This is a genomic window from Streptomyces sp. NPDC029292 (assembly GCF_055569295.1).
The window spans coordinates 37238-91050 of sequence record NZ_JBVHXR010000021.1 but is presented as its reverse complement, the minus strand read 5'-3'; the positions used below and the strand labels follow the sequence as shown (position 1 = coordinate 91050).

Annotated in this window: 55 protein-coding genes and 3 pseudogenes (1 of these 58 cut by a window edge); 27 read left to right on the top strand and 31 right to left on the bottom strand. The window is 69.9% G+C overall.

Annotation, left to right across the window (positions count from 1 at the left end; all coding sequences use genetic code 11):
* On the top strand, positions 1-465 hold the 3' portion of the coding sequence (locus tag ACZ4WS_RS36710) for a mycothiol transferase (RefSeq protein ID WP_467987226.1). Its footprint begins 51 nt before the window's first position; the window shows 465 of its 516 coding nt (coding positions 52-516); its start codon lies beyond the left edge, outside the window; its stop codon occupies positions 463-465.
* Here ACZ4WS_RS36710 and ACZ4WS_RS36705 read toward each other — a convergent pair.
* A complete protein-coding gene (locus ACZ4WS_RS36705; protein WP_467987224.1) occupies positions 447-1511 on the bottom strand; it encodes an adenosine deaminase in 1065 nt (354 codons plus the stop codon). The genes ACZ4WS_RS36710 and ACZ4WS_RS36705 overlap by 19 nt on opposite strands.
* A 43-nt stretch (positions 1512-1554) precedes the next feature.
* The gene (locus ACZ4WS_RS36700) at positions 1555-1953 is read right to left on the bottom strand and encodes a VOC family protein (RefSeq protein ID WP_467987223.1); all 399 of its coding nucleotides are present in this window, start codon (positions 1951-1953) and stop codon (positions 1555-1557) included.
* Positions 1954-2131: 178 nt separating this feature from the next.
* On the opposite strand from ACZ4WS_RS36700, the gene ACZ4WS_RS36695 reads away from it, so the two are divergent.
* The 3 genes from ACZ4WS_RS36695 to ACZ4WS_RS36685 are packed head-to-tail and all read left to right on the top strand — an operon-like array spanning position 2132 to position 4579.
* Positions 2132-2899 carry a phosphatase PAP2 family protein gene (locus ACZ4WS_RS36695; RefSeq protein ID WP_467987222.1) on the top strand — a complete coding sequence of 256 codons (768 nt, stop codon included), beginning with the start codon at positions 2132-2134 and terminating at the stop codon, positions 2897-2899.
* Entirely contained in the window at positions 2853-3866 is a 1014-nt protein-coding gene (locus ACZ4WS_RS36690; RefSeq protein WP_467987221.1) for a bile acid:sodium symporter family protein, read from the top strand. Before ACZ4WS_RS36695 ends, ACZ4WS_RS36690 begins: the two co-directional genes overlap by 47 nt.
* 5 nt (positions 3867-3871) lie before the next feature.
* Positions 3872-4579: a dienelactone hydrolase family protein gene (locus ACZ4WS_RS36685; protein WP_467987219.1), complete on the top strand. Its 708-nt coding sequence runs from the start codon at positions 3872-3874 to the stop codon at positions 4577-4579.
* A gap of 232 nt (positions 4580-4811) precedes the next feature.
* On the opposite strand, the gene ACZ4WS_RS36680 is transcribed toward ACZ4WS_RS36685, so the two are convergent.
* The 4 genes from ACZ4WS_RS36680 to ACZ4WS_RS36665 all read right to left on the bottom strand — a co-directional run bounded on the left by ACZ4WS_RS36680 (position 4812) and on the right by ACZ4WS_RS36665 (position 8173).
* Entirely contained in the window at positions 4812-5075 is a 264-nt protein-coding gene (locus tag ACZ4WS_RS36680) for a transposase (protein ID WP_467987218.1), read from the bottom strand.
* A 134-nt stretch (positions 5076-5209) separates the two neighbouring features.
* Positions 5210-5707: a peptidylprolyl isomerase gene (locus tag ACZ4WS_RS36675; RefSeq protein ID WP_467987217.1), complete on the bottom strand. Its 498-nt coding sequence runs from the start codon at positions 5705-5707 to the stop codon at positions 5210-5212.
* A gap of 606 nt (positions 5708-6313) precedes the next feature.
* Positions 6314-7222: an oxidoreductase gene (locus tag ACZ4WS_RS36670; RefSeq protein WP_467987215.1), complete on the bottom strand. Its 909-nt coding sequence runs from the start codon at positions 7220-7222 to the stop codon at positions 6314-6316.
* Between the two features lie 60 nt (positions 7223-7282).
* Complete coding sequence (locus tag ACZ4WS_RS36665; RefSeq protein ID WP_467987214.1) at positions 7283-8173, bottom strand: glycoside hydrolase family 19 protein; 891 nt, start codon at positions 8171-8173, stop codon at positions 7283-7285.
* A 315-nt stretch (positions 8174-8488) separates the two neighbouring features.
* Here ACZ4WS_RS36665 and ACZ4WS_RS36660 point away from each other — a divergent pair.
* Positions 8489-8715: pseudogene (locus ACZ4WS_RS36660) on the top strand (transposase); the annotation flags it as partial.
* Between the two features lie 78 nt (positions 8716-8793).
* Here ACZ4WS_RS36660 and ACZ4WS_RS36655 read toward each other — a convergent pair.
* Together ACZ4WS_RS36655 and ACZ4WS_RS36650 are read right to left on the bottom strand one after the other, a co-directional pair.
* Positions 8794-10167, bottom strand: a complete 1374-nt coding sequence (locus tag ACZ4WS_RS36655) for an aldehyde dehydrogenase family protein (protein ID WP_467987368.1) — start codon at positions 10165-10167, stop codon at positions 8794-8796.
* An 80-nt stretch (positions 10168-10247) separates the two neighbouring features.
* A complete protein-coding gene (locus ACZ4WS_RS36650) occupies positions 10248-10694 on the bottom strand; it encodes a MarR family winged helix-turn-helix transcriptional regulator (protein ID WP_467987213.1) in 447 nt (148 codons plus the stop codon).
* A 78-nt stretch (positions 10695-10772) separates the two neighbouring features.
* On the opposite strand from ACZ4WS_RS36650, the gene ACZ4WS_RS36645 reads away from it, so the two are divergent.
* The 6 genes from ACZ4WS_RS36645 to urtE all read left to right on the top strand — a co-directional run bounded on the left by ACZ4WS_RS36645 (position 10773) and on the right by urtE (position 17013).
* Positions 10773-11885, top strand: a complete 1113-nt coding sequence (locus tag ACZ4WS_RS36645; protein WP_467987211.1) for a substrate-binding domain-containing protein — start codon at positions 10773-10775, stop codon at positions 11883-11885.
* Positions 11886-12182: 297 nt separating this feature from the next.
* A complete protein-coding gene (gene urtA / locus ACZ4WS_RS36640; protein WP_467987210.1) occupies positions 12183-13403 on the top strand; it encodes an urea ABC transporter substrate-binding protein in 1221 nt (406 codons plus the stop codon).
* A 63-nt stretch (positions 13404-13466) separates the two neighbouring features.
* On the top strand, positions 13467-14363 hold the full coding sequence (urtB, locus tag ACZ4WS_RS36635) for an urea ABC transporter permease subunit UrtB (RefSeq protein WP_467987208.1): 897 nt from the start codon (positions 13467-13469) through the stop codon (positions 14361-14363).
* Positions 14360-15469: an urea ABC transporter permease subunit UrtC gene (gene urtC / locus ACZ4WS_RS36630; RefSeq protein WP_467987207.1), complete on the top strand. Its 1110-nt coding sequence runs from the start codon at positions 14360-14362 to the stop codon at positions 15467-15469. Before urtB ends, urtC begins: the two co-directional genes overlap by 4 nt.
* Positions 15466-16311, top strand: coding sequence for an urea ABC transporter ATP-binding protein UrtD (gene urtD, locus ACZ4WS_RS36625; protein WP_467987206.1), 846 nt, complete (start codon positions 15466-15468; stop codon positions 16309-16311). The genes urtC and urtD overlap by 4 nt, the downstream gene beginning before the upstream one ends.
* Before the next feature lie 9 nt (positions 16312-16320).
* The gene (urtE, locus tag ACZ4WS_RS36620; RefSeq protein ID WP_467987367.1) at positions 16321-17013 is read left to right on the top strand and encodes an urea ABC transporter ATP-binding subunit UrtE; all 693 of its coding nucleotides are present in this window, start codon (positions 16321-16323) and stop codon (positions 17011-17013) included.
* A gap of 10 nt (positions 17014-17023) precedes the next feature.
* On the opposite strand, the gene ACZ4WS_RS36615 is transcribed toward urtE, so the two are convergent.
* Positions 17024-18220 (bottom strand): RNA polymerase sigma factor, encoded by a 1197-nt coding sequence (locus ACZ4WS_RS36615; protein WP_467987205.1) that lies wholly within the window; start codon positions 18218-18220, stop codon positions 17024-17026.
* Positions 18220-18573 (bottom strand): YciI family protein, encoded by a 354-nt coding sequence (locus ACZ4WS_RS36610; protein WP_467987203.1) that lies wholly within the window; start codon positions 18571-18573, stop codon positions 18220-18222. The genes ACZ4WS_RS36615 and ACZ4WS_RS36610 overlap by 1 nt, the downstream gene beginning before the upstream one ends.
* A gap of 97 nt (positions 18574-18670) precedes the next feature.
* Here ACZ4WS_RS36610 and ACZ4WS_RS36605 point away from each other — a divergent pair, with 97 nt between their 5' ends.
* Positions 18671-19726 (top strand): acyl-CoA dehydrogenase family protein, encoded by a 1056-nt coding sequence (locus ACZ4WS_RS36605; protein ID WP_467987202.1) that lies wholly within the window; start codon positions 18671-18673, stop codon positions 19724-19726.
* An 8-nt stretch (positions 19727-19734) separates the two neighbouring features.
* On the opposite strand, the gene ACZ4WS_RS36600 is transcribed toward ACZ4WS_RS36605, so the two are convergent.
* From ACZ4WS_RS36600 to ACZ4WS_RS36575, 6 genes are all read right to left on the bottom strand, one after another.
* Positions 19735-20994, bottom strand: coding sequence for an acyltransferase family protein (locus tag ACZ4WS_RS36600; protein WP_467987201.1), 1260 nt, complete (start codon positions 20992-20994; stop codon positions 19735-19737).
* A gap of 99 nt (positions 20995-21093) precedes the next feature.
* Positions 21094-22236 carry an LLM class flavin-dependent oxidoreductase gene (locus tag ACZ4WS_RS36595; protein WP_467987199.1) on the bottom strand — a complete coding sequence of 381 codons (1143 nt, stop codon included), beginning with the start codon at positions 22234-22236 and terminating at the stop codon, positions 21094-21096.
* A 13-nt stretch (positions 22237-22249) separates the two neighbouring features.
* Complete coding sequence (locus tag ACZ4WS_RS36590) at positions 22250-23434, bottom strand: SfnB family sulfur acquisition oxidoreductase (protein WP_467987198.1); 1185 nt, start codon at positions 23432-23434, stop codon at positions 22250-22252.
* 4 nt (positions 23435-23438) lie between these two features.
* Positions 23439-23993, bottom strand: a complete 555-nt coding sequence (gene ssuE / locus ACZ4WS_RS36585) for an NADPH-dependent FMN reductase (RefSeq protein WP_467987197.1) — start codon at positions 23991-23993, stop codon at positions 23439-23441.
* A gap of 52 nt (positions 23994-24045) precedes the next feature.
* Positions 24046-25170 (bottom strand): dimethylsulfone monooxygenase SfnG, encoded by a 1125-nt coding sequence (gene sfnG, locus ACZ4WS_RS36580; protein ID WP_467987195.1) that lies wholly within the window; start codon positions 25168-25170, stop codon positions 24046-24048.
* A gap of 176 nt (positions 25171-25346) precedes the next feature.
* Positions 25347-25424 (bottom strand): putative leader peptide, encoded by a 78-nt coding sequence (locus ACZ4WS_RS36575; RefSeq protein WP_356242872.1) that lies wholly within the window; start codon positions 25422-25424, stop codon positions 25347-25349.
* A gap of 143 nt (positions 25425-25567) precedes the next feature.
* Here ACZ4WS_RS36575 and ACZ4WS_RS36570 point away from each other — a divergent pair, with 143 nt between their 5' ends.
* Both ACZ4WS_RS36570 and ACZ4WS_RS36565 read left to right on the top strand, forming a co-directional pair.
* Positions 25568-26494 carry a LysR family transcriptional regulator gene (locus tag ACZ4WS_RS36570; RefSeq protein WP_467987194.1) on the top strand — a complete coding sequence of 309 codons (927 nt, stop codon included), beginning with the start codon at positions 25568-25570 and terminating at the stop codon, positions 26492-26494.
* A gap of 187 nt (positions 26495-26681) precedes the next feature.
* Positions 26682-27437: a DUF4142 domain-containing protein gene (locus ACZ4WS_RS36565; protein ID WP_467987193.1), complete on the top strand. Its 756-nt coding sequence runs from the start codon at positions 26682-26684 to the stop codon at positions 27435-27437.
* Between the two features lie 60 nt (positions 27438-27497).
* Here ACZ4WS_RS36565 and ACZ4WS_RS36560 read toward each other — a convergent pair whose 3' ends face one another.
* Positions 27498-27941 (bottom strand): hydrolase, encoded by a 444-nt coding sequence (locus ACZ4WS_RS36560; RefSeq protein ID WP_467987191.1) that lies wholly within the window; start codon positions 27939-27941, stop codon positions 27498-27500.
* On the bottom strand, positions 27925-28731 hold the full coding sequence (locus tag ACZ4WS_RS36555) for an MBL fold metallo-hydrolase (RefSeq protein WP_467987190.1): 807 nt from the start codon (positions 28729-28731) through the stop codon (positions 27925-27927). The genes ACZ4WS_RS36560 and ACZ4WS_RS36555 overlap by 17 nt, the downstream gene beginning before the upstream one ends.
* A 171-nt stretch (positions 28732-28902) precedes the next feature.
* Here ACZ4WS_RS36555 and ACZ4WS_RS36550 point away from each other — a divergent pair, with 171 nt between their 5' ends.
* Positions 28903-29505 (top strand): TetR/AcrR family transcriptional regulator, encoded by a 603-nt coding sequence (locus ACZ4WS_RS36550; RefSeq protein ID WP_467987189.1) that lies wholly within the window; start codon positions 28903-28905, stop codon positions 29503-29505.
* A gap of 132 nt (positions 29506-29637) precedes the next feature.
* Entirely contained in the window at positions 29638-30078 is a 441-nt protein-coding gene (locus ACZ4WS_RS36545; RefSeq protein WP_467987188.1) for an SPW repeat protein, read from the top strand.
* Between the two features lie 61 nt (positions 30079-30139).
* Here ACZ4WS_RS36545 and ACZ4WS_RS36540 read toward each other — a convergent pair whose 3' ends face one another.
* A complete protein-coding gene (locus ACZ4WS_RS36540; protein ID WP_467987187.1) occupies positions 30140-30907 on the bottom strand; it encodes an ArsR/SmtB family transcription factor in 768 nt (255 codons plus the stop codon).
* Positions 30908-31173: 266 nt separating this feature from the next.
* On the opposite strand from ACZ4WS_RS36540, the gene ACZ4WS_RS36535 reads away from it, so the two are divergent.
* Genes ACZ4WS_RS36535 through ACZ4WS_RS36525 form a run of 3 tightly spaced genes read left to right on the top strand, consistent with a single transcriptional unit; the run spans position 31174 to position 33671 of the window.
* The gene (locus tag ACZ4WS_RS36535) at positions 31174-32481 is read left to right on the top strand and encodes a phosphotransferase (RefSeq protein ID WP_467987185.1); all 1308 of its coding nucleotides are present in this window, start codon (positions 31174-31176) and stop codon (positions 32479-32481) included.
* A gap of 43 nt (positions 32482-32524) precedes the next feature.
* The gene (locus ACZ4WS_RS36530) at positions 32525-33127 is read left to right on the top strand and encodes a GNAT family N-acetyltransferase (protein ID WP_467987184.1); all 603 of its coding nucleotides are present in this window, start codon (positions 32525-32527) and stop codon (positions 33125-33127) included.
* 4 nt (positions 33128-33131) lie between these two features.
* Entirely contained in the window at positions 33132-33671 is a 540-nt protein-coding gene (locus ACZ4WS_RS36525; protein ID WP_467987182.1) for an AAA family ATPase, read from the top strand.
* A 37-nt stretch (positions 33672-33708) separates the two neighbouring features.
* Here ACZ4WS_RS36525 and ACZ4WS_RS36520 read toward each other — a convergent pair whose 3' ends face one another.
* Positions 33709-35163, bottom strand: coding sequence for an APC family permease (locus ACZ4WS_RS36520; protein WP_467987181.1), 1455 nt, complete (start codon positions 35161-35163; stop codon positions 33709-33711).
* A 198-nt stretch (positions 35164-35361) separates the two neighbouring features.
* Here ACZ4WS_RS36520 and ACZ4WS_RS36515 point away from each other — a divergent pair, with 198 nt between their 5' ends.
* Together ACZ4WS_RS36515 and ACZ4WS_RS36510 are read left to right on the top strand one after the other, a co-directional pair.
* A complete protein-coding gene (locus ACZ4WS_RS36515; protein WP_467987179.1) occupies positions 35362-36546 on the top strand; it encodes an ROK family transcriptional regulator in 1185 nt (394 codons plus the stop codon).
* A 206-nt stretch (positions 36547-36752) separates the two neighbouring features.
* A complete protein-coding gene (locus ACZ4WS_RS36510; protein WP_467987178.1) occupies positions 36753-39479 on the top strand; it encodes a glycoside hydrolase family 2 protein in 2727 nt (908 codons plus the stop codon).
* Between the two features lie 40 nt (positions 39480-39519).
* Here ACZ4WS_RS36510 and ACZ4WS_RS36505 read toward each other — a convergent pair whose 3' ends face one another.
* Entirely contained in the window at positions 39520-40962 is a 1443-nt protein-coding gene (locus tag ACZ4WS_RS36505; RefSeq protein ID WP_467987176.1) for a hydrolase, read from the bottom strand.
* A gap of 232 nt (positions 40963-41194) precedes the next feature.
* Between ACZ4WS_RS36505 and ACZ4WS_RS36500 the strand changes: the two genes are divergently transcribed.
* Together ACZ4WS_RS36500 and ACZ4WS_RS36495 are read left to right on the top strand one after the other, a co-directional pair.
* Complete coding sequence (locus tag ACZ4WS_RS36500) at positions 41195-41458, top strand: GlsB/YeaQ/YmgE family stress response membrane protein (protein ID WP_467987175.1); 264 nt, start codon at positions 41195-41197, stop codon at positions 41456-41458.
* 91 nt (positions 41459-41549) lie between these two features.
* Positions 41550-42431 (top strand): GNAT family N-acetyltransferase, encoded by an 882-nt coding sequence (locus ACZ4WS_RS36495; protein WP_467987174.1) that lies wholly within the window; start codon positions 41550-41552, stop codon positions 42429-42431.
* A 223-nt stretch (positions 42432-42654) separates the two neighbouring features.
* Here the strand turns inward: ACZ4WS_RS36495 and ACZ4WS_RS36490 are convergent, their stop codons facing one another.
* The 9 genes and pseudogenes from ACZ4WS_RS36490 to ACZ4WS_RS36450 all read right to left on the bottom strand — a co-directional run bounded on the left by ACZ4WS_RS36490 (position 42655) and on the right by ACZ4WS_RS36450 (position 50681).
* Complete coding sequence (locus tag ACZ4WS_RS36490; RefSeq protein WP_467987173.1) at positions 42655-43566, bottom strand: NAD-dependent epimerase/dehydratase family protein; 912 nt, start codon at positions 43564-43566, stop codon at positions 42655-42657.
* A gap of 124 nt (positions 43567-43690) precedes the next feature.
* Positions 43691-44467, bottom strand: a complete 777-nt coding sequence (locus ACZ4WS_RS36485; protein WP_467987366.1) for a GNAT family N-acetyltransferase — start codon at positions 44465-44467, stop codon at positions 43691-43693.
* A gap of 96 nt (positions 44468-44563) precedes the next feature.
* Positions 44564-44836 (bottom strand): annotated as a pseudogene (locus ACZ4WS_RS36480) (fumarylacetoacetate hydrolase family protein); the annotation flags it as partial.
* Between the two features lie 23 nt (positions 44837-44859).
* The gene (locus ACZ4WS_RS36475; RefSeq protein ID WP_467987172.1) at positions 44860-46185 is read right to left on the bottom strand and encodes an MFS transporter; all 1326 of its coding nucleotides are present in this window, start codon (positions 46183-46185) and stop codon (positions 44860-44862) included.
* A 299-nt stretch (positions 46186-46484) separates the two neighbouring features.
* On the bottom strand, positions 46485-47435 hold the full coding sequence (locus ACZ4WS_RS36470) for a catechol 2,3-dioxygenase (protein WP_467987171.1): 951 nt from the start codon (positions 47433-47435) through the stop codon (positions 46485-46487).
* A gap of 10 nt (positions 47436-47445) precedes the next feature.
* On the bottom strand, positions 47446-48534 hold the full coding sequence (locus ACZ4WS_RS36465) for a 4-oxalomesaconate tautomerase (protein WP_467987169.1): 1089 nt from the start codon (positions 48532-48534) through the stop codon (positions 47446-47448).
* The gene (locus ACZ4WS_RS36460; RefSeq protein WP_467987168.1) at positions 48531-49241 is read right to left on the bottom strand and encodes a 4-carboxy-4-hydroxy-2-oxoadipate aldolase/oxaloacetate decarboxylase; all 711 of its coding nucleotides are present in this window, start codon (positions 49239-49241) and stop codon (positions 48531-48533) included. The genes ACZ4WS_RS36465 and ACZ4WS_RS36460 overlap by 4 nt, the downstream gene beginning before the upstream one ends.
* Positions 49238-49987: a PIG-L deacetylase family protein gene (locus tag ACZ4WS_RS36455; protein ID WP_467987167.1), complete on the bottom strand. Its 750-nt coding sequence runs from the start codon at positions 49985-49987 to the stop codon at positions 49238-49240. Before ACZ4WS_RS36455 ends, ACZ4WS_RS36460 begins: the two co-directional genes overlap by 4 nt.
* A gap of 43 nt (positions 49988-50030) precedes the next feature.
* Positions 50031-50681: a GntR family transcriptional regulator gene (locus ACZ4WS_RS36450; RefSeq protein ID WP_467987166.1), complete on the bottom strand. Its 651-nt coding sequence runs from the start codon at positions 50679-50681 to the stop codon at positions 50031-50033.
* 578 nt (positions 50682-51259) lie between these two features.
* Between ACZ4WS_RS36450 and ACZ4WS_RS36445 the strand changes: the two are divergent.
* The 4 genes and pseudogenes from ACZ4WS_RS36445 to ACZ4WS_RS36430 form a co-directional block, all read left to right on the top strand.
* Positions 51260-51487, top strand: a pseudogene (locus tag ACZ4WS_RS36445) (DUF998 domain-containing protein); the annotation flags it as partial.
* Between the two features lie 64 nt (positions 51488-51551).
* Positions 51552-51755: an ATP-binding protein gene (locus ACZ4WS_RS36440; RefSeq protein WP_467987365.1), complete on the top strand. Its 204-nt coding sequence runs from the start codon at positions 51552-51554 to the stop codon at positions 51753-51755.
* Between the two features lie 103 nt (positions 51756-51858).
* Positions 51859-52293, top strand: a complete 435-nt coding sequence (locus tag ACZ4WS_RS36435) for a cupin domain-containing protein (RefSeq protein ID WP_467987165.1) — start codon at positions 51859-51861, stop codon at positions 52291-52293.
* A 61-nt stretch (positions 52294-52354) separates the two neighbouring features.
* Positions 52355-53230: a Stf0 family sulfotransferase gene (locus ACZ4WS_RS36430; protein ID WP_467987164.1), complete on the top strand. Its 876-nt coding sequence runs from the start codon at positions 52355-52357 to the stop codon at positions 53228-53230.
* Here the strand turns inward: ACZ4WS_RS36430 and ACZ4WS_RS36425 are convergent.
* Positions 53197-53589, bottom strand: coding sequence for a hypothetical protein (locus tag ACZ4WS_RS36425; protein ID WP_467987163.1), 393 nt, complete (start codon positions 53587-53589; stop codon positions 53197-53199). The two genes, ACZ4WS_RS36430 and ACZ4WS_RS36425, sit on opposite strands and share 34 nt — an antisense overlap.
* Between the last annotated feature and the right edge of the window lie 224 nt (positions 53590-53813).

Here is a 53813-nt window from a genome sequence, read left to right as displayed (position 1 = left end):
GTCCACGCCGCCGTCGACGGTCTGCCCCCGGACGACCTCAACACGAGTCCCGCCGAAGGCACCAACTCCGTCTCATGGCTGATCTGGCATCTCACCCGCGTCCAGGACGACCATGTCGCCGACGCCGCCGGACTCGACCAGGTCTGGCTGGCTCAGGGCTGGGAGAAGCGCTTCGGGCTCGACCTGCCCCGCCGGGACACGGGGTACGGTCACAGCCCCCAGAAGGTGGCCAAGGTCCAGGTGGAGTCGGGTGACCTGCTGGTCGGGTACTACGACGCCGTGCACGAGCAGACCCTGGAGTTCGTCCGCGGGCTGACCGCCAAGGACTTCGAGCGCGTCGTGGACGAGCGCTGGGACCCGCCGGTCAGCCTGGGCGTACGTCTGGTCAGCGTCCTGTCCGACGATCTTCAGCACGTCGGACAGGCCGCCTACGTACGCGGGCTCCTTCAGAGCGCGGCTTCGTAGCCGGGCAGCACGACGTCCCGGATGAGGGCGTTGCGCTCGTCGAACGGGATGAACGCGCTCTTGATCGCGTTCACCGTGACCGTGCGCAGGTCCTCGACCGTCCAGCCCGCCTCCTCGACCAGCAGCGACATCTCGCGGGTCATCGTCGTGCCCGACACCAGACGGTTGTCGGTGTTGAGGGTGACTCGGAAGCCGAGGTCGCGCAGGGTGGTGATGGGGTGCTCGGCGATGGAAGTGGCGGCACCCGTCTGCAGGTTGGAGGTGGGGCACATCTCCAGGGCGATACGGCGGTCGCGCACCCAGCCCGCGAGGCGGCCGAGCTTGCCGTCCACGATGTCGTCCGTGATGCGGACGCCATGGCCGATGCGCTCGGCGCCGCAGACCTGGAGGGCCTGGTGGATGCTGGGCAGGCCGTGGGCCTCACCGGCGTGGATGGTGAAGGGGACGCTCTCGAGGCGCAGGTGCTCGAAGGCGGCCAGGTGGTCGGCGGGCGGGAAGCCGTCCTCGGCCCCGGCGATGTCGAAGCCGACGACGCCGCCGTCCCGGAACGCCACCGCGAGGTCCGCGATCTCGCGGGTGCGGTCGAACATCCGCATCCCGCACAGCAGCGTGCCGACGCGCACCGGGGTGCCCGCGGCCGCCGCCTTGGCCATGCCCGCCGCCAGGCCCTCCTGCACGGTCTCGACGACCTCCGGCAGCGTCAGCCCGCCGTTGACCATCAGCTCGGGCGCGTACCGGACCTCGCCGTAGACGACGCCGTCCTCGGCCAGGTCGAGGACGTACTCCTCGGCGGTGCGCAGCAGGCCCTCGCGGGTCTGCATCACGGCGAGGGTGTGCTCGAAGGTGGCTATGTAGCGGACCAGATCACCGGAGTTGGCGGCCTCGTAGTACCAGTCGGCCAGCGCCTGCGGGTCGGTGGTGGGCAGGGTGTGGCCGACCGTCTCCGCGAGCTCCACGAGGGTGGCCGGGCGCAGGCCCCCGTCGAGGTGGTCGTGCAGGACGGCCTTGGGGAGGCGGCGGATGGTGTCGATGCGGGGCGTGGTCATGCGTGTCTTTCCTCGGGAGCTTCTTGGCAGGTTCTTGGGTGACTCAGGCGGTGGTGGCGGGCTGGAGCAGGTCCCAGCGGTTTCCGTACAGGTCCTGGAAGACGACGACCGAGCCGTACGGCTCGTGGCGCGGCTCCTCCAGGAAGGTCACGCCCGCGGCGCGCATCCGCGCGTGGTCGCGGGCGAAGTCGTCGGTGTGCAGGAAGAAGCCCACGCGTCCGCCGGTCTGGTCGCCGACCCTGCCGCGCTGCGCCTCGTCCTTGGCCCGGGCCAGCAGCAGTCCGCTGCCGTGGCCCTCCGTGCCCGGCTCGACGACGACCCAGCGGGAGCCGTCGGGGCGCGGGGTGTCCTCGGCGAGCCGGAATCCGAGGGCTTCGGTGTAGAAGCGGATCGCCTCGTCGTAGTCGTCGACGACGAGGGTGACCAGGGCGATGCGTCTCATCAGGGCCTCTCCGGGAGTTATACGTAACACGTAGGGTACGGCATTTCTTCGGGTGGTACGGGAACGATCCCTGCTCTTTAATCGTCTACAGTTCTGTAGACCATCTGCAAGATCGTCATCATGGCGGGCGCGGTCTCCTGTCGCGTCCGCACGCCTGCCTGGAAGGGGTCCCACGCCGATGCCCGCAGCCCCGCGCACAGCGCTGTCGCGCGAGGACACCACGGACCTCGCCGGTTCGACGGCGGTGGGGAGCATGGTCGCGTTCGTGCTGCTGACGCTGATCGTCACCGGCCGCGACGGCGCACCGCTGTTCGGCGACGAGGACCTCTCCTCCTGGTCGGCGGGACACCGCCCGGATGTGGCGCTCGCCGCTGCACGGGGAGTGACCTACACCGGCACAGGCATCGTTCCGTACGTCCTGGTCATCGTGGCAGGCCTCGTCCTCGGTCGTACGACTCGGCAGCGGATCCTCTCCGTCGCCGGCTGTCTCGGCTGTCTGGCCGCCGCGCAGACCGTGCGGTACGGGGTGATGTCCCTGGTCGCCCGACCCCGCCCCGCGACGGCGGGCTGGGCCACGCACGCCTCCGGCTGGTCCTTCCCCTCGGGCCACGCCACCACGTCCGCCGTCGCCGGCGGACTGCTCGTCCTCGTGGTGCTCGCGCGGGCCCCGCACGGCAGAAAGTCGCTCGTCCTGGTCATCGGCTGCTGGGCCGTGCTGGTCGGACTGTCCCGTGTCTACTTGGGAGTTCACTGGTTCTCCGACGTCCTGGGCGGCTGGCTGTTCAGCCTCTGCTGGCTGAGTCTCAGCACATACGTCGTCGCACGGCTCGCTCCCGGTGCCTACTCCGCGATATCGGCGCCCCGTCTCCGCCCAGGTCCCACGACGGAAGAGCGCCGCCATGAATCCCGCAGTCGCCGCGAAATCCCCCCTCACTCTGCTCCGTAGCCATCTCGGATGGGCCGTCGGCGCGTCCTATCTGGCGGCCGCGACCATGCCCGCGCTGGGCCTGTGGCTGCGCCATCCGCACACCATCGGCGCGGCCGGAGTCTTCGAAGTCCCCCTCAAGACCCCCTCGTTCCTGCTGTCCCTCGTCCTGTTCACCGCCGGCCTCCAGGTGCCGATCCACGAACTGCGGACGTTACTCAGCCGCCCCACCGCGCTGCTGACCGGACTCGTCCTCCATCTGGTCGCCCCGCTCCTGATCATCCCGGCGGTCGCGTCCGCCCTGCACCGGTCCCCCGACAGCGACGGGGGCAGCGGACTGATCGCGGCGATGATCCTGATCGTCGCGATGCCCGTGGCGGCCGGGGCCACCGTGTGGACCAGCAAGGGGGACGGCGACCAGTCCACGACCGTGGGCCTCGTGCTGGCCTCCACGCTCGTCAGTCCCCTCACGATTCCGGTCACCATGTCCGCGCTGTGCCCCCTGCTGAGCGGCGGATACGCGGGCACGCTGACGGACGCGGCCCGGACCGCGGGCCACAGCTTCGCGCTCACGGGGGTGCTGCTCCCCTGCGGCGCCGGAATCCTGTGCCGTCTCGTCCTGCCGCGCCGTCTGCCGGCCCGCCTCCTCGACGCGGCGGTCCCCACGGCGATGCTCGGCTCACTGCTCCTGACGTACGTCAACGCCAGCGGAGTCCTCGGCCCCTCTGGACGCGCCCGCCGGCGCCTCCGTCACGCTGGCCTGCGGGATGAACAACAGCAGCGCCAGCGCGGTCCTCATCACGACGACACTGCCCGACCGGCCGCATGTCCTGCTGCCGGTCCTCGCGTACAGCCTGCTGCAGAAGGTGGCGGCCAGCCGTGTCGTGCGGGCCGGGAGGGAGCACCGCACCCCCGCATGACATCGTGGAGATCGACTCGGGTCCGGCCCCGCCGTGCCCCACCTGACGCTGCCCCCCACAGGAGTTGAGTGCCATGTCCGAGCTGCCCAAGTCGACCGGAGCCCCGGCCCATCAGAACGTGACCTTTCCCAGCGCCGGAGGCACCGCGCACGGCTATCTGGCCCTGCCGCCGTCCGGACAGGGACCCGGCGTCATCGTCATCCAGGAGTGGTGGGGCCTGACCGACCACATCGCCAATGTCGCGGACCGGCTGGCGGCGGAGGGCTTCGTGGCCCTCGCGCCCGACCTGTACGGCGGCAATGTCGCCCATGACAGCGGCGAGGCCCTGCGGATGATGAAGGACCTGCCGGTGTCGCGCGGCGTCGAGCTGCTCTCCGGCGCGGTCGACCACCTGCTCGGCCTGCCCGAGGTCACCTCCGACACGGTGGGCGCGGTTGGCTTCTGCATGGGCGGCGGTTTCGTCCTCTACCTGGCCGCGGCCGACCCGCGCGTCAGTGCGGCGGTGCCGTTCTACGGCGTGATCCAGGGCGAGCTGCCCGACTTCTCCGGCCTCAAGGCGCAGATCCTGGGCCACTACGGCGAGCTCGACAAGAGCATCCCGAAGGAGAGCCTGGACCAGCTGAGCGAGGCGATCCAGCGGCAGTCCGGCATCACCCCGGACCTCCGCCTCTACCCCGCCCAGCACGCCTTCTTCAACGACGGACGCCCGGTGTACGACCCCGAGTCGGCCGCGCAGGCCTGGCAGAGCACGGTGCCCTTCCTGCACGAGCAGTTGGGCTGAGCCCGTCGGACCGCCCGCCCTACGGCAGCCGCGCGCCGGTCCTCTTCGCGCTGAGCTCCGTCGTGATCCATGCAGTGAGAGCAGAGCCGCCGCAGGTCATCAGGGCCGTCAGGAGACGCACGGGGACGCGCTTTAGCCGTGCAGGCCGCCACGCTCGGTGGCCCGCACGCTCTGGCTGTCGACCACACCCGCGCTGGGGGTGGCATCTCGGCCCAGCCGGAGGCGTTCGTGTTCACGCAGCACGGCCAGCACCCCTTCCCACAGACCTTCGCGCCGCCCACCAGTAGTGGTAGGTCGTCTGCCAGGGCGGCAGGTCGTGTGGCAGCAGTCTCCAGGCGCAACCGGCCCACAGCCAGTAGGCGAGTGCGTTGACGATCTCCCGGCGCGTGTGTTTGGCCGGCCGTCCACCGGACTTGACCGCCGGAACCAGCGGTCGCAGGATCTCCCACTCGCGATCGGACAGATCCGTCGAGTAACGGGTGCGCAGCTCGCCCACCCCAGCCCCCGAAAGTGCGTCACGACCCCGCTACCAGCCAACTTGCCCCGCTGACGGCCTTTTCAGACACCCTCTGGCCAGAAACGGAAACCGGCCGCAGGCACACGGCGGGGGTCAGCACGGCGGTAGGGACGTTACTCGCCCACGACTCCCGAGGACGCGATTTCAACCTTCGCGCGGAGGGCACCACTTTGGGAGCCCAGGCTCTCGATCTTCTGGACTAGGTCCTCGTTCTCGACGACCTCGCCGAAGACGACGTGCTTGCCATCCAGCCACGGTGTCAGCACCGTGGTGATGAAGAACTGTGAGCCATTGGTGTTCCTGCCGGAGTTCGCCATGGACAGCAGGAACGGCCGGTCGTGCTTGAGCTTGAAGTTCTCGTCCGCAAACTTCTCGCCGTAGATGCTCTTACCGCCGGTGCCGTCACCACGGGTGAAGTCGCCACCTTGGAGCATGAATTGCGGAATGACCCGGTGGAAGCCCGAACCGGCGTATCCGAAGCCGTGCTGGCCGGTGGCCAGCTCACGGAAGTTCTGTGCTGTCTTGGGGACGACGTCGTCGTACAGCTTGAAGACGATGCGGCCCGCGGCATCGCCGTTGATGGTGATGTCAAAGAAAACGTTGGTGGACATAAGGCCATCCTGTCACGCCCCCGGCGCCCCGCCGTGCATGACATCGCCACTGCCAACTGAGCCGCCCATCAACAAGGCCGGCACAGCGAACCACTCCGGCCAGCCCAGCCTTTGGCTAACCAAGATCAAGTCACCCGACGCCAAGGCTGTGCGAGCCTTCGGCTCGCCGCCCCGTCTGAGTCACTCAGACCGGTGCGCCCCGCCCACCTCGACGTCCTCGAGCGCGACCCGAACGATGAAGGATGCGAGGGACAGGTGGCGGAGGAACTCGTTCGCCGTCGCGTCGGCCACGGGCCCCGAGATGATCGCACGCCCCGGCCGCACGGTGCACGCGCTGTCCCGCAGCGGGCGGCTTCCCCAGGCGCACGCCGGCCGCTGCGATGCGGCCCGGGCGCGCCTGCAGGAACGCCTGGACCGCCGTTCCTCCCCGTCCGACCGCCGCCGGCCGGCGGCGCTCCCGTCCTGACGGCCACGGTCCGGCATGGTCGTTGATCCAGCCGTGCCGGTCCCGCGTGTCCCGCGTCTGGAGGGACGAGGTCGTCAAGGAGCAGTGCGCGCCCTGGACGGCCACCAGTTGGGGCACCGACCACACGTACACGAACGTCCTCACTCTCCCGGCGTGTGGAGCGCGTCGAGGCGGGCCATCTCGTCGTCCGTGAGCCGGAGGGCGCCCGCGGCCACGTTCTCGGCGAGGTGGTCCGGGTTGCCGGTGCCAGGGATGGCGAGCACGTGCGGGCCCTGCTGGAGGGTCCACGCGAGCCGGACCTGGGCGGGCGTGACGCCGTGCGCACGGGCGATGGGGAGCACCACCTCGTCGCTGTCGCTGTCGCTCGGGCCCTGCGCGCCGCCCTTGCCCGCGATGGCGAAGAACGGCACGAACGCGATGCCCTGTTCGCCGCAGGCCCGCAGGACCGCGTCGGCCTCGGGGTCCGGGGAGTCCAGGCCGTACTGGTTCTGCACGCACACCACCGGTGCGATGGCCTGCGCCTCGGCGAGGTGCCCGGTCTCGACGTCGGAGATGCCGAGGTGGCGGATCAGCCCCGCGTCGCGCAGCTCGGCGAGCGCGCCGAAGTGTTCGGCGATGGAGTCCTGTCGCATGCGGCGCAGGTTCACCACGTCGAGGTGGTCGCGGCCGAGCTGGCGCAGGTTCTCCTCGACGTGACCGCGCAGCTGGTCGGGCCGGGCCGAGGTGCCCCACTCCCCCGAGTAGTCGCGGTACGGCCCGACCTTGGTGACGATGACCAGGTCGCCCGGGTACGGGGCGAGCGCGCTGTTGATCAGTTCGTTCGCGGAGCGCAGCGACGAGAAGTAGAAGGCGGCGGTGTCGATGTGGTTCACGCCCAGCTCAACAGCGCGCCGCAGCACGGCGATCGAGCGTTCGCGGTTGCTCGGCGTGCCCAGGTGGAAGGCCGCGCTGCCCGTCAACCGCATCGCGCCGAATCCGATGCGGTTGACGGGGAGATCTCCGAGTTTCCAGGTGCCCGCGGCTGCCGCGGTGATCTTCTCTGAGGTCATCGCGGCAGTTTCGCACATGGTTCGAGTTGGGCTTTTCGCGGGCCGCCGGCCTCCCATTCGTCAGCAGTACAGGTTGCCGCCCGCCGTCGTGCCGAGGATCTGCACGAACCTCTGGTAGGCGTCCACACGACTCTGCACCTGCGCCGGGTTCTTGCCGTCGCACTCCAGGGAGCCGTTGATGCTGCGGATCGTCTGGCCGAATCCGGCGCTGTTGACCATGGCGTTGTGGCCGGTCATCGTGCCGGGGCCGGTCTGCGTGTTCCAGTACCACAGGCCGGTCTTCCAGGCCACGGAGGCGTCGTTCTGCACCAGGTAGGGGTTGTTGAGGAGGTCGATGCCGAGCGCGTCGCCCGCGGCCTTGTAGTTGAAGTTCCAGCTGAGCTGGATCGGGCCACGCCCGTAGTACGCGGACTGCCCGGCCGGGCAGCCGTAGGGCTGGCTCCAGTCGCAGTACGTCGGGTAGTTGGCGGTGTTCTGCTCCACCACGTACACCAGGCCGCCGGTCTCATGGCTGACGTTGGCGAGGAAGGCCGCGGCCTCCTGCTTCTTGATCGTGTCGCTGCCCGTATTGGCGAAGGCCGGATAGGCGCTCATCGCCGCCCGCAGCCCGCTGTAGGTGTAGAACGAATTCCGGTTCGGGAACATCTGGTTGAACTGCGCCTCGCTCACGACGAAGCCGTCGGAGGGCGTCGTGGAGCCGCCGTCGCAGGCGTACGGCTCCCAGTACCAGGTGCTGATGGTGGGGTCGTAGCCCGGGTTGTCGTGCTCGGCGATGTAGGCCTGGCCGTCGGTGTAGCGGACGACGTCCCCGGTGACGTAGGACCTGCCGGCCACCCAGCTCGGGTAGCTCGAACAGGCCGCGGCGGAAGCGCCCGTGGGCGGTAGGAGTACTGGTGCGGCGGTTCCGACGACGAGTGCGGCCAGGACGGCGGAGATGCGGCGCCTCGACACAGGGTCAACTCCTTCTCGGAGCACGGCCGCACCCGGTACAAGGCAGAGCGAGGCTGAGCCTTGTGCGCACGCGCCGGGAGGGCCGGTCACGGCGTCGGGGGCGGCCGCGGTGGGGGGTGTGGAGGCACACTCAACCGCTTTGGTATGTACCAGTCAAGGGTGTAGACCAGTCAGATCTGACAACGTTGGCAAAGAAGTGCCGGGCGCCCGGCGGTGACCTCGTAGCTGGACTCGGAGATCGTTCGGATGTCGGCAGCGGGACCATCGCGCTGGGAGATCGCGTCAACTGGGCTGGTCACTGGGCTGGTTGCTGCGATGGCCTTTGTGGAGCAGCTGGTGCCGGATGGGTTGTGGGAGTTTCTTCAGCGGGTGGTTCCCGCTGCCCCAGTGCGTGCGCAGGGCAGGGCCGGCGGCGGTATGACGACCGGCAGGCGCTCGCCGCGATCGTGTTCGTGGCCACTACAGGCTGGACGTGGCGGCACCTGCCGCCGGTCTTCGGCCCGTCCGGGCCGACCGCGCACCGACGGTTCACCGAGCACAGTCATTTGCAGGCAAGGCGCCGTGAAGTCGGAGGTGCCCGGAACGGACGTGAACCGGTCCGGGCCACCCCGCGTGCGGACTCAGCCGAGCGGCTTCTCCAGCACCGCCTTACGGTGGCTGAACGTCTCGATGGAGTAGCGGCCGTGGTAGCTGCCCATGCCGCTCTCGCCGACCCCGCCGAACGGCAGGTCGGAGACGGTCAGATGGGCCAGCGGGAGCCCGAAGCCCAGGCCCCCGGACGAGGTCTCGGCGGCGATCCGCTCCCGGGTGATGTCCGACTCGGTGAAGACGTACAGGGCCAGCGGCTTGTCGCGGTCGTTGATGAAGTCGATGGCCTCGTCGAGGTCGGAGACCGTGACGATCGGGAGGATCGGACCGAAGATCTCCTCGCGCATGACGGGCGACTTGGGGTCGACGTCGCCGAGGACGGTCGGCGCGATGTACTTGGTCGCGCGCTCGCTGTCGCCGCCGGTGACGGTACGGCCGGAGTCGAGCAGGGAGCTGAGCCGGTCGAAGTGCCGCTCGTTGACGATCCGCCCGTACTCGGTGGACGTCCGCGGCTCGGCGCCGAAGAGCGCCTCGACGGCCCGGGCCAGCTCGGGCTCCAGGGCGCGGGCGGTCTCGGGGTCGGTGAGGACATAGTCGGGTGCGACACAGGTCTGCCCGGCGTTGAGGAACTTGCCGCGGGCGAGCCGGTCGGCGACGACGGCCAGATCGGCGTCGCGGTCGACGAACGCCGGGGACTTGCCGCCCAGTTCGAGGGCGACGGGGGTGAGGTGCTCGGCGGCGGCCCGCATGACGATGCGGCCGACCGCGCCGTTGCCGGTGTAGAAGATGTGGTCGAAGCGCTCGGCCAGCAGGGCCGTGGTCTCCGGGATACCGCCCTCGACGACGGCGACCGCGTCGGTGTCGAGGTACTCCGGCAGCAGCCGGGCCAGCACGGCGGAGGTGGCGGGGGCCAGCTCGCTGGGCTTGGCGACCACCGCATTGCCCGCGGCGAGCGCGCCGAGCATCGGGGTGAGCAGGAGCTGAAGGGGATAGTTCCAGGGGGCGATGACCAGGACGACGCCCAGCGGGTCGTACTGCGTCCAGGCCGTCGCGTCGTCGCCGAGGTGTGCCGGAACCCGGGCGGACTCGGGGCGCAGCCAGGTGTCGAGATGGTCCAGGGTGTGGTCGATCTCGCGCACGGCGAAATTGATCTCGGTGCGGAAGGCTTCGGTGGAGCTCTTGCCGAGGTCCGCGTGGAGGGCGGCGGCGAGGTCCTCGCCGTGTGAGGTGAGCATCTCGCGCAGTCGGCGCAGCTGGTTCGTACGCCATGCGACGGGCTTGGTGCGGCCGGAGCGGAAGGTGGCGCGCAGCCGAGAGACGACGTCGGCGGGCTGCTCGGGGGTGGGGTGGTTCACGGTGCCTCGCTGGTCCGGCGCGGACGGGTGGGCCCGCGCGAAATGATCAATCGCTCGATGTATATACCAACCTTTCAGTCGCCCGCATGCATTCCGTTTCACGTAAAACTACTCTCCGTAAGGGTGATGCTTCACAGAGTGGACGGCGCGTCCGCTCCGTCGAGCGTGTCCACGAGGCGTTCCAGCAGGGCCCGCAGCAGCTCGTCGTCGCCGTCGCTCAGCACCGGCCACTGCGCGCGCACCTCACGGTCGAGGCGCCGCCAGTACGCCTGACCACGCGGGGTGAGATACGCCAGGATGCGGCGCCGGTCGAGCGGATCGACACGGCGATGGACGAGGTTCTGGTCGACGAGGTGGTCGACCAGTTTCGTCAGGGTCGCGGGCGGCAGAAAGGCCGCTTCGGCGACCGCCGTCATGTGATGCCCCTGACCGTCGGAGAGCAGGGCGAGCACCCGCCAGGCGTCGGGCGAGCAGCCGTCCTCGTCGAGGACGCTCTGCAGCCGGCGCGCGGCCAGCCGCTCGGCCCGCGTCAACAGGTGCATCAGATCCTGGGGCTGACGCGGAGATGGGGTGGGCATCCTGCTCCTCGATCCAGGGGGACGTACATGGTATGAGACGGATTGGAGTTCACCGGGCGGACCCGAAATCATGACGCCATGTTCCGGCACGATCCGCCTCCGCCCGACTGGTTCACGGCAGACGACTCCGTGCTCGGTGTGGCGCTCGTCTTCCCCATGCAGGGGTCGGCGGGGATCTTCGGGCCCACCTGTGAACTGTGCGCGCAACTGGCCGCGGAGGAGGTCAACCGCGCCGGCGGCGTGCTCGGCAAGGAGCTGCGGCTGCTGCCCGTCGACGGCGGCACCGGGCCGCGCCAAGTGGCCGACCACGTCGAGGCGTTGGTGGACCTGGGAGTCGTGCAGGGCGTCACGGGCTGGCACATCTCCTCGGTGCGGCAGGCGCTGGCGCCGAGGATCGCGCATCGGGTGCCGTACGTCTACACCGCGCTGTACGAGGGCGGGGAGCACACCGCGGGCGTGTTCCTCACCAGCGAGACACCACGTGATCAACTGCGGCCCGCTATGGGCCTGTTGGCCCACGAACGCGGGGTGCGCCGCTGGTTCGTCGTGGGCAACGACTATGTGTGGCCCCGCCGCACGGCCCGTGCCGCGCACGCCTACGCCCGCGAGTCCGGCGGGAGCGTCCAAGGGGAGGTCTATCTGCCCCTGGGCACACACGACTTCGACGCGGTGCTGCGCCGGATCGAGCGGTCGGACGCCGATGCCGTACTCATGCTGCTCGTCGGCAGCGACGCGGTCCGCTTCAACCGGGCGTTCGCGGCCGCCGGTCTCGACGCGCGCTGTCTGCGGCTGAGCACGCTGATGGACGAGAACATGCTGATGGCCAGCGGTCCGACGGCCACCGTGGACCTCTACAGCACGGCCGGGTTCTTCGCCTCGCTCGCGAACCAGGACACCCTCGACTTCCACGGCCAGTACGCCGGACGGTTCGGCGTCGAGGCACCGGCTCTGGGCAGCCTCGGCGAATCCTGTTACGAGGGCGTGCTGTTGCTGGCCGCCCTCATCGGCCGGGCCAGGACCCTCGATGTGTCGGCGATCGGGGCGGCGGCCGAGACGGTGTCGTACGAGGGCCCGCGCGGGCTGCTCCATCTGCGCGGCAGCCATGTCCGCCAACGCATCTACCTGGCCCGGGCGGACGGCGTCGACTTCGACGTGGTCGCCGAGCTCGATCTTCACGGATCCCACCCTTGACATGGCCGCGCCTGCGCCAAGATACTTCCCACAGGAAGTAACTAGAATGCCTCGGGCGAATTGTGAATTGAGATGCCAAATTCCGCCCCGGGCATTTTTTGTTGCCCCGTGAATCCCCCTCGAATGCCCCATGAAGGCTTCATGAGAGCGGGAAGATACCGCCGGGAAAGTTTTGCGAAACACCCTGGAAACAGGGTGACTTGAGGCTGTGGACCGCACTTCAGGAGGTTGTCTCCTCCACAGCCCGAGGGGGTAGTTCTTTTGTCCAGCGGTTCCAGTATTCTCCGACGCCGTGTGGTGGCCGGTGCCGCCGTGCTCGCGGCCTTTGTCGCGCTCTCCGCGTGCGGCGCCAAGACCGACGCGGGCGGTACGTCCGACAAGGCCGTGAAGGCGGACGTGAGCGGCGACACCGTCAAGGTCGGACTGCTCAACTCGCTGTCCGGCACGATGGCGATCAGCGAGGTGACCGTACGCGACTCGCTGAAGCTGGCGATCGACGAGATCAACGCTTCGGGCGGAGTGCTCGGCAAGCAGATCAAGCCGATCAGCGAGGACGGTGCCTCCGACTGGCCGACGTTCGCCGAGAAGGCGAGCAAGCTCATCAAGGAGGACCGGGTCGCGGCCACCTTCGGCTGCTGGACCTCCGCGAGCCGCAAGGCCGTCAAGCCGGTCTTCGAGAAGAACAAGTCGCTGCTCTTCTACCCCGTGCAGTACGAGGGACTTGAGGAGTCGCCGTACATCTTCTACACGGGCGCGACCACCAATCAGCAGATCGTCCCGGCGCTCGACTACCTCAAGAGCCAGGGCAAGAAGACGATCTACCTGGTCGGCAGCGACTACGTCTTCCCGCGCACCGCCAACAAGGAGATCAAGGCGTACGCGAAGGCCAACGGCATGAAGGTGCTCGGCGAGGACTACGCGCCGCTGGGCTCCACGGAGTTCAGCACGATCGCCAACAAGGTGAAGGCCTCGAAGGCGGACGCGGTCTTCAACACCCTCAACGGCGACTCGAACGTGGCCTTCTTCAAGGAGTACAAGTCCGCGGGCCTGACCGCCAAGAGCATGCCGGTGGTCTCGGTGTCGATCGCCGAGGAAGAGGTCAAGTCGATCGGAGCGCAGTACCTGGCGGGCCAGTTGACGGCCTGGAACTACTACCAGACCACCCCGGGCGCCGCGAACACCAAGTTCGTGAAGGCGTACAAGGCCAAGTACGGCCAGGACAAGCCGACCAGTGACCCGATGGAGGCCGCGTACACCTCGGTCTACCTGTGGAAGGCGATGGTCGAGAAGGCGAAGTCCTTCGACCCCGAGAAGGTCAAGGCGGCCTCGGACGGCATCACCTTCGACGCCCCCGAAGGCAAGGTCACCGTCGACGGCGCGAGCCAGCACATCTACAAGACCGCCCGCATCGGCAAGATCGGCACCGACGGTCTGATCAAGCAGGTCTGGGACTCCGGCAAGCCGATCAAGCCGGACCCGTACCTGAAGGGTTACGACTGGGCCTCCGGCCTCTCCTGATCACCCGTCACGCGGGGGGCTTCGCGCGAAGGCCCCCGCGTCCCGCCTCCCCGGAGCCGCCGTATGACCGTGATCCTCGGGCAGATGTTCACCGGTGTCAGCATCGGTGCCGTCCTGCTGCTCATCGCGCTCGGCCTCTCGCTCACCTTCGGCCAGATGAATGTCATCAACATGGCCCACGGCGAGTTCATCATGGCCGGCGCCTACACCACGTATGTCCTTCAGAAATCCATTTCCAGCGCAGGGATTTCGCTCCTCGTCGCGCTGCCCGTCGCATTTCTTGTGTCGGGGGCACTGGGCGCACTGCTGGAACGGCTGCTCATTCGCCGCCTTTACCTCCGTCCCCTCGACACACTTCTTGTCACATGGGGCGTTTCGCTGATGCTTCAGCAACTCGCCCGTGACATCTTCGGCGCGCCGAATGTGCAGACCCGCGCGCCTGACGTACTCACCGGGAACATCACGGTCATCGGCGGCGACGACCCGCTCACCTTCGCCAACAGCCGCCTGTTCATCCTGGGGCTGGCGATCGCGGCGGTCCTCGCGCTGTCGCTCACGCTGCGGCTGACGCCGCTCGGGCGACGTATCCGCGCCGTCGTGCAGAACCGGGACCTGGCCGAGGTGTCCGGCATCTCCACCAGCCGCGTCGACCGCACCGCGTTCTTCATCGGGTCCGGTCTGGCCGGAGTCGCCGGGGTCGCGCTGACGCTGGTCGGTCCGATCGGGCCCACGATGGGCACCAACGTCATCATCGACGCCTTCCTGGTGATCGTGGTCGGCGGCATCGGGCAGCTCAAGGGCAGCGTGATCGTCGCCTTCGTGCTGGGCGTGCTGCAGTCCGTCCTGGAGTACTCCACCACCGTCAGCGTCGCGAAGGTGCTGGTCCTCGTGGCCATCGTCGCGTTCCTCCAGTGGCGGCCCCAGGGGCTGTACACGCTGCGTACGAGGAGTCTCGTATGACCACCACCACTCCTGTCGCGGCGAAGCAACTCACCGCCCTGAAGGGTCGGTTCAGCTCGGCGCGCCCGGTAGCCGGTTTCGCGGCGGGCGCGCTCGTGCTGTTCGCCGTGGCCCCACTCGCGCTGTCCGACTTCCGGCTCGGGCTGCTCGCCAAATACCTGTGCACCGCCATCGTCGCGGTCGGCATCTGTCTGGCCTGGGGGCGGGGCGGGCTGCTGACCCTCGGGCAGGGGGTGTTCTTCGGGCTCGGCGGCTATGCCATGGCCATGCATCTGAAGATCGCGGACGCCGGGCCCGGCAACCTCCCGGACTTCATGCAGCTGTACGGCACCGCCACCGAACTCCCCTGGTGGTGGCGGCCCTTCGCGAACCCGGTCTTCGCGCTCGCGGCGACCGTGCTGCTGCCGATGGCCGTCGCGGCGATCCTCGGGTCGTTCATCTTCCGGCGCCGGGTCAAGGGCGCGTACTTCGCGATCCTCAGCCAGGCGCTCGCCGCGGCCTTCGCGATCTGGCTGGTCGGGCAGCAGGCCACGACCGGCGGCACCAACGGGCTCACCGACATCCAGGGCTTCTTCGGATACGACCTCAACGACCCCGTCAACCAGCGGATGGTGTACTTCATCATCGCCGCGGTCCTGCTGCTCCTGATCGCCCTCGCCCGCCAGCTCATCCACAGCCGGTACGGCGAACTCCTCGTCGCCGTGCGGGACTCGGAGGAGCGCGTGCGCTTCCTCGGATACAACCCGGCGAACGTCAAACTCGTCGCGTACGTCGTCGCGGCGGGCATGGCCGGGCTCGCGGGCGCCCTGTTCGTGCCCGCGGTCGGCATCATCTCCCCCGCGTTGATCGGCATCGTGCCGTCCATCGAACTCGTCATCGGCGCCGCGGTCGGCGGCCGCGCGAGCCTGGTGGGCGCGGTGCTCGGCGCGATCGGCGTCGCCTGGGCCAAGACGGCGCTGTCGGAGGAGTTCCCCGCGGCCTGGACGTACTTCCAGGGGCTGCTGTTCATCGTGGCCCTGGCGTTCCTGCCCGGCGGCCTCGCTTCCCTGGTGGGGATCGTGCGACGGCGCAGGTCGAACCAAGCGCTCGCTGGAGAGACGGCATGACGGAGCTTTCGGGTAGTGACCTCTCGGGTCTCGAGATACGGCGACTGCGGGTGTCCTTCGACGGTTTCACGGCCGTCGACGGAGTGGACCTCGACGTACGGCCGGGCGATCTGCGCTTTCTCATCGGGCCGAACGGGGCGGGCAAGACGACGCTCGTCGACGCGGTCACCGGCCTGGTCAAGGCGGAGGGATCGGTGCGCTTCGGGGGCACGGACATCCTCGGCCGCAGCGTGCACAGGATCGCCCGCTCGGGGATCGGCCGGACCTTCCAAACATCCACCGTCTTCGAGGAGTTGACGGTCCTTCAGAACCTGGACATCGCGGCGGGCGCGGGCCGGGGCGCGCTCACGATGCTGCGCCGCCGCAAGGGCGTGCCCGAGTCCGTCGCGCGCGCTCTGGACACGGTGGGTCTGACGGACCTCGCCGACAGCCCGGCCGGGACGCTCGCGCACGGCCAGAAGCAGTGGCTGGAGATCGGCATGCTGCTCGTGCAGGACGTACGGCTGCTGCTGCTCGACGAGCCGGTCGCGGGCATGAGCCACGACGAACGGCAGGCCACCGGCGAGCTGTTGGAGCTCATCAGCCAGGAGCGGACCGTGGTCGTCATCGAGCACGACATGGACTTCATGCGCTCCTTCGCGCGCAGCGTGAGCGTGCTGCACGCGGGCAAGGTGCTGAGCGAGGGGACGGTGGCCGAGGTGCAGGCGGATCCGAAAGTGCAGGAGGTGTATCTCGGGCACGCGGCCGAGACGTCGGTGGCCGAACCCTCCGCCCACGAACCATCCGCCAACAAACCCGCTGCCGACGAGGCCGCCGCGGGCGTGGCCGTACAGGAGGCGTGAGCGGACATGATGCTCGAAATCGACAACGTCCACGTCGGCTACCACCGCAGCTCCGTCCTGCACGGAGTCTCCGTCGAGGTCCCGCGCGACGGCGTCGCCGCCGTGCTCGGACACAACGGCGCGGGCAAGAGCACCCTGCTGCGCGCGGCCGTCGGACTGCTCACACCGCAGAGCGGCAGCGTCCGCCTGGACGGCGAGGACATCACCCGCCGCAAGCCGCACGAGCGGGTGGCACGCGGCATGGCGTACGTCCCGCAGGGCCAGCAGGCCTTCCCGCACCTCACGACCGCGGAGAACCTCCAGCTGGTCGCGGACGGGCGGCGGCGCGGCAAGGAGGCGATCGCCGAGGCGCTGGACCTGTTCCCGGCGCTGCGGGCCCTGTCGGGCCGACGCGCGGGCCTGCTCTCCGGCGGCCAGCGACAGCAACTCGCCATCGCCCGAGCCCTGGTGACGGATCCTCGGATCCTGCTCCTCGACGAGCCCACCGAGGGCATCCAGCCCTCGGTGGTGGCCGAGATCGAGGAGACGATCCTCGCGCTCGCCGCCCGCGGCGGGCTCTGTGTGCTCCTGGTCGAGCAGCACGTCGGCTTCGCGATGCGGGCGGCGCAGCGCTACTACGTCCTGGAGGCCGGGCGGGTCACGTCCTCCGGGGAGGGCGGACAGGAGGCGGAGCGGTCGGTGCGGGAGGCGCTCAGCGTGTGAGCGCGCCGGCTCAGCTTCGTACGAGCGCCGCCCGGCCGCGTTCGAGGTACGCGCGCTCCGCCGCGTTCTCGGTGAGCGCGATGGCCGCTTCGTACGCCCGCACGGCCTCGGTGTGACGGCCGAGTCGGCGCAGCAGGTCCGCTCGTACGGCGTGGAAGGCGTGGTAGCCGTCCAGGTCGAGCGCGTCGACGAGGGCCAGCGCCGGCTCAGGCCCCTCGACCTCGGCCACGGCGACGGCCCGGTTGAGGGCGACCACCGGACTCGGGGTGAGCGCGGCCAGCTGGTCGTACAGCTGGAGGATCTGGCTCCAGTCGGTGGCGGCCGCGGTCGGGGCGTCGCTGTGCACGGCGTTGATCGCGGCCTGGATCTGGTACGGGCCCGGCCGGTTACGGCGCAGGCAGGCGCGTACGAGGGACTGGCCCTCGGCGATCAGGACGCGGTCCCACAGGGAGCGGTCCTGGTCGGAGAGGAGGACCAGCTCGCCGTCGGGCGTCGTACGGGCGGGCCGCCGGGCCTCGATGAGGAGCATCAGCGCGAGCAGGCCGACGGCCTCGGGCTCGTCCGGCATGAGCTCGGACAGGAGACGGCCGAGGCGGAGGGCCTCGGCGCAGAGGTCCGCCCGGCCGCCGTACCCCTCGTTGAAGATGAGATAGACGACCGCCAGCACTCCTCTCACCCGGTCCGGGAGGTCGGCGTCGCGCGGGATGCGGTACGGGATGCGGGCGTCGCGGATCTTGGCCTTGGCCCTGACCAGGCGCTGGGCCATGGTGGGTTCGGGGACGAGGAATGCGCGCGCGATCTGTCGGGTCGTCAGACCGCCGAGGAGTCTCAGGGTGAGGGCCACCTGCGCCTGGGTGGCAAGCGCCGGGTGGCAGCAGGTGAAGATCAGGCGGAGCCGGTCATCGCGCACGGGGCCCTCCTCGGCCGGTTCGTCCTGCGCGTACAGCTGGGCCGCCTCGGCGTGCCGGGCCTCGCGCGAGGACTCGCGGCGCAGCCGGTCGATGGCCCGGTTGCGGGCGGTGGTGATGATCCACCCGGCCGGGCTCGGCGGTACGCCCGCCTCCGGCCATGTCCGTACGGCCGTGGCGAATGCGTCCTGAACCGCTTCCTCGGTGAGGTCGATGTCACCGAGGAAGCGGACGAGGACGGCCACCGCGCGGCCGTACTCCGCGCGGAAGACCGCCTCGATGTCGGCGTTCGGGGTCATCAGTCCTCGGCTTCGCCCATGAAGGGCCGCACCTCGATGGGGAGCGTGGTCGCCAGCGTCGCCTTGCGGCCCCATGCGAGCGCCGCGTCGAGGTCGGGCGCCTTGATCAGGCAGATCCCGCCCAGGTACTCCTTGCTCTCGGTGTACGGACCGTCGGTGATCAGTACGTCGCCGTCCTCGGCTCGCAGCACGGTGGCCGTCTCCGGCCCGTGCAGTCCCCCGGCGAACACCCAGGCACCGGCCTCGCGCAGCTCCGCGTTGAAGACGTCGAGGTTGTGCATGATCTCCTTCAGGACCTCGGGCGCGGGCGGCTCGCCCACCGGCTGCATCACGCTCAACAGGTAGTGCTTCATGACGTGTCCTCCTCGGTCTCGTACCGCTTCTCACTCCCTACACGAACGGGAGACGGCCGGATCGACACCGGACACCACAACACCGGGAGATTTTTCGATGATCACCGCACCGCACCCCCTCGTCACCCGGGCGCGCCGTCTCGCGGCCGAGGTGCTGGCGCCCCGGGCAGAGCGCGTGGACCAGGAGGGCGTGCCCGCGAGCAGCATCGAGGCGATCAAGGGGTCGGGGCTGCTCGGGATGAGCGCGCCGGAGGAGTACGGCGGGTGGGCGGCGCCCGTCGCGGTGGCCCGGGAGATCGCGGAGATCCTGGCCGGGGCATGCTGCTCGACATGGTTCGTGCAGACCCAGCACCACACACCGGTGCAGACCTTGGCCAAGAGTGAACTCCCGGTGCGAGACAGATTGTTGGGGCCACTGGCGAGCGGGGAGCTGCTGTCCGGGGTGGCGTACGCACAGCTGCGTGCCTATCCGCGCATCCCGGTCCGGGTCACCCGTGAGCGCGGGGGCTGGCGCTTCGACGGGACGGTGCCCTGGTACACGGGCTGGGGGCTCAACGACGTGATGCTGCTGGCGGGGGTGACGGACGCGGACGAGGCACTGTTCGCGTTCACCGAGGCGCGCGAACAGCCCGGCCTGCGCCCCTCCCCTCCGATGCGGCTCGCCGCGCTCACCGCCTCCCGGACGGTTTCCCTGGAGCTGGACGGTCTGTGGCTGCCCGACGAGGCGGTGGCCCTGCGCACCCCGTACGAGGCCTGGGCCGCCACCGACCGCCCCAAGAACACCAATGCCTCACCGGCCGTCTTCGGGGTCACGGCGGCGGCGCTCGATCTGCTGGACGGCGATCCCGCGGCCAAGGAGACCGCGCGCGCCCTGCGCGCCCACCTCGACGACGTCAGGCGGCAGGCGTACGAGCTGGCCGATCACCCGGTGGCGCACGAGCGGATCGAGGAGCGGCTGGCGGCCAAGGTGCGGGCGTACGACCTGATGCGCGCGGCGACGACCGCGGCTGTGGTGGCCGGTGGCGGGCGGTCCATCGACCTGGGCAGCCCGGCGCAGCGGCTGGCGCGCGAGGGGATGTTCCTGCTGGTGCAGGGGCAGACGGCCGAGGTGCGTGCGGCGCACCTCGGTTCCCTCGCGGACATGGACCGGTGACTCGTCGCTCATGCGCGCAGCCCGAAGAGGAAGCGGGTCACGCGCGTGCGCCGGATCAGGAGGTCGTAGGCGGCCACGGTCAGCGCGAGTGAAGCCGCCACGATCACGGCGTACTTGATCCCCATCGGCGCGTTCCAGCCGACCACGCCGTACGCCACGGCGACGACGATCGGCTGGTGGAGGACGTACAGGGGCAGTGCGGCGGCGGCCAGATATGCGTAGAGGCGCCTGCCTCGACCGGGTGCCGGGCTTCCGGCAGCCATCGCGGGTGTCGTGACCGTGGCGGGCGTTGCGGGTGTCGCAAGCGTTGTGGGCAGGTGGGCTCGGCGGCGGTCCAGGAGGCCGAGGATCGCCACCAGCCAGCACCAGCCCGCCGCGCCGTACAGGGTGCGCGCGCCGATCGCGAGGGGGGTCATGTCCGTGGAGGGGTCGTCCGCCGCCATGAAGCCGGGCAGGCCGACGGAGAAGAACGCCAGGCCCAGCACGGCGGCCGCCGTCGCATCACGGCGCATCGCCGCGCGGAACCGCGCGTCGGTGGCGAGGACGAAGCCGTACAGGAAGAACAGCAGATACGCCCAGCGGCTCCACGCGGCGAATCCCTCCTCCAGGCCGAGCAGCGCGCTGACCACCGCGACCGGGACGGCCGGCAGGAGTACGGCACCCCGGCGCCGTTCCACCGCGGCGGCGGCCCGGTCGCGGATCCGGCGGACGCGGCCTGGGGGCAACAGGGCGACCAGCGGGGCCAGCAGGAGCGAGAAGAGGAGCAGCAGCACCACGAACCACAGGTGCCCGGTCTCGAAGTACCGGCCCTGGAGCACGAACGGAAAGTCGGCCAAGTCCGGGCGCACGTCGAAGAAGCGCGGCCAGAAGCGCAGGTACGACTCGTGGTATCCGGGGTCGGCGGCCCGCAGCCGGAGCCACTGCGGGACGGGGATGATCGTGAGCGTGGCGAACACCAGCGGCACGCCGAGCCTGCGCAGCCGTTCCGCGGCGAAGGCGGCGGGGGTACGGCGGCGCAGGGAGTGCCAGGAGCCGAGGCCGGCGACGAGGAAGAGCATCGGCATGGCCCAGACGACGCCGAGACCGGCGATGACCGTGGTGGCGTCGGTGGTCTCGGCGTTCTTGACGTAGTAGTCGTCGCGGGTGTCGAAGACCAGGGCCGCGTGGAAGAAGACCAGGCCGATGACGACCAGGGTGCGGATCGCGTCCAGTTCCGGCCGTCGCTCCGGCCGCGCGGCCTCGGATCGTTCGATGCGTGTCGTCGCCATCCCGCCCGCCCCCCGTCGCCTCCGGGCACGACGTCATCAGTGTGGGCCCGGCCTGCGCCGGGCGCCAGGGCGGTGCGAGCGGTCGAGGGGTGGCGAGGTCTAGCTCGCGAAGGGCACCTGTGCCGAGGGAGCGGCCGGCTGGGCGAACGGGTGCTGCCACAGGCCCTGCGCGGCCAGCCGGGGCAGGACGCCCTCGCCGAACCAGTACGCCTCTTCCAGGTGCGGATAGCCGGAGAGCACGAACTCGTCGATGCCGAGGGCGTGGTACTCCTTGATCCGCTCGGCGACCTCGTCGTGGCTGCCGACCAGGGCGGTGCCCGCGCCGCCGCGGACCAGGCCGATACCGGCCCACAGATTGGGGTGGATCTCCAGTCCGTCGCGGCTGCCGCCGTGCAGGGCGAGCATGCGCTGCTGGCCCTCGGACTCGCTGCGGGCGAGCCCTGTCTGGACAGACTTCACCGTCTGCGGGTCGAAGCCGTCGAGGAGCTTGTGCGCCTCGGCCCAGGCCTGCTCGGAGGTGTCACGGGTGATGACATGCAGCCGGATCCCGAACCGGACGGTGCGGCCCTCCCTTTCGGCGAGACCGCGCACCCACGCGATCTTCGCGGCGACCTGGGCGGGCGGTTCGCCCCAGGTGAGGTAGACGTCGACGTGGCGGGCGGCGACCTCGCCGGCCAGGGGCGAGGAGCCGCCGAAGTAGATCTCGGGGACCGGGTCGGGCACGCGGGCGAGTTTGGCGTCCTCGACCTGGAGGTGTTCGCCGGACAGGTCCACGGTCTTGCCGTCCCACAAGTCCCGGACGATCTGAAGGAATTCGCCGGTACGGCGGTATCGGGCGTCCTTGTCGAGGAAGTCGCCGTAGGCACGCTGCTCGTGGCTCTCGCCACCGGTGACCACGTTGAGCAGCAGCCGTCCGCCGGTCTGCCGCTGGAAGGTGGAGGCCATCTGCGCGGCGAGCGTGGGTGAGACGAAGCCGGGCCGGAAGGCGACCAGGAACTTGAGCCGTTCGGTGTTCTGGCTGACCATCGCGGTGGTCAGCCAGGCGTCCTCGCACCAGGCGCCCGTGGGGGTGAGCGCGCCGACGAAGCCCAGGTCCTCCGCGGCGCGGGCGATCTGACTCAGATAGGCGACCGTCGGCGGCCGGTCCCGTCCGGAGGCGGTGGCCGGGGTGCCGTGGCCGCCGCCGACGACATGGCGGCTGTCGCCGTTGGTGGGCAGGAACCAGTGGAAGGTGAGGGACACGTGGGGTCTCCGATCAGAGCAGGCCGTGCCGAGGGGGCTTGGTGCCGTTGAGTACGTAACGGCCGATGTGCTGGACCTTCCAGCGGGCCGGGTCGTGCAGGGTGTGGGTGCGGGCGTCGCGCCAATGCCGGTGCAGATTGAGGGAGTTGAGGGCGGAGCGGGTGCCGGACACCTCGAAGAGGGCGCCCGCCACCTCCACGGCGGTGGCGGCGGTGTGCACCTTGGCCGCGGCCACGGCGATGGACGCCTCGGCCGCCGAGTCGTCGGTCAGGTCGTCGCGGGCCGCGTCGACCGCGCGGGCCGCGACACCGAGCAGTGCCTCGGACGCCCGCACCTGGATGGCGAGTTCACCGAAGCGCTGGATGAGCAGCGGATCCTCGGCGGCGGTGTCGACGCCGCTCTCGAACCAGGGGCGGCTCTTAGTACGGACGAACTCGACGGCCTCGGCGAGCGCGCCCGCCGCGATCCCGGCGTCGATGGCGGCGTGCAACAACTGCGCGACCGCACCGTGGAGTTGCGGTCCCCGGAAGGTGAGGTGGTGCGGGACGACACGCTCCGCCGGGACGCGGACGGCGTCGAGACGGACGGTGCCGCTGGCCGTCGTACGCTGCCCCATGCCGTCCCAGTCGTCGACGACCGTCACTCCGTCGGCGTCCCGTGGGACATACGCGACGTGCGGGTTGTCGTCCTCTGCGCGGGAAAGGACGGGGATCCAGTCGGCGAAGAGCGCGCCCGTGGAGTAGTGCTTGACGCCGGTGAGCACGTACGAGCCGTCCGGCTGCGGTTCGAGGCGGGTGCGGATGTCCTGGACGTGCTGGGTGCCCGCCTCCGACTGGGCGTTGCCGAAGCGGCGCCCGGCCAGGACTTCGCCGAAGAAAAACTCCCGCTGTTCCGGGGTTCCCTGACGGCGGATCACATTCACGTACACGAAGTGGTTCTGCGGAATCTGGGCGAGGCTGGCGTCGGCCGAGGCCAGCAGCCGGAAGATCTCCGCGAGGGTCTCCTGGCGTACGTCCGCCCCGCCGTGCTCGGCGGGCACGGTGACGGCGAGCAGTCCGGAGACGGACAGCCGCTCCAACTCCTCGCGTGGGAGTCTCCGTTCGGTGTCCCGGGCGGAGGCCCCGGCGCGGAACTCGTCGGCGAGCGCGGCCGCGGCGGCCAGGGCCTCGACGTCGTCGGCGATCACTTTGGCGGTCATGGTGTCAGCCCGCCGCCGCCAGCAGCGGGGTACGGCCCAGGGCCGCCGAGAACTGGTCGACCACCTGGGTCAGCGCCTTGGCCGTGCCCGGTTCCACGGTGATGCTGCCGTCCTCCCCCGTGGTGATGTCCTTGTCGAGGGTGAACCAGCCCTGGACGATGTGCGCGGCGCCCATGGAGTTGAGCACCGGGCGCAGTGCGTAGTCGAGGGCGAGGACATGGGCGGTGCTGCCTCCGGTGACCAGCGGCAGCACGGTCTTTCCGGTGAGGGCGTACTGCGGGAGCAGGTCGAGCAGGGCCTTGAGGACGCCGGAGTAGGCGGCCTTGTAGACGGGGGTGCCGATGACGACGCCGTCGGCGCGGGCGAAGAGTTCGGTCGCCTCGACGATGGCGGGGTGCTGGAAGTCGGCGCCGAGCAGGGCTTCCGCGGGGATGGTGCGGACGTCGAGCGGGATCACCTCGTGCCCCTGCGCGGCCAGCCGGGTGTCCAGGTGGCGCAGGAGTTTGGCGGTGCGGGAGGAGACGGAGGGGCTGCCTGAGACGGACAGAACGGTGGCCATGGGCCCTCTTTCGTGAGCGGAGTTCCGGGTGAGCGGGATGCCGGGGTGGGAGTCAGGCGTGCGCGGGGACGGACTCGGGCTCCGCGTGGGGCAGTTGGGCCTCCAGTTCGCGTACGAGGGGCAGCACCCGCCGGCCGAAGTACTCGACCTCCTCGTGGTAGTGCAGGAAGCCGAGGAGGAAGAGGTCGACGCCGAGCCGCTTGTAGGCGACGATCCGTTCGGCGATCTGCTCCGGAGTGCCGATCAGCCCCGTACGGAAGCCGTCGTTGTACTGGACGAGGTCCTCGAAGCTGGAGTCCTGCCACATGCCCTTGCCGTCGGCGGTGGACTGCCCGGCCTGCTTCACGGCGGCGCCGAAGCCCTCGACGGCCTCGTTGTCGGCCTGGGCGACGATCTCGCGGAGGGTCTCGCGGGCCTCGGCCTCGGTGTCGCGGGCGATCAGGAAGCCGTTGAGCCCGAACTTCGGCGCCTTGCGCCCTGCTTCGGTCGCGGCTTTGTGAACATCCGCGATCTGCTCGACGACCCCGCCGAAGTCCTTGCCGTTGGAGAAGTACCAGTCGGAGACACGGCCCGCCATGGCGCGCGCGGCGGTGGAGTTGCCGCCCTGGAAGATCTCCGGATGCGGGCGCTCGGGGGTGTTGAGGGGCTTGGGCTTGAGGGAGAAGTCACGCAACCGGTAGAAGTCTCCGGCGAGTTCGGTGTGGTCCTCGGTCCAGATCTGGCGCAGGGCGCGGATGAACTCCTCGGAGCGGCGGTAGCGTTCGTCGTGCTCCAGCCAGGGCTCGCCGAGGGCGGTGAACTCGCCCTTGAACCAGCCGCTGACGACGTTGACCGCGAAGCGGCCGCCCGACAAGTGGTCGGCGGTGGCGCCGAGTTTGGCGAGGACGCCCGGGTGCCACAGACCGGGGTGGACGGCGGCGATGACCTTCAGACGCTGGGTGGCGAGGAGCAGGGCGAGGCTGAAGCTGGTCGACTCGTGCTGGAACTCGGCGCCGTAGCTGGCCATGTAGCGGACCTGGCTGAGCGCGTAGTCGAAGCCGTTGTTCTCGGCGAGAACGGCGAGTTCGCGGTTGTAGTCGTAACCCCAGTCGGTGCGCTGCTCGATCTTGCTGGTGACCAGGCCGCCGCTGACGTTGGGGACCCAGTAGGCGAAGCGGACGGGTTCGGTTACGGACACGGAGAACTCCTGGTGTGCGGAATGAGGGCATGACGAATTGAGGCCCGGGAATTCTCAGGGAATGCGGGCGGCGAAATGGGTGCGGCAGGTAGGGGAATGCATCGAGGCGCGCCGTGCGGGAAGAATTCACCGCGGGCGGACCGGCTCGTGCGAAGGGGACCCTACCGGCGGGATCGTCAGGCTTCGCGACAACAGAAGGAGCTGGAGACACGCGCGAGGTCGACGTGGCGTCGCCGCGTGAGGTCCAGTCGCATCTTCATGTCGTCGATCGTGGCAGCCCCCGGACCGGGCAGTCAAGGAATAGCCGACCGGTCTCGCATCCCGGACCGGCGAATTTCACGAAGGCGTGACAGGGAAACCCTTGAACCGGCTGCGGCGACGGCCGCATTCTGCTGCGGTGCGAATAGAGCAGCTGGAATACATCGCGGCGGTCACCCGGCTCGGCTCGTTGCGCCGGGCCGCCGAGGAACTCCACCTCTCCCAGCCCGCGCTCAGCGAGACCGTGCGGAACCTGGAGCGGGAGCTCGGCGTCGATCTGCTGGAGCGCAAGCGGTCCGGGGCGAAGATGAGCGCCGAGGGGCGGGAGCTGCTGCCACACATCATCAACGTGCTGGACGCGGTGGACCGGCTGCGCGGCGCGGCGGGCGAGCAGCACCGCATCAGCCGTATGGTCCGCGTCGGCACGGTGAACGCGGCGACCGTGCCGTTGCTCATCCCAACGGTCCGGGACTTCCGTGCGAGGCATCCGCCGACGCAGGTGGAGGTGGTCGGCGCCCAGCAGTCGGAGATCCACCGGGCGCTGTCGGAGGGCGGTTTCGATCTGGGCCTGGTGAACCATCTGGACGGCGACGATCTGCCCGCCGACTTCGAGACCACCGAACTGCTGCGCGGGCGCCCGGTGTTGTGCGTACGACCGGACAGCCCCCTGGCCGCACTGGACACGGTGTCGGCGTCCGACCTCCTGGACGAGCACGAGCCGCTGATCGCGATGCGCTCCGGCTATGTCATGCACCGCTACCTCCACCGGCTCCTGGAGGGCCACGGACCGTCCTTCTCGTACTCCACCGACGGCGCCGAAATGGGCAAGCTCATGGTCGCCGAGGGCCTGGGCGCCACGGTCCTCCCCGACTTCAGCGTCATCGGCGACCCCCTGGAGCGGCGCGGCGCGATCACCTACCGGCCGCTCGCCGACGACACGACACAGGTCCTGCTGATGCTGCAGCGCCGTAGGGCGGACTCCGTACCCCGCGCGGCCCACGACCTGCACGAGGCGTTTGTGCGCAGGGCCGGGGAGCTCGGCGGCAGTCTGGCCCGAGGCACCTGAAGCGGAGCGGGGCAGTGAACGGCGGGTGAGCGTGCACACGGATTTTACCCGCAGTAAAGATTCCCCTCCCCCGCGCGGCCGTACTGGTGGACGTCCGAACCACCCGCAACGGATCCACTCGTACCGGATCCACCACGCGGCTCACCGGAGTGTCCCGCTCTGGGCTGCCGCCCCACCAGGAGGCTCAATGCGCATCGCGCGGAACGCAGGAACCCTCTTCGTTGCGGGTGCGTTGACAATGACTCTCGCCGCGCTCGCCTACCCGGCTGTGCTCGGCCTGCAGAACACGGCTGGCTCCCCGACCCGCGTCATCGCCAACACCGCGTCGGGCCCGCTGACCGAGGCCGACCGGGACTTCGTCGTCAAGGTACGCGCGGCTGGTCTGTGGGAGTACCCCTCCGGGCAGTTGGCCTTGCAGAAGGGCACGACCCCGGCGGTCAGGACCGCCGGTCAACACCTGGTCCAGGGGCATGCCGCGCTGGATGCCACCTGCCGCAAGGTAGCCACTCAACTCGGCATCACCCTGCCCAACAAGCCGTCTCCGCAACAACAGGGTTTCGTGGCGACACTGAGCGGAGACAGCGGCAAGCAGTTCGACACCGACCTCGCCAACATCCTCCGGGTGACCCACGGGCAGATCTTCTCGGTCGTCGCGAAGATCCGGGCCACCACCAGGAACACGCTGGTGCGTGAACTGGCCGACCAGGCCAACGACACCGTGCTGGACCACATCACGGTGATGGAGAAGACCGGACTGGTCAACTTCGATCAGGTGCTGTTCCAGGAGACCGCCAGTCCGAAACTGCCCGCCCAGAATCTCACGCCACCACCGCCCCAGCCGGGCGAACCGACCGCCGTACTCACCCCACCCGCGAACAACTCCGCGGCTACCGTGACGCCGACACCGACACCGACACCGACACCGACACCGACGGTGGGGTGACCGGCTGCCCATACACCGCCTCCGGCGCTGTCAGTACCCGTCGCCGAACCTGACCATCCGTCACTCCTGCCCGGACCGTGGGCGCTTGTAGCCCAGCAGGGTGCGGTAGCGCTCTCGTACGGCGAACTCCACCGAACTCCAGACAGCCGGGCGGCCCGCCTCGGCGCAGAGGTGAAGGATGCGGCCCTCCCCGACCACGACCCCGACGTGGGCGCCCCAGGAGTCGCCGGTGGCATTGAAGAGGGCCAGGTCCAACGGCCTGGAGGCGTGGACCCTCTCGGTGTGCTCGGTGTCGGCCCACAGGTCGCTCGACCGCCGGGCGGGAACGTCCAGGCCGAAGTGCCGGAGCACTTCGTAGGCGAAGAGCTGGCAGTTCGCGCCGTCGGCCAGGCCCGGCTTCTCGGCCACGGACCGCGAGCCGGGAAAGCGCCGGCCGACGTACGGCGTTGCCCAGACACTCTCGGGCAAGCGCGCCAGCAGCTGGTCCTCACTCGGTTCCCGCAATTCCGCCTCCGCCCGCGTACCGCTCCAGTTCCCAGGGGTCGTGTGCGCTGAAGACGTCCACTTCATCGCCGTGCAGGCGCACGAGTTCCCGCAGACGGGCATGGTTGCCGAGCCGCAGCGGCCTGTCCACCTCGGTGATCTGCTGGAGGACGTCCATACCGGGGTGGCCCTGTGGGTGGTCGGGGTCGATCTCGCGGTGGAAGTAGTAGGCGTCGCCGCAGTGCAGGAGCCAGCGGCCGGAGTCCTCGACGGCTATCGCGCTGTGGCCGCGGGTGTGGCCGCCGAGGGGAACGAGCAGGATCTCCGCGCCCAGACCTGCCAGCGGGCGGACCGCGTCGAATCCGAACCAGGGGTCGCCCTGGGGTTCCGGATACGTCACCCAGTGCGGGCGGTGCGCCCACTGGGCCGGGCGGTAGCGGAGGCGGTCCTCGGAGTGGGCGCCGGGGGCCGCCATCGCCGCGCGGTGTTCGGCCTCGTTCAGATGGACCTTGGCCCAGGGGAAGTCGGCGAGGCCTCCCGCGTGGTCGAGGTCGAGGTGGCTGAGCACGATGTGCCGGACGTCCTCCGGACGGAAGCCGAGCTCGGCGACCTGGTGCAGCGCGGTCTCCGCGAGGTCGAGGACGGGCTGGGCGCGGCCGAGGAACTCCGCGCCGAGGCTCTCCTCGGGCCGCGCCACATCGGCCGTACCGATGCCGCTCTCGACCAGCACGAGTCCGTCGCGGTCGGTCTCGACGAGCAGACAGTGGCAGACCGCGGGCAGGCTCCCCTCCTCGGTGTCGATCGTCCTCATGGAACCGCAGTTCAGATGGTGGATCTTCACGGTGAGTCCCTTCGCGCGGTGAATCCCGTCGCGCGTCCCGTGGATGCCGCCATGACACCCCACGACGCCGCGACGAAGCCCGCCATAGATAGCGAACGTTCGTAAGCTATTAGCGAACGGTCGTCAGGTTAAGGTGGTCACATGAGCCCGCGCAAGTCCGTTGCAGAAACCGCCGCCACACGCGACCGGATCATCGAGAGCGCCCTCGCGCTGGCCACCGCCGAGGGACTCGAAGGACTCACCATCGGGCGGCTGGCAGTCGATCTGGACATGAGCAAGGCGGGAGTGATCGGCCACTTCGGCAGCAAGGAGGCGCTCCAACTCGCCGTTCTGGACGCGGCGGTCGAGAGGTTCCGGCTGCGGGTCCCGGCGCGCGCCATGGGCGCCAGGCCCGGCACCGAGCGGCTGGCGCGCGCCTTCGACGAGTGGATCGACTACATGGCCGAGGCCGAGGGCCACGGGGGCTGCCTCCTCACCTCGGTGGCGAGCGAGTTCGACGGCCGCCCCGGCCCGGTCCGCGACGCGGTACTGGAAGCCCTCGCCGCCTGGTCGGCGTATGTGACCTCGGAGCTGATCACCGCGGTCGAGACCCGCGAACTCCCGGAACGCACCGACGTGGACCAACTGGTCTTCGAGCTCAACGGCGTGGCTCTGGCGGCCAACCAGTCCATCCAGCTCCACCGCGACCAGCAGGCCCCCACGCGGGCCCGCCGCGCCATCGCCCGCCTGCTCATCGCCCCGTAGGCCTCCGGGGACCCGCCCGCCCTACACATAAAGAAGAAATAAGCGCAGAATGGATGCACGCGGCGTTTACCGCATACCGCACCAAACGCGGTCGGGTCGCCGAGATCGAGAAAAGATCGAAGGAGACGAGTCATGGCCAACGTCTCGCATCCCAGGGGTGACATCACCAGCCATCCCGATGTATCCGAAATGCGGGCTCGGTATGACCGCATGCTCGGTGGTCGCGATGTGGCGCTCGTGGACGGGCCGGTGTTCCTGCTCGGTCTGTACTGCGCCGTATCCCCGTGGATCCTCCACTACACGACAAGCCAGCCCGACCTGGTGACCCACAACCTGGTCATCGGCATCGCGATATCCCTGCTGGCCCTCGGATTCACCGTAACGCCGGAGAGGATGTACGGCCTGAGCTGGGCCATCTGCGCGATGGGCACGTGGATGATCATCTCGCCGTGGATCGTCGGCACCAGCCCGGACACCGGAGTCGTGCTCAACAGCATCATCATCGGCGTTCTGGCCGTGGTGCTGGGGGCGTTGTGCGCGATCACGGCGACGAGAAGCACCCCACGGGCGTAGCGAGGAAGGAAGCACACATGCGGCCGGTCCGCCCAGCGGCGGACCGGCCTTCCCGTGTCTGTCAGCGGTTCGGCACCAGCCACGGCTCCTGCGGCAGCGGGCTGCCGGTCTCGAGGAGGGACTTCAGGTTGGAGAGCACCGCCGACCAACCGGAGGTGACGTCGCTCAGCGCGGTCTCGTCAGGCAGGTCCTCGTGGGTCACCGTCAGCCGGACGATGTCGGCGTGCGGCTGAATGTCGTAGGTGACCCGGGAGTACCTGTCCTCCTTGCCCTCGTCCTCGGGCGCGGCCCAGGTGGTCACGAGGCGGGTCGGGCGGTCACTCTCCACGACGGTGCCGATGACGTCGGCGATACCGGAGCGGTCCGTGCGCCGGTGTTCCCACCGTGAGCCCGGCCGCCAGTCCGAGACATTGCGGTGGCCCCAGTAGGCGGCGGTCAGGTCGGCGTCGGTGAGCGCGTCCCAGACCTTCTCGGGTGTGCTCTGGATGTAGATGACGTACACGAAGTTCGGCTTGTCGGTCATGGTTTCCTCGGCTCGTCGCTTCAGGGCGCTGAGCGCGCGCAGCCGCGGGCGCTCGAACTTGTCGATCCACCGCTCCTGGATCTCGTGGAGCGGCACCGGATTGAGGTAGTGCAGCTTTTCCCGCCCCCGCCGCACGGTGCTGACCAGGTTGGCGGCCTCCAGAACGGCCAGGTGCTGCGTCACCGACTGACGGGTCATGTCGATGCGCTCGCACAGCTCGCCCAGCGTCTGACCGTTGTGCTCGTGCAGCCGGTCCAGCAGCTGCCTGCGCGTCTGGTCGGCCAGCGCCTTGAAGACCTGATCCATTCCGGGGTCGCTCTCTGATTGCACACTCAACGTTATGCAGGCAATCACTTGCATGTCAACGTGAGGCTCCACGACGTCGGCGGACAACGCGTCGACGCCTGCCCCGCAGGGCTCCATCGGCGCCTGACCTGCGAGAAGCCGGTGGGTGCTCCCCGCGCTCAGCCGCCGTGCTCGAGCCGGCGGAGCTGCGACGCGGAGCAAGGCGTCGCGCCGAGAGTCGGATTAATCGTTGGCGGAGACCGGCTGCGGTCGCTCACACTTTCGCGGTGAGTAGAACTGTGAGTGCGTGGGTGACTTCGGGTGAGGACTTCCTCGGTGTCGTCGGCCCCTTCCCCGTGGACATCCCTTGGTGGTCCGAGGTGGAGCCGGTCACCGGTCGGCTGGAGGAGCTGCTCGGCGTTCCGGTGCTTGTCCTGCGGCTGCTGAGCGTCGACGGTGGTGCGGGCGGACGGGACGGCCATGTGACGTACCACGTCGAGGCGTTGGAGCATCCGGCGCCCGGACTGCTGGACCAACGCCCCGTCGATCAGGTCCTGTTGAACGGTCACGACGAGCTCCGGTCGCCGTGGGCGCGGGCGGACGGCCTGCGCGAACTCCTCGACTGGGCGGCCGGGACGCTGACTTCGGCGGGGCGGCCGGTGACCGGACCGGTCGAGCAACGCCGTACGTGGAACCTGGCCGGGCTCTTCCGTCTGCCCACCGGCCAAGGCACGGCCTGGCTCAAGACGACACCGCACTTCGCGGCCGACGAGGCCACGGTCGTGGCCGCGTTCGCGCAGGTCGACCCGGGTCTGGTCGCGACGCTCCTCGGCTCCGGCGAGCACCGCATCCTGATGGAGCACATCCCTGGCGAGGACTGCTGGGGGGCCTCGTCCGAGACGGTGGCCGCCGTCATGGAGCGTTTCGTCGCGGCACAGGCGGCGCTGGCACTCGGGGGTCCCGCGAACACTCCGGGTGGACACCCGACGACCATCCGGGAGGGGTGCCCGACTGGCGTCCAGGAGCCGTACCCCACTGGCGTCCGGGACTGGCGTGCGCCGGTCCTCGCCGACCGGCTGCGCGAGCTGCTCGACGGGCCGGCCGCGCGGGACCTGACCGCTCAAGCGCTGGTCGCCGCAAAGGAGTTGGCGGACCGCTGGGATCTCCTCGCCGAGTGCGGGCTGCCCGACACCGTCGTGCACGGTGACTTCCACCCCGGCAACTGGCGCAGTGACGGCGGCCCGCCCGTGGTCGTGGACTTCGCCGACGCCTATTGGGGCAACCCGGTCCTGGACGGCCTGCGGGTCCAGGACTTCCTCCCCGAGTCGCGCCGCGCGCCGGCCGCACGCGCCTGGATCGACGCGTGGAAGGCCCAGGTCCCCACCAGCGACCCGGCGCGCGCCCTCACCGTCGCCGAGCCGCTCGCTCACCTCACATACGCCGTCCGCTACCAGGAGTTCCTCGACGGCATCGAGCCGTCGGAGCGGCCGTACCACCAGGGAGATCCAGCGGACGAGATCCGCGCGGCCTTGCGCTCCGCCGAGAACCCGAGCCCGTACCTCGCGCCCGGGGACAGCCCCGCGGAGATCAGTTGAGGTGCCACTTGGCCGCCCCGGCACCCCGGGGCAGGATCAACTCATGAGCAGCCGAACGACGTTCGTCGTCCCCACCCCGCTGCGGCTCGAAGGGTTCGGGATACGGCTGCGCGAGTGGTCCGACGACGACGTGCCGGACCTGGTCGCGATGTACGACGATCCGGAGGTCGACCGGTGGACGGGGGCACCGTCACCCTTCGACACCGAGGCAGCGCGGAGGTACCTCGCCGCAGCTCGCGAGCAGCGGGCGAAGGGGCATGCCGTGCAGCTCGTCATCACCACGGACGGCGGTGTGGCGCAGGGCGAAGTCATGCTGTTCCGCGGTGCCGCCGACGAGGGCGATGTCGAACTCGCCTACGGGGTCGGGGCCGCCCACCGGAGGCGAGGGCTGGCCTCGAAGGCGGTGCGGCTCCTCGTGGACTACGCGGTACGGCAGATCGGGGCGCGGCGCGTCCTGCTGCGCATCGAGGACGGCAACACGGCGAGCAAGGCCGTCGCCAAGGCGACCGGGTTCGCTCTCACGGACGACGAGCCCATCATCCGGACGGCGAAGGGCCGGGAGGTCGTCCTGCGGACCTGGCGCCATCTGGAGACCGACGAAATCCGGGGCGACCGCGCGGAAGACCAGGAAGGTCAGGCACGCTGAGCGTATGGATCACGCGGAGGTACTGCTCATCGGCGGGCGCGCGGGCGTCGGCAAGTCCACGGTGGGCTGGGAGGTTTCGGCACGGCTGCGGGTCGCGCAGATCGCCCACGCGGTCATCGAGGGCGATTTCATGGGGCACGTGCATCCGGCGCCGGAGGGCGACCCGCACCGCGCCGGGGTCGCCGAGCGGAACCTCCGAGCGGTGTGGGGGAACTACGCCGAGCTGGGCTACCGGCGTCTCGTCTACACCAACACCGTGAGCGTGCTGACCGAGTCCGCGGGCCTCTTCGAACGGTCGATGGGAGCGGACGTACGGATCGTACGCGTGCTGCTGACCGCCACCGACGAGACCACCGCCCGGCGGCTCAAGCGGCGGGAAATCGGCTCCGAGTTGGAGCGGGAGATGAAGAACAGCGCCTACAAGGCACGGTTGTTGGACGCGCGAGCGCCGGAGGACACCGTGCGGGTGGCGACCGACGACCGCGCGGTGACCGACATCGCGCGTGAGGTCGTGGCCGCCACCGGCTGGCTCCCCGCCGGGTGACGTGGGCGGGCCCGGCCACGCCGGTCCCGCCGCTCGGTCACGCCCCCGCGGGCTCCGCGTCCGGCGTCGGCGCGGTCAGGTACTCCTCGCTGACCTCCTCCGCCCCGAAGGGCCACACCTTCTCCAGACGCGCCCAGACGACGAAGGCGATACAACCGAGGGCGAGCCAGGCCAGGGACCATTCGATGGGGTGGCGGCCCGGGGAGTTCTTGTCCGCGTATCCGTAGATGGTGAGCCAGCCCGCGAGGGCGAGGAAGCTCGGCAGCGGGTAGAGCCACATCTTGTACGGGCGGCGCAGGTGCGGTTGCCGTTTGCGCAGCACCGAGAGGGCGACGATCTGGGCCAGCGCCTGGACGATCACCATGACCGTGGTGAGCAGCTGGATGAGGGTCGCCAGGTCGGTGTGGCGGCCGATGAGGAAGCCGATCGCCGTGATGACGCCCATGGTCGCGAGGCCCAGCATCGGGAAGCGGTGCCGGGGGTGCAGCTTGGCGTAAGGGCGGAAGAAGACGCGGTCGCGCGCCGCGTCGTACGGCACCCGCGAGCCCCCGAGCAGGCCGGTGAAGACCGAGGCGAATGCGGTGATGAGGATGAGGACCGTGACCGTGTCGGCGGCGCCCTTGCCCCAGGTCTTCTCCAGGACCGCGGAGGCCACGGAGGTCGAAGCGATGTCTCCGGGGTCGGTCATCCGGTGCCAGTCGATGACGCCGAGCGTGCCGATCTGCAGCAGCAGGTAGATCGCCATGATGCCGAGGATCGAGAAGATGATGGAGCGGGGCAGGGTGCGGCCCGGGTCCTTGATCTCGGCGCCCATGTACGCGCTGGTGTTGTAGCCCAGGTAGTCGTAGATGCCGATGGTCAGACCCGCGGCGAAGCCGATCCAGAAGTGGCCGCTGGTGAGTTCGAAGGCGTGCGCCGGGTAGGTGAACGCCAGGTCCGCGCTGAAGTCGGTGGCCGCGGCGGCGATCACCAGGACGACCGAGGTGATCATGACCGCCCACATCACGGCGGTGATCCGCGCGATGTGCTCGATGCCGCGCCAGAGGAGGACGACCACCAGGGCGACGATGCCGAGTCCGACGAGATCGCCGGTGGTCTTCCCCATGTCGGGGGCCAGATAGCCCAGGTACTGGACGAAGCCGACCACGCCGGTGGACATGATCAGCGGGATGAAGAGCATGGCCGTCCACACGAAAAGGAACGGCATCAGACGTCCGGTGCGGTACTGGAAGGCCTGGCGCAGATACACGTAACTGCCGCCGGAGCCGGGCATGGACGCGCCCAGTTCGGCCCAGATCAGCCCGTCGGCGAGCGCCAGCAGGGCGCCCGCGATGAAGCCGATGACCGCCTGCGGGCCGCCGAACGCGGCGACCATCAGCGGGATCGTCACGAACGGGCCGATGCCGCACATCTGGCTCATGTTGATGGCGGTGGCCTGGAACAGGCCGACACGACGGACGAAACCGCCGGTGGGTGGCGGGCTACCGGACATGGATCCTCCTGAAGCAAGACATGGGGAGAGGTACGAAGTGACGGCCGACCTCAGTGGCGGCCGACGGATCAAGGGCGGCGGGTGACCGGCCGGCGCTGGGCTCCCCTTGGCTCGCCCGGCGAGGCTGACTGGGCGATAAAGTTAAGGAGCCTTACTAGATGCGTCAAGGGGGCGTCATGAATGCGTGAGAATGGTGCGATGCCCGCCAGCGACGCCATAGCGCAGCCTGAACAGCCCTGGAACCGCCGGCGGCTGCGCAGCACCAATGAGCGGCTGCTCCTCGACCGGCTGCGCACCGGCGGCGCCGCCTCACGCGCCCAGCTCGCCCGTGAGACGGGCCTGTCCAAGCCGACGGTCTCCAGCGCGCTCGCGGCACTGGAGGAGGCGGGACTGGTCCACGAGGTCGGCACCCACACCCCCGAGCGCGGCCGGGTGGCCGTCCTGTACGCCCCGGACCCCGCGGCCGGATACGCGCTCGGCATCGACATCGGCCGCGGCTGGCTGCGCGTGGCGGTGGCCGACCTGGACGGGTCCGTGGTCGCGCGGGCCGATGTGCGCAACCGTGCCCGCACCTCCGGCGCCATGGCCGACCTGGTGGTCTCCACGGCCCACCAGGTCGTCGCCAACTCCGGCGTCGGCGCGCACGAGGTCGCGCACGCGGTGGTGGGCACTCCGGGCGTGTACGACGAGAAGCGGCGCCGGGTCAGGTACGCGATGCATCTGCCCGGGTGGGGCCGCGCGGGCCTCTTCGACCGGATGCGCGACGAGCTCGGCATACCGCTGGAGGTGCACAACGACGCCAACCTCGCGGCGCTCGGCGAGTACACCTACGGAGTCGGCGCGGGCAGCCGCCTGTTCACGTACATCATGATCGGCACCGGTCTCGGCATGGGCGTCGTCAGCGAGGGGCGGCTGTTCACCGGCGCGCACGGCGGGGCCGGGGAGATCGGGTTCCTGCCGTGGCCGGGGCAGCAGAAGCCGGAGACGCTGGAGGACGCGGTGTCGGGCGTGGCCGTCGTCGAGGCGGCGCGGCATTTCGGCATGAGCGGGCAGCAGCTGACCGCGAAGGCCGTCTTCGACGCGGCACGGCAGGGAAATCCCGCCGCGGTCAAGGCTGTTGAGCTGGAGGGTGAACGGATCGCGCACACGGTGGCCGCGGCGGCCGCCGTACTCGACCCGGACCTGGTGGTGCTGGGCGGCGGAGTGGGGCACAGCGTCGATCTGCTGCTGCGGCCGATACGCGAGACGCTGCGCGCCCTCACACCGCTGCGCCCGAAGATCGTGCCCAGCCGGCTGGGCGAGGACGCGGTGCTGCTCGGGGCGGTGGCGACGGCGCTGGGGACAGCGCGAGATGTGGTCTTCGAGCGGCGGTCGGCTTCCTGAGAGCGGACTGATCCCGGATGAGCGGTCGGCTTCCCGAGAGCGGACCGCTCCCGGGCCCTGGTGCCGCCTCCACTCCCCCGCCCTCGCGGGTACGGCGGTGATTGACATGACTTACTCAGCCACCTAACTTGTGGGCCAGTTAGTAAAGTTTCCTAACTTGCAGTGTCGAAGCGCGGATGCTCCCCCCACCCCCCAAGGAGACCACCGTGTTCCACCGCCCTGCCTCAAGACGGCACTTCGCCACGGGCGCCGTCGCTCTGGGCCTCCTGTGCACCCTTTCCACGAGCGCGTGGGCCGGATCCCATCGAGCCGGGTCGGCCACCCCGCAGCGAGCTCGCGTCACCAAGGTGGCCTCCGCGGCGGGCAGCACCACGGCACTCTCCGGGTACGCCATCCAGTCGACCGCCAAGGTCACCGACCCCGCGGCCGACGTCTCGAGCCCCGGCTACCCGGCGAGCGGCTGGTACCCGGCGGGCTCCCGCTCCACGGTCCTCGCGGCGCTGCTCGCGAACGGGAAGTACGCCGACCCGTTCCGCTCGACCAACCAGCAGAAGATCCCGAAGGCCGACTTCGCCGTGCCCTGGTGGTACCGCTCGGACTTCACGCTCGCCGACACCTCCGAGCGCAGCTACCTGGACTTCAGCGGGGTGATCTCGGCGGCCGACGTCTACGTCAACGGTAGGCAGGTCGCCAAGGCCGCCGACGTGGCGGGCGCGTACACACACCACGAGCTGGACATCAGCTCCCTTGTCCGCGCGGGCAAAAACACGGTCGCCTTCCGTATCCAGCCCAACACCCCCAACAAGCACCTGACCATGGGCTGGCTCGACTGGCTCCAGCCGCCGCCCGACGAGAACATGGGCATCGTCCGCGACGTCCTCGTCCGCCGCGGCGGCCCGGTCGCGCTGCGCGACGCGCACGTGGTGACCAAGCTGGACGTCCCGTCGCTCGCCTCCGCGGATCTGACGGTCAAGGCGAAGGCGCGCAACGAGACGGACGCCGCCGTCACCGCCACGGTCTCCGGCACCGTCGGACCGGTGTCCTTCACCAGGACCGTCCCGCTCGCCGCGCACGAGACGAAGACGGTGACCTTCGCACCGGCCGACTTCCCCGGCCTGCACCTCAATTCGCCCAAGGTGTGGTGGCCCGCGGGCATGGGCGGGCAGCCCCTGTACAGCCTCGACCTGACGGCCTCCGTCACCGGCACCGCCTCGGACACCGCGCACGAGGACTTCGGCATCCGCGACGTGAAGGCGCCGCTCAACTCCGACGGCGCCCGGCAGTACAGCATCAACGGCCGCAGGCTGCTCATCAAAGGCGGCGGCTGGTCTCCCGACGAGTTCCTGCGCTGGGACCGGACGTACGTCGAGGACCGGCTGAAGTACGCGCTCGACCTGGGCCTCAACACCATCCGCCTGGAAGGGCACATCGAGCCGGACGAGTTCTTCGACCTCGCCGACCGGTACGGCGTCCTCACGCTGCCCGGCTGGGAGTGCTGCGACAAGTGGGAGGGCAACGTCAACGGCAGCGAGTCCGGTGACAAGTGGACGGCCGCCGACTATCCGATCGCCAAGGCGTCCATGGCCGCCGAGGCCGCACGCCTGCGGGACCACCCCAGCGTCATCTCCTTCCTCATCGGCAGCGACTTCGCACCGGACGCCACGATCGAGAAGAATTACGTCGACGCCCTGAAGGCCGCGGACTGGTCGACGCCCGTGGTCGCGGCCGCCTCGGACAACTCATCCCCGATTACCGGCAGTTCGGGCATGAAGATGTCCGGGCCCTACGACTGGATCCCGCCGAACTACTGGTACGCCAAGCGCGAGGGCGGCGCCACCGGCTTCAACTCCGAGACCAGCGCGGGCCCCGACATCCCCACGCTCGACACCCTGCGCCGCATGATGTCCCCCGCCGAGCTCGACACCCTGTGGAAGAACCCGAGCGCCAAGCAGTACCACCGCTCACCGTCGTCGACCTTCGGCACCCTCAAGATCTACGACGACGCCCTGACGGGCCGCTACGGCGCACCGACCGGCCTCACGGACTACGTACGCAAGGCGCAGCTCGCCCAGTACGAGAACGTGCGCGCGCAGTACGAGGCGTACGGGCGGAACGCCACCGACTCCTCCAAGCCCTCGACCGGGGTCGTCTACTGGATGTTCAACAGCGGATGGACCTCGTTGCACTGGCAGTTGATGGACCGTTACCTGGACCAGGGCGGTGCCTACTTCGGCGCCAAGAAGGCCAATGAGCCGCTGCACATCCAGTACTCGTACGACAACCGCTCGGTCGTCGTGGTGAACAACCGGCACGCGTCCGCGTCCGGACTCACGGCCCGGGTGACGCTCTTCAACACCGACGGTGCGCAGAAGTACGACAGGACGGTGACCGGTGTCGGCGTGGGCGGGGACGGCGCTCGCGCCACCGCGCTCACCGTGCCGTCCTCGGTGAGCGGTCGGTCGACGACGTACCTCGCGCGCCTGACGCTCACCGATTCCCAGGGCAAGGAGGTCAGCCGCAACGTCTACTGGCTCTCGACCAAGCCCGACACGATCGACTGGGCCCACACCGACTGGTACTACACGCCGACGACGAGCTACGCGGACCTCAAGGGGCTCAATTCGATGGCCCAGGTGCCGGTTTCGGCCTCGGCGTCGACCAGGACGGGTGCGGACGGCACCTCCACGACGACGGTGGCCGTCCGGAACACCGGGACCGGCAGGACTCCGTCACTCCTCACCGATGTGCACCTGGTGGACGCAAAGGGCAAGCCCGTGCTGCCGGTTCAGTGGTCCGACAACCAAGTCAGCCTGTGGCCGGGCGAGTCGACGACTCTGACGGTGACGTACCGGACGGCGGATCTGCACGGGTCGATGCCACAGGTGCGGGTCTCCGGGTGGAACACGCCGGAGAGGGTGATCCCCGCGGCCTAGAGCAGGTCGGGCGGGCCCGGGGTCGGGCCCGCCCCTTCGCTCAGCTCACGTTCAGCGCCGTGTCGTCGATGACGAACGACGTCTGGAGCTTGGTTCCCTCGGTGCCGGTGAACTTGACGGTCACCGTCTGCCCCGCATAGCTGCCGAGGCTGAAGCTGCGCTGGGTGTAGCCGGAGGCGGCGTTGAGGTTCGAGTAGGTCGCCAGGGTGCTCAGGACCGTGCCGGAGCTGTTGAGCACTTGCGCCGTGAGCGTGTCGTACGCCGTGGTGGTCGTGGTCTCCGCGGTGTCGATGTGCAGGTAGAAGCTCAGGGTCGCGGCGCAGCCGGACGGGATGGTCACCGACTGGGACAGGGTGTCCGTGGTGGCGGTGGCGTTGCCGTCGAGCCAGGCGTAGTACGAGCCCGTACGGGCGGACTCGCCGGTGGAGTTGGTGATGACTCCACTGGTGGCACTCCAGGTGCTCGAGCCGGACTCGAAACCGCTGTTGCCCAGGAGCTGGGCGGCCGTGCAGGTGCCTCCGCCCCCGCCACCGCCGCTGCTGCCGGCACCCGTGAGCCACTCGGTGGCGTTCAGGGCGAGGGCGGCGTTCGTGGCGCCGGTGTCGTTCCAGCCGTCGTACAGCGTGTTCCCGGACTGGCCGGTGCCGTCGTCGATCGGCGAACTGTCGCCCCAGAAGGCGACCTTGCCGCTGCCGAACGTGCTGGTGGCGAAGAACGCGCCGGTATTGCCGGAGTAACCGCTGCGGTAGAGCAGCCCCTTGACGGAGGAGTTGTCGGCCGGCTTGAGGGTGGCCGTCGTCCCGCTGGCGATCAGGCTCTTGGTGACCGTGCCGAAGGAGCCGTGCAGCACCGGGTCGGTACTGTCGCTGATCGCCGCCGGGTAGCCGGAGCTGATGCTCAGCGAGTCGACGGAGAAACCGAACGGGTCGGTGCTGTCGACGCTGTTGTTGCTCATCAGGTCGTTGAAGATCTCGACCGCGTCATAACCGTCGTTGTTCCGGTCGGCGCCGGTGTGGTCGGAGATCATGAACAGGCCGCCGCCGTTCTTCACGAACGTCATGATCGCGGTCTTCTCGGCCGTGGTGAACAGGGTGTTCGGCTCCGGCAGCACCAGCGTGTCGAAGTTCGCCAGGTCCGTCGCGGCCGAACCGCCGTAGGTCAGGCTGGAGCCCGAAGGCAACGTCTTGAGGCTGTAACTGCCGGTCTTCTGCAGGGCGACGCCCCACGAGGACAGCGCCCCCGTCCAGTCCGTCTCGGCGGACGGCGTGGAGTCCTGGCCCAGCGGATCGGGCTGACTGGTGGAGACGATCCAGTCGGCATTGCCCGCCGTCTCGGCGTGAGCGTTGTCGAACAGAATGCGGTGCGTGGTCGCCGCGGCGGCCGGGGAGGCGGTGGCCCCCTGGACGGCGGCGCCCGTGACCAGCAGTCCGAACACGGCCAGTGCCGTGGTGAGTCTGTGGCGGGATCTTCTGAATCCGAGCATCCGGCGAACCTCCGTGAGGGGTGGGGAGAGGCGTGCGGGGCGCCAAGTCTGCGCGCGTAGAACGGAAGTTGGCCGTCTACCGCGCGACAGATTATTGAACGGTACATGGCGAAACGACGGCTGAACAGGAGGGCGCCGGAGCACATCCCGGGGGCGCGCGAAGCGGGGCGGACTGCCTTCGCGCCCAGCGGGCACATACCTAACTGCGGGGGACCGACAAAGAGGGGCGGAGATGGAGATCTCAGGCATCATCAGTGCCATCCTCATCGGCATCATCATCGGCGTACTCGGCAGGCTCGTCGTCCCGGGACGCCAGCGCATCGGCATCCTGTGGACGATCGCCGTCGGCATCGTGGCCGCGTTCATCGGCTCCGGGATCGCCGCCGCGTTCGGCGTGGCCGACACCAAGGGCGTCGACTGGATCGAGTGGCTCATCCAGATCGGCCTCGCGGCGATGGGCGTCGCGGCGCTTGACCGGGCGAAGGTGCGCCACTGACGGACAGCGCCAAAATCTCTTGCAGGTCGCGCACCGGCACGGCTAGGTTCTGCGGGCTTCGCCCCCGCACGCCCGACGCCACGGAGAGACCTTGCCGCCACGCATCACGCCGCTGACCGATCCCGAGCCCACACCGTCGAGCCGACGCCTGGTCTGGCTGGCTTCCGGCACCGACGGAGTTCCCGTGGGCTCGGCATTTCTGCGGTTGTTCACCAAGGAGGGGCAGGAGCATCTGGCCGAGCTCGAGATCGCCGTCCATCCGGCCGAGCGGCGGCAGGGGGTGGGAAGCCGTCTCCTGGACGCGGCCGTCTCCGCGGCCCGAGGCGAGGGGCGGCGGTCGCTCGTCGCCCAGGCCGAGGACGGCTCCCCCGGTGACCTGTTCCTGGCGGCGCGCGGCTTCCACCGGGCGCTGGCTCTGACGTACGCGAGGCTGCCGCTTGCCGACGTGGATCTCGCGCGGATCACCGAGATCGCCGAACGTCCGCATCCCGGCTACGGGTTGACGCACTGGGACGGCACCGTGCCGCCCGAGCTGGCGCGGACCTTCGCCGACTCGCGGCGGGCCATGGACGACATGCCGATGGAGGGAACCGACTACGGGACCGTCGTGTGGGACGTGGAGCGGGTCGTGGCGGCGGCCGAAGTCATCGCGAAGCGCGGGGAGTTGCTGCACACGGTCGCCGCGGTGGACCGCGCGGACGGCTCGATCGTCGGCTTCTCCGAGCTCGTGGTGCCGGGCGACGGCCGGGGTGACGGCCAGCACTACGGCACCGGCGTCCTGCCGGAGCACCGTGGCCACGGCCTGGGGCTCTGGATGAAGGCGGCGGCGATCCGTCATGCCCGTCAGCGGCATCCGGAACTCGGCAGCCTGCTCACCGACACCGCCGACAGCAACAAGCCCATGCGCGGCATCAACGACGCGCTCGGCTATCTGCCGACGCACAAGGCGGTGGAGTACCAGCTCGATCTCTGACGGATCGGCAGGCGGGAGCGTTCAGGCCCGCCGACCGCGGCTCCCCTCGGCAGTCGGCGAGCCTGCCGCCTCGACCGGGCGCCCGGCGCGGGAGAGTCGAGCGCCGCGGGAGGCAGCCCCCCGGGACGGCTTGCGTCCCCACCGTCAGCATGCCGTCCCACACCGCTGCCCGCGTTGGGCCGACCGGCCCTCGACTCCGCTCCGTTCGGCCCAAGTTCGCGCTTCAGGCGGCCGTCTTGAGCGCGGCGAGCCCGTCGCGGGCGGACGGAAAGGCGGGCGTCCAGCCCAGTTCCCGCTCGGCCTTCGCCGAGGACACCCGCATCGTCGTCTGCATCATCACGTGCGCGTACGACAGGGGCTTCATCAGCCACAGCGGTACGGTCATCGGCTTCGGCAGGCCGAACTGCTCGGCAACGGCCCGGACATGGGCGGCGAAGCCCTGCGGGGCGCGGTCGGTGATGTTGTACGCCTGACCGGGGCGGCCGTGTTCGACGGCGGCGGCGACCGCGCTCGCCGCGTCGACGAGGTTGATCCACGGCAGGACCCGGCCGTGGTCGTCGGCGACGGGGAGCTGCCGCTTGCGCAGCATGGGCAGGATGGCGTCGGTGCCGCCGGGGCCGTAGAAGAGGCCGAAGCGCAACGCGATGCCTTCCAACCCGGCTGCGTCGAGGGTGAGTTGCTCCTTGGTCCGCATGGCCGCGATGTGCTGTTCCAGCTGTTCCGTGGCGCCGCGCGGACCGAAGGGGTCGTCCTCCGTGAGGACGTGGTCGCCATGGTCGCCGTATCCGTATCCGAAGACCATCGACTCGGCGACGAGCCGCCGTGCGCCGGTGGCCCGCGCGGCCTCGATGAGGTGGGCGGTGCCGTCGATGCGCAGCGCGTTGGTCGCGTGCATGTCGTGGTGGCGCAGGGGCGCCTTGCGCAGAGCGGTGGCGGCGAGGACGACCGTGTCGAAGTGCCGCCCGTCGACGGCGCGCAGCAGCGCGTCGCGGTCCATCAGGTCGGCCTGGAGCCCGTTGGCCGGGCCCCGGCCGAGGCCGGTGACCTGGTGGCCCGCGTCGGTCAGGGCGCGGGTGATGTGGTTGCCGAGGACGCCGCTGGCGCCGGCCAGGAGGATGCTCTGGTGTGTCGTCATACCCACCCGACGGGTCGAGGCGGCCGGGATGTGACATCGGGCCCCTGTGCCCGGCCCACCCGGTCCACGATCCCCGGCGCCCGGCCCGCGATCCCCCGCGGCACGCCCACCCGGCCGCCGAGCGTCACCCCGTGTGCACGTACGGCGTCGTCGTGGTCAGTGGTTCGAAGCCCAGGCGGGCGAGGATGGGGCGGCTCTGGCTGGAGGCGTCGACCTGGACGTATCGGTAGCCGCGGTCGGCGGCGACGCGGGCCCGGTGGGCGACGAGGGCGCGGTAGATACCGCGGCCGCGCCAGCCCTCGACGGTGCCGCCGCCCCACAGCCCGGCGAACCGGGTGCCGGACAGGAGTTCCATGCGGGCCGCGCTGACCGGTACGTCACCGGCGAGCGCCACGACGGCGACGACCGTGTCCGCGTCGCCGGTGAGCTGGGCGAGCAGCTGCCCGCGCAGCCGTGTGCCGTCCGTACCGAAAGCCTGTTCGTGGACGTCGGCCACGAGGTCGACGCCCGCGCGGTCGGTGACGGGAAGCAGCCGCACGCCCTCCGGCGGTTCGGCGTCGAGTGCCAGATCGCCCAGCTCGGCGACCATCAGCGTCTCCTCGGGCTGGGCGGTGAATCCGGCCGCGCGCAGCCGCTGCCCGAGGTTTTCCGGCTTGTCGTGCCCATACATCTTCCACTCGAACTCGCGCCCGAGTTCGGCGAAGTACCGGACCTGGTCGCCGATCTCGGCGTCGGCGCTCGTCTCGTCCAGGTCCGACCAGATCACTCCGTTCCAGCCCTGCTCGGTGCCGACCTGGCGCACCACCTTGCCGACGCGCTCGACCCGGGCGCCTGGGGCGTCGGGCCGCGCCCCCTCCCTCATGTCCCGGTCGAACAGGGCCAGTACCGCAACGTGATCCATGGGGCCACTCCAGCATCCTGGGGCGGCCAGGGCAATGGGAATACGATCTACAGTGCTGTGGGGCCCGTGAACCGCTGGTGGAGTTTCGCCGATTCCGTTGATCCGGCTGACCAGTTCATCACCCCCGGTGAGATAGCGGGGCGGGGTACGGCGGTTGCCGACTCCGGCCGGTGTGCCGGTGAAGATCAGGTCGCCGGGGAGCAGCGGCAGGACGGCGGAGAGCCGGACGATGAGGTCCGGGACCGGGAAGATCACGGACTTGGTGCGGTCGTGCTGGACCGTTTCGCCGTTGAGGAAACCGGTGATCTCCAGGGCCGCGTGCCGCCTGCGCGAACGCGCCTGGACAAGGCCCTCATTGGCCCTGCCCAGGCGCGTGTCCCTCGCCCCGTCGGTCAGCCGGTGGGAGTCAGCTGCTGCTGCGGCGCGCTGCTCTGCGCCATCGACTGGACGCTGCGCAGGCCGGTCAGGCTGACGAACACCAGCGAGAACACGCCCGCGGCGGCGAAGGCGGTGAAGCCCGCGGTGGTCGAGCCGGTGGCAAGCAGCTGACCGCCGAGCCACGGGCCGAAGACGGCACCGAAGCGGCCCATGCCCGAGACCCAGCCGACCGCGGTGGCACGGTTGTCGTCCTCGGAGCGGTGCGCCACGGTGGCGTAGATCATCGCCTGGGCGCTGAAGAGGAACATGCCGGTCAGGAAGACCACGGTGTAGGTGAGAGGCAGTGCCATCTTGATGCTGAGCGCATAGACGCCGATGGCGGTGGCACCGAACCAGATCGCGGCGATGCGCGAGCCGCCGAACTTGTCGGTGAGCCTGCCGCCGACCAGCATGCCGACGATGCCGCCCAGGTTGATCACGATGACGAAGCCGATCGAGGACCCGGTGTTGTAGCCGTTGGCCTTCATCAGCGACGGCAGCCACTGGGAGACGCCGTAGACGAGCAGGAGGCCGCCGAAGGAGGCCAGCCAGAAGAAGAGGGTCTGGACCCACAGGCCGCCACGGAAGAGGGCGGCGACCGCGCTCCAGCGATCGGAGACAGCCGGGCGGTCCTTGTCCCGGGCGGCCAGCTCGACGCCGTAGCGGTCGGCGAGCGCCAGGGCTTCCGTGTCCCGGCCCTTGGCCTGCAGGAAGGCCATCGACTCGGGCAGGAACTTGATGGCCAGCGGGACGCCGATGAAGAGCGGGATCACGCAGATCCAGAAGGAGACGCGCCAGTCGCCGGTCCACAGGGCCACGAAGCCCGCGACGATTCCACCGGCCTGGTGGGCGGTCATCAGGGAGCCGACGATCAGGGCCCGGCGGCCGCGCGGGGCGTACTCGGTGACCATGGTGATCGCGCTCGGCAGCAGGCCGCCGAGGCCGAGGCCGGCCAGGAAGCGGCCCAGGCTGAAGACGCCGAGGCTGGCGGCGGAGGCGCAGACCGCGGAGGCCAGGGAGAAGACGACGGTAGAGACGATGATCGTCTTCTTGCGGCCGACCCAGTCGCTCACGGTGCCGGAGGACAGCGCGCCGATCAGCATGCCGAAGGTGGCATAGGAGCCGACGTCGCCGGCCTTGCCGGGGTCGATGCCGAGCGCCTTGGTCTCCATCATGTGCGGGAGCACGGACCCGTAGATGAACATGTCGAGGCCGTCGAAGAGGACGACCAGCCAACAGAGGCCGACGACAAGCGCGGCCATTCTGCCGCCGCGAGCGGGCAGGGCGAGGGAGGAGGACATCTTTGTTTCCTCTCGTCCAGGAGGCGTGGGCCCTGGAAGGGGGATTGGTGAGGCGGGTCTACGCGGCTCGTGCGGTTGACCCGATTGTGCGCTAGACGCTAAGGATTCGTTTCAAGAGTGTCAACGTTTTTGTCAACAATCTAGGAAACAATCTGGCCACCCTTCATGACGGTGCCACAGCGTTCTAAGAAGCAGGTGAAAAGGGCGCGGGCGGCACCTGCCGCTGTGCCGCCCGCCCGCTGGTACTGGCTGGAAATAGCCGCTGAGGACCCTGGTGACGAACGCCAGGGCAGAGGGGGTCAGCTGACCGGCGGTGTGCCGTGGGTGTGGAAGGACTCGATGGTCTTCAGACCCCAGGCCTGTCCCTTGGCGCGCTCCGCCGGCGTCCAGGTGATCAGCGGCCAGTCGGGGGCGAGCACCAGACGGGTGAGCGGGTTGCACAGCTCGATGCGGTTGCCGCCCGGCTCGTAGACGTACAGGAAGAACGTCTGCTGGATGGCGTGCTTGTGCGGACCGGTCTCGATGAACACACCGGTGTCCAGCGCGAGATCGGCGGCGCGCAGGATGTCCTCGCGGGTGTCGGTCGCGAACGCGATGTGGTGCAGGCGACCGCGCGAGCCCGTCCAGTCCTCGGTGTAGACCACGTCGTACGACTTGTTGGTGAACGTCAGCCACTTCGCGGCGATCTTGCCGTCATCGAGCTGGATCTGCTCGGTCGGGCGGGCGCCGAGGAGGTGCTGGTGGAAATCGGCGTTGGCGGCGACGTCGGCGGCGAGATAGTTGACGTGGTCCAGGCGGCGTACCGCCACGCCGTGGCCCGGCTTGGCCTGGGGCTGGTTCTTCAGCCCCGGCTTCAGCTCGTCCGGAGCCTGGTACCACTCGGACTCCCAGTACAGGGCCACCTCGTGGCCGTCGGGGTCGGTGGTGACGTACAACGGGCCGATGCCGGGCTCGTCCTCGGCCCAGTGGCCCTGATGGCCCGCGGCCTCCAGCTCCTTGACCCGCCGCTGCAGGGCCTCCTCGCTCGAGGCGCGCAGCGCGGTGCGACGGATGCCGGCGGTCTCGTGCGCGGTGAGCACCAGGCTGTGGTGCTCGTAGTCGTCCCAGGTCCGCAGATAGACCGAGTCGCCGTTCTGGCCGTTGACGGTCAGGCCGAGGTATTCGGTGAAGAACCTCAGACTGCCGTCAAGGTCCGGGGTGAGCAGTTCGACATGCCCGAGGTGGGCGATGTCGCCGAGCGGCGGGGCCATGCGGGCCTCCTTAAAGGTGATGTGCGGCTCCGGACGGCCGGGGGAAGACCGTGCCGTCGAAGATCTTGCGTGCGGTACGTACGACGGCGGTGCGTCGGGCCACCGGTAGGGCGCCGACGGCGCCGTACTCGACACCGGCTTCGATGTCGAGGAACCCGGTGGGGTGCTCGATGCGCAGCCGGTCCCCCTGCGCGGGCAGGCGGGCCACGCCCTGGCCGACGCCGCCCTCGACACGCAGCCCGGCGGCGACGCTCGCGGCGCCCAGGACGCCGATCGAGGTGTGGCAGCGCACCGGGATGAAGGTGCGGGTCATGACGGCGCCGCCGTCCCGGGGCGGCGCCAGCAGGCTGAGCTTGGGCACGGTGGTGCCTTCGACGTCGCCGAGGCCCATCAGCTTGCCGGCCTCCAGTCGGATCTCCCGGAGCCGGTCGGCGAGGGCGAGATCCTCCTCAAGGTCCTTGGGGGCCTCGTAGCCGGTGACCTTCAGGGAGGACGCGGCGATCAGTACGGTCGGCATCCCGTTGTCCACGCAGGTCACCGGCGTGTCGGCGACGATGTCGCGGGCGTGGCCGGTGGGCAGCAGCGGGCTGCTGCTCTGCGGGAACTCGATCACCACCGGTGCGGCGGTGCCCGGCACACCCGAGATCTCGGCCGAGCCGGCGTAGATGACGCGCCCGCCCCGGGTGGGGAAGGTCGCGATCGCGAGGTCTCCGCTGTTGACCATGCGGATCCGCACGGACGTCTGTCCGTCCCCGGGGGCGACCAGTCCGCGTTCGACGGCGAACGGGCCGATCCCGGCCAGGATGTTTCCGCAGTTCTGCCGGTCGGAGACCTCGGCCCTGTCCACGCTGACCTGAAGGAACAGGTAGTCGACATCCACCTCGGGGTCGGCCGAGGCGGAGACCACGGCCACCTTGCTGGTCAGGGGGTGCGCCCCGCCGAGGCCGTCGATCTGGCGCGGGTCGGGGCTGCCCATGACCCGCAGCAGCAGGTCGTCACGTTCACCGGCGTCGGTCGGCAGGTCCTCGGCCAGGAAGTACGCGCCCTTGGAAGTGCCGCCGCGCATGAGCATGCAGCGCACCTCCTCGGGCCCCGTCATGACTGCGCTCCGTCCCGCACGTATTCGTCGTACGACGTGTAGGTCACACCCAGTCGTACGAGGGTCTCGCGCAGGCCGTACCGGTCGAGTCCCAGCTGGCCCTCGATGAAGGCGGCGCGGGCACCGGCCTCCTTGTTCTCGCGGGCCTCGGACGCCTCGGCCGCCTCGCGGGCGCGCTCGCGGGGCACACAGACCACGCCGTCGTCGTCGGCGAGGATCACGTCGCCGGGCCGTATCACCTGGCCGCCGATCGCCACCGGCACGTTGACCGAGCCGCCGGTCGCCTTGACGGTGCCCTGCGGGCTGACCGCCGCGGACCAGGCCGGGAAGCCCATCTCGCGCAGCTCGGTGGTGTCCCGGATGCCCGCGTTGATGATCAGGCCGCGGACACCGCGTCGCTGGAGCGCGGTGGCGAACAGCTCGCCGAACATGCCGTCGGTGGAGGGCGAGGTGGTGGTGACGACCAGGATGTCGCCCTCGCCGCACTGCTCGACGGCGGCGTGGATCATGAGGTTGTCGCCGGGCCAGGAGAGCACCGTGACCGCGGTGCCCGCGACCCGGGTGTCCTGCTGGATCGGGCGCAGGTGCGTGCCGAGCAGGCCGGTGCGGCCCATCGCCTCGTGGACGGTGGCGACGCCGAACCCGGCGAGCGCCTCGACGTCCTTCGCGTCCGCCTTCGGCGGGTTGGTGACGATCACGCCGCTCATGCCAGTTCCTTCGCGATCTGCGGGTACGGACGCATGTACGCCTCGGCCATGGTCTTGTGGGCCAGGCCCAGGTTCGGCCCCGCGTTGCGCTTGAGCTGGACGCCGCGGCGGACGGCGAGGTCGGTGTAGTAGTCCCACAGGTGCTGCTGGGCGCCGAGGCACTCCATCGCCTTGCGCTTGGTCTCCCACACCTCGGTGATGTCGAGGAGGACCTCGGGCTTGAAGCCGCTCATCTCGGGCTGGTGCGGCTCGAAGTAGAAGACCGGCGGGGCGCCGATGATCTCGCCCGGGCCGGGGTAACCGATGGCCTGGGCGAGGACGCGGGCCTCCAGCGCCATCCGGTTGGCGGCCGGGTGGTCACCGTTGTACGGGTCCTCGATCGGGTGGGTGAGCACCACGTCGGGCTGGGTCTCGCGGTACACGGCAACCAGCTGGTCGGTCAGCTCGGGGGTGGCGATCAAGGGGTAGTCGCCGGCGTCGAAGAAGCGGACCTCGGCGCCGAGGGTGGCGGCGGCCTTCTCGGCCTCCTCACGGCGTATCGCCTTGATCTCCTCGAGCTTCTTGCCCTCGCGCCACGCCTTGGCGGACTCGCCGCGCTCACCGAAGGTCAGACACGCGATGGTGACCTTCTCCCCCCGGGAGGCGGCGAGGGCGATGGCTCCCCCGGCGCGCCACACGAAGTCCCCGGCGTGCGCGGTGACGACGAGCGTCGATCGTGGGGTGGCGGGCGCGTTGCCGTGCGTCATTGCAGAAATCTCCTTTGGACAGGTGTGCGCCCGCCCCGGACCGTCAGTCGCGCAGCGCGTCGATCACACTGCCGAGGTGGGCGCGGACGGCCGCTTCGGCCGCCTGCGGGTCCCTGGCCACGATCGCTTCGATCATGGCCAGGTGTTCACTCAGGGAGTGCTGGGCACGTCCCGGCCTGAGTGCCAACTGGAACCGGTGGCGAACCAGTTGGGCGTTCAGCCGCTCCAGGAGCTCCACGGCCACCTGCTGGCCGGAGAACTCCCTGATCCGGGCGTGCACTTCATGGTTGAGCTCGGAGTAGGTCACCGGCTCGCCGTCGGCGACCGCCTTGGACATCGCGGCGCCCAAGTCCGTCAGCTCGGTCAGCTGTTCATCGCTGGCCGCGACGGCCGCCTTGGCCGCGCAGAGTCCTTCGAGGGCCATGCGGCATTCGGTGATGGCCACCGCTTCCTCGACCGTCACCACCCGCACCCGCGATCCGCGGTTGCGGATGCGCTCGACCAGTCCCTCCGACTCCAGCTCGATCAGCGCCGCCCGGACGCTGGCCCGAGTGACACCGAACTGCTCGGCGAGTTCGTTCTCCACCAGCCGCTGGGCCGGTGCCATCTCTCCGCGCAGAATCGCCTGCCGCAGCTGCACCAGTGCATGCTGCTTGGCCTGCTCGCCGGTGCCTGGACGGGCTTCTTTCTGCATTGCGCCCTCCCTGAGTGAGTGCCTGTCGAACGTAAATCTAGTCCAACAAGATTGTCAACAATTTTGTTCTCTATGTTGGCGACATGCTTCGGCGGCGCTTCGGTCAACCGCCACGGCAGCCATGATCGGCCACAAGCATCACACGGTTGTGGCGGCTCGGTGAGAGCCGCGTCCGTCCGTCCATCCCCCTGTCCCCTCCCGTCAGTTCGCATCAGGACCTTCCGCAGATCCACTGCGCGCTGCGCCTGCCGACCACCCCCTGCAGCGGGTGCCACCTCCAGGACGGCTGCGGCGGCACCAGCGTCACGCTTTCCGGCCACCGGCTCACTCACCGTCCTGCTTCATGCAAGCGTCACGCGGTGAGTGGTACGCGCCTTGTCCGGTGCCCGTTGCCTTGCCGGCATGCACGCATCCCTCTTCTCGCGGGCCGCCGCCGGCCGCCGTGATCCGCGGCTGCTGACGTCGGCCGCGCACACCGCCCGCACCGCCCGCACCGGGTCGGTCGCCCTGGCCGCGATGCTTCCCGTGGGTGGGCCGAGCACGTCGATCCGGTCGGGCAGACGCTCAGCGACTACGCGCTGCACGACGGTGCCGCGGCACTCTTCACGGCCTGCGTCGGATCCGCCGCGGCAGGGTCGGCGGCCGTGCTCGCCGGTCTGCTCCGCAGCCGCCTGCCCGTCGGAGCCGTCGCGTCGGCGGCGCTGGGGGCGGGCTGTGCCGGACTCGCGCTCTGCGCCGCCTTCCCCACTGACCCGGCCGGCCGCGCCCCGCCCCTGAGCGGACTGCTGCACCGCAACGCCGCGGGCGTCTCGCCGGCCGCGCCGCCCGCCGGCGGTCTGCTGCCGGCCCGGAACCGCCGACGGTGTCGGCATCGGCGAGAACGACCTGAACCGGATCTTCAGCCGCTTCGAACGGCTCGAGCATCCGGGCCGGCCCGCTCCCGCCGACGGCAGCGGCAGCGGCAGCGGCAGCGGCAGCGGCCTGACCATCGCCCGGGATATCGCCCGCGCCCACGGCGGAGACGTCGCCGCGTCGTCGCCGGGACCGGGCAAGGGAGCGACGTTCACCCTGTGAATGCCGACGACGTCGATGTGACGAAGCCCCTGAATCCCGCGCGCTGGTACGACACACTCCACAGCGGAACGCCAACTCGTCGACTGCTGATGGGACTTACCGTATGCGCACCGTGCTCCGTACCGGGCTGGCAGGAACCGCGGCCGTCTGCCTCGCCCTCGTCACCGGCACCGCCCACGCGACTCCTCCCGGCCCGGGAGTCAGCGGCAAGGTCATCGCGCAGACCACCGTCGACGGCAAGGACTACATACTTCGGGAGATCACCGTCCCGGCCGGCCAGAGCACCGGCTGGCACTACCACGACGGAACGCTGTACGCCCTCGTCAAGGAAGGCACGCTGAGTCACTTCGACTCGACGTGCACGGCCGACGGTGTCTACCGGGCCGGGAACACCCTGACCGAGCCGGCCGGTCCCGATCATGTGCACATAGGCCGCAATCTCGGCACGGTCCCCTTGGTGCTGGACGTGCTCTACGTGCTGCCGCACGGCGCACCCTTCTCCGAGGACGCGGCCAACCCCGGGTGCGACTTCCAGTGAGTCAGCCCGTGATGGGGTTGCGTGTCGTGATCGTGGTGGCCTTCCCTGGTGGCGTGACGATGTGGATGGACGCCGCGGAACATGTCGACTCGTACTTCATCTGCGCCACTCCTCGCACGGGCAGTTCGCTACTCCTTGGATTGCTGGAGTCGCCGGTCGGCCACAGGCGTACTTCCGTGCACCCGACGAGTCGCTGTGGGCCGAGTGGTGGCGGATTCCGCGTACTTCTCAGGGCGGATTCGACTACGCGGAATACGTCAGAGCGGCTCTCGCCACCGGCCGGACCGAGAACGGCGTATTCGGGGCGAAGCTCATGTGGGGAACCCTGGACGAGGTGGTCGACAAGCTCGGGGTGGTCCATCCCGAGCTTCGGGGCGAGGATGTCGCGCTGCTGAACCGGGCATTCGGCCGCACGCGCTTCGTCCACCCGCGTCGCGATGATGTTCTGGCGCAGGCGGTGTCCTGGCTGCGCGCCGAGCAGGCCCATACCGGGTACGCGCCGACGGCGACCCCGAGGAGGGTGCGCGGCAGCCGGAGGTCCCGCACGATCGCGTCGTTCTCGGTGCCCTCCAACTTGCTTGTCACGGGTGATGGCAGTGGCGCCACCGGGGTGGTCGCGGGCTGCCGCTTGGTGACTGGTCACGGAGACGGCGACGCCGTCGCCGGTGCCGTACGGCGGATCGCCGATGAGGATGACGATGCCGGCGACCAGGGCTGTCCAGGTGGCCAGGACGGTGCGTGCGACGAGGAAGGCGGAGAACCCCTGCTCACCCAGCATTGGACCGCCTGGCATGCGGGCCTAGGTCAGCCCGCCGGTGCGGAGGAGCAGGGCCGTACCGGGCTCCAGCTCCAGGGGAGGTGTCGGGGATGGCGTCCTCGACGCGACGAGACTGGGCGCGAAGGTCAGCGGGCCCTGCGGCTGCCGGGCGGGCCCTGAGGGTCGACGCCGGTGGAGGCGGATGCGTCCTTGGTTCCGCTGGGACGCTGGGAGCGGCCCTTGGGGCCGGCGTCGTGCATGCCCTTCTCGTCACTGCGGGCCTTGCTCTGTTCTTCTCCGCGGTGGCTCGTACTCTTCACGGGCCTGCCGAGCGGATCCCCGGCCTCCTCTTGGGAGACCTTGCGCCCGGGGCCCTTTTCGGGAGCGTGCTGGTCGGGGTGGAACGAGCGGTGGGCGCTCGGGTTGTCCTGTTGGCGGGTCTCGTCGACGTCCGGAGACCAGCCGTGCTGGTGGGTGCCCTTGTGCTGGCCGGGGCCCTCACCGTGCGGGGGCTGGGATGACTTCGGCTGCTTAGCCATGGCCTGGCCTGCCTGCCTCTCCTGCACTGGGTACAGGCTGTGTGAGCTCCGCGGATTGCGGAGCTCTCCCTGTGCCGATGTGGTTGCTACCAGTAGTGCTTGCGTCCGCCGACGCCGTGGCCGAGGGCGGGCCTGGCCTGCCTGCCTCTCCTGCACTGGGTACAGGCTGTGTGAGCTCCGCGGATTGCGGAGCTCTCCCTGTGCCGATGTGGTTGCTACCAGTA

Bases quoted from the DNA above. Each gene is read 5' to 3' on its own strand.
- ACZ4WS_RS36705 (WP_467987224.1), bottom strand. From the start codon at position 1,511: ATGACCACGCCCCGCATCGACACCATCCGCCGCCTCCCCAAGGCCGTC.
- ACZ4WS_RS36700 (WP_467987223.1), bottom strand. From the start codon at position 1,953: ATGAGACGCATCGCCCTGGTCACCCTCGTCGTCGACGACTACGACGAG.
- ACZ4WS_RS36695 (WP_467987222.1), top strand. From the start codon at position 2,132: ATGCCCGCAGCCCCGCGCACAGCGCTGTCGCGCGAGGACACCACGGAC.
- ACZ4WS_RS36690 (WP_467987221.1), top strand. From the start codon at position 2,853: ATGAATCCCGCAGTCGCCGCGAAATCCCCCCTCACTCTGCTCCGTAGC.
- ACZ4WS_RS36685 (WP_467987219.1), top strand. From the start codon at position 3,872: ATGTCCGAGCTGCCCAAGTCGACCGGAGCCCCGGCCCATCAGAACGTG.
- ACZ4WS_RS36675 (WP_467987217.1), bottom strand. From the start codon at position 5,707: ATGTCCACCAACGTTTTCTTTGACATCACCATCAACGGCGATGCCGCG.
- ACZ4WS_RS36670 (WP_467987215.1), bottom strand. From the start codon at position 7,222: ATGACCTCAGAGAAGATCACCGCGGCAGCCGCGGGCACCTGGAAACTC.
- ACZ4WS_RS36650 (WP_467987213.1), bottom strand. From the start codon at position 10,694: ATGCCCACCCCATCTCCGCGTCAGCCCCAGGATCTGATGCACCTGTTG.
- ACZ4WS_RS36645 (WP_467987211.1), top strand. From the start codon at position 10,773: ATGTTCCGGCACGATCCGCCTCCGCCCGACTGGTTCACGGCAGACGAC.
- urtB (WP_467987208.1), top strand. From the start codon at position 13,467: ATGACCGTGATCCTCGGGCAGATGTTCACCGGTGTCAGCATCGGTGCC.
- urtC (WP_467987207.1), top strand. From the start codon at position 14,360: ATGACCACCACCACTCCTGTCGCGGCGAAGCAACTCACCGCCCTGAAG.
- urtD (WP_467987206.1), top strand. From the start codon at position 15,466: ATGACGGAGCTTTCGGGTAGTGACCTCTCGGGTCTCGAGATACGGCGA.
- urtE (WP_467987367.1), top strand. From the start codon at position 16,321: ATGCTCGAAATCGACAACGTCCACGTCGGCTACCACCGCAGCTCCGTC.
- ACZ4WS_RS36615 (WP_467987205.1), bottom strand. From the start codon at position 18,220: ATGACCCCGAACGCCGACATCGAGGCGGTCTTCCGCGCGGAGTACGGC.
- ACZ4WS_RS36610 (WP_467987203.1), bottom strand. From the start codon at position 18,573: ATGAAGCACTACCTGTTGAGCGTGATGCAGCCGGTGGGCGAGCCGCCC.
- ACZ4WS_RS36605 (WP_467987202.1), top strand. From the start codon at position 18,671: ATGATCACCGCACCGCACCCCCTCGTCACCCGGGCGCGCCGTCTCGCG.
- ACZ4WS_RS36600 (WP_467987201.1), bottom strand. From the start codon at position 20,994: ATGGCGACGACACGCATCGAACGATCCGAGGCCGCGCGGCCGGAGCGA.
- ACZ4WS_RS36590 (WP_467987198.1), bottom strand. From the start codon at position 23,434: ATGACCGCCAAAGTGATCGCCGACGACGTCGAGGCCCTGGCCGCCGCG.
- ssuE (WP_467987197.1), bottom strand. From the start codon at position 23,993: ATGGCCACCGTTCTGTCCGTCTCAGGCAGCCCCTCCGTCTCCTCCCGC.
- ACZ4WS_RS36575 (WP_356242872.1), bottom strand. From the start codon at position 25,424: ATGCGACTGGACCTCACGCGGCGACGCCACGTCGACCTCGCGCGTGTC.
- ACZ4WS_RS36565 (WP_467987193.1), top strand. From the start codon at position 26,682: ATGCGCATCGCGCGGAACGCAGGAACCCTCTTCGTTGCGGGTGCGTTG.
- ACZ4WS_RS36555 (WP_467987190.1), bottom strand. From the start codon at position 28,731: ATGAGGACGATCGACACCGAGGAGGGGAGCCTGCCCGCGGTCTGCCAC.
- ACZ4WS_RS36550 (WP_467987189.1), top strand. From the start codon at position 28,903: ATGAGCCCGCGCAAGTCCGTTGCAGAAACCGCCGCCACACGCGACCGG.
- ACZ4WS_RS36545 (WP_467987188.1), top strand. From the start codon at position 29,638: ATGGCCAACGTCTCGCATCCCAGGGGTGACATCACCAGCCATCCCGAT.
- ACZ4WS_RS36540 (WP_467987187.1), bottom strand. From the start codon at position 30,907: ATGGATCAGGTCTTCAAGGCGCTGGCCGACCAGACGCGCAGGCAGCTG.
- ACZ4WS_RS36530 (WP_467987184.1), top strand. From the start codon at position 32,525: ATGAGCAGCCGAACGACGTTCGTCGTCCCCACCCCGCTGCGGCTCGAA.
- ACZ4WS_RS36525 (WP_467987182.1), top strand. From the start codon at position 33,132: ATGGATCACGCGGAGGTACTGCTCATCGGCGGGCGCGCGGGCGTCGGC.
- ACZ4WS_RS36520 (WP_467987181.1), bottom strand. From the start codon at position 35,163: ATGTCCGGTAGCCCGCCACCCACCGGCGGTTTCGTCCGTCGTGTCGGC.
- ACZ4WS_RS36515 (WP_467987179.1), top strand. From the start codon at position 35,362: ATGCCCGCCAGCGACGCCATAGCGCAGCCTGAACAGCCCTGGAACCGC.
- ACZ4WS_RS36505 (WP_467987176.1), bottom strand. From the start codon at position 40,962: ATGCTCGGATTCAGAAGATCCCGCCACAGACTCACCACGGCACTGGCC.
- ACZ4WS_RS36500 (WP_467987175.1), top strand. From the start codon at position 41,195: ATGGAGATCTCAGGCATCATCAGTGCCATCCTCATCGGCATCATCATC.
- ACZ4WS_RS36490 (WP_467987173.1), bottom strand. From the start codon at position 43,566: ATGACGACACACCAGAGCATCCTCCTGGCCGGCGCCAGCGGCGTCCTC.
- ACZ4WS_RS36485 (WP_467987366.1), bottom strand. From the start codon at position 44,467: ATGGATCACGTTGCGGTACTGGCCCTGTTCGACCGGGACATGAGGGAG.
- ACZ4WS_RS36475 (WP_467987172.1), bottom strand. From the start codon at position 46,185: ATGTCCTCCTCCCTCGCCCTGCCCGCTCGCGGCGGCAGAATGGCCGCG.
- ACZ4WS_RS36470 (WP_467987171.1), bottom strand. From the start codon at position 47,435: ATGGCCCCGCCGCTCGGCGACATCGCCCACCTCGGGCATGTCGAACTG.
- ACZ4WS_RS36465 (WP_467987169.1), bottom strand. From the start codon at position 48,534: ATGACGGGGCCCGAGGAGGTGCGCTGCATGCTCATGCGCGGCGGCACT.
- ACZ4WS_RS36460 (WP_467987168.1), bottom strand. From the start codon at position 49,241: ATGAGCGGCGTGATCGTCACCAACCCGCCGAAGGCGGACGCGAAGGAC.
- ACZ4WS_RS36455 (WP_467987167.1), bottom strand. From the start codon at position 49,987: ATGACGCACGGCAACGCGCCCGCCACCCCACGATCGACGCTCGTCGTC.
- ACZ4WS_RS36450 (WP_467987166.1), bottom strand. From the start codon at position 50,681: ATGCAGAAAGAAGCCCGTCCAGGCACCGGCGAGCAGGCCAAGCAGCAT.
- ACZ4WS_RS36435 (WP_467987165.1), top strand. From the start codon at position 51,859: ATGCGCACCGTGCTCCGTACCGGGCTGGCAGGAACCGCGGCCGTCTGC.
- ACZ4WS_RS36425 (WP_467987163.1), bottom strand. From the start codon at position 53,589: ATGGCTAAGCAGCCGAAGTCATCCCAGCCCCCGCACGGTGAGGGCCCC.